A 49,000-nucleotide genomic window follows, 5' to 3' on the forward strand; every position below is an offset into this window, starting at 1 on the left:
GCCTCGAATGCTCGCCCAGACGGTGCCATGAACGGTTGTGGTAGACCAGAGCATCGCCGGGCTCGCCGGCTTGGACGTCACGCATCACGTGTGACTCCAAAGCGTGGACGGCGATGATCGTGGAGGTCCCCACTTCCATACGATTGATGACGGCGCAGCGCACCCAGGCGCGGACATCGTCATACACCGCTTCGCCGGTCGGAAGGGCCGACCAGCGGTGCGTCTGGTCAAAGCGGTCGGTGCCTGGCGTCGCTCCAAACTTCGCCAAGTCGACGTCGTGGGCGTCCAGCAGGTGAACGACGACGGTTTCCGCGCGCGAAAGCACCTTCGACGCTGAGGACAGTGCCGAGACCGAGAAAATCAGCAACGGAGGTTCCGCACTTACTGAGACCACCGACGATACAGTCAGTGCCACCGGTCCCTCGCCGGCATCCGCCGTGATGACGGCGACACCTCCTGGGTGGCCACGGAACAATGCTTTGAAGTCGTCAGCCGAAAGGGAGGACGGGAAGCTTTGCTTCGGAGCCTCGAGCCAGGTGTCTGTGAGGTAGGCGTGAAACATCGTTATGAGACCCTGCGGGCGAGTTCCTCGCGAACGATGTTCGTGCCTGCGCTGAGAGCACTCAGCTTGGCCAAGGCGACATCCCGGGGGAACGGTGCCATGCCGCAGTTGGAGCTGGGGATGAGCTTGTCCGCATCGACGAACTGCAGTGCTTTGCGGAGGGTGTCGGCGACCTCTTCCGGGGTCTCGATCGTCTCGCTTGCGACGTCGATTGCCCCGAGCATGACCTTCTTGCCGCGGAGGAGCTCGATGAGGTCCATGGGCACGTGGGAGTTCTGGGATTCCAGCGAGATGATGTCAATGCTGGAGCTCTGAAGCAACGGGAATGTCTCCTCGTACTGCCGCCACTGTGAGCCGAGCGTCGCTTTCCAGTCATTATTGGCCTTGATCCCGTAGCCGTAACAGATATGCACGGCGGTCTCCGCGCGCAGGCCTTCTGCCGCTCGCTCAAGCGCAGCCACGCCCCAGTCCTTGACCTCATCGAGGAAGACATTGAACGCGGGCTCGTCAAACTGGATGATGTCCACGCCGGCCGCCTCCAGCTCCTTCGCCTCCTGGTTCAGGATCGCAGCGAACTCCCAGGCCAGCTTCTCGCGGCTCTTGTAGTGGTCATCGTAGAGCGTGTCCACCATCGTCATTGGACCGGGAAGAGTCCATTTGATCGGCTGGTCCGTGGTTGCGCGGAGGAACTTTGCGTCTTCGACAAATACCGGCCGCTCGCGGCGCACCGGTCCGACGACGGTCGGCACGCTCGCGTCGTAGCGATCGCGGATGCGCACGGTCTTGCGCTGTTCAAAGTCAACCCCGCTGAGGTGCTCGATGAAGGTCGTGACGAAGTGCTGGCGGGTTTGCTCGCCGTCGCTGACGATGTCAATGCCGCGTCGGCTCTGCTCGTGAAGCGCGATGCGCAGCGCATCCTGCTTACCCTCGAGAAGCGCATCTCCCTCCAGCTTCCAGGGGGACCAGAGGGTCTCCGGCTGTGCGAGCCAGGATGGTTTCGGCAGGCTTCCAACAACGGTGGTGGGCAAGAGTGTGTTCATGATTGGCGATTCTCCGTGGGTCAGTTGACGAGGGCGGGGTATTTGGCGGTCCACTGGTCCAATAGATCCTTGTGGGGCGTGATGAAGTGTTCCTCTGTGTACTTCGCCTGCGTGATCGCGAGCTGACTACGCTCGACGCGGTCATAAGCGATCTGCGTCCGCGAGAAGTCCTGCTCTCCCAGGCTCGGTTGATAGACGACGGCGGCGGCGGAGTTCGCGTTGTAGACCTCCGGGCGGTAGATCTTCTGGAACGTCTCCATGGTGCTGATCGTGCCGATGAGCTGCAGGTTTGAGTAGTCGTTGAGCAGGTCGCCGCGGAAGTAGAAGGCGAGTGGCGCCACGCTGCCTCGCGGCATGAAATAGCGGACCTGAAGCCCCATCTTCGCGAAGTACGCGTCCGTCAGCGAGAACTCGTCCTGCTGGTACTCGACGCCCAGGATGGGGTGGCGGTTTTCCGTTCGCCGGTAAGTCTTGCTCGTGGAGACGCTGATACACACCACTGGCGACTGCGGGAAGCGTTCCTGGCATGCCGGGGAATCGAGGAACTGCTGGAACAGTTTGCCGTGAAGGTCGCCGAAGTCCTCGGGAACAACGGGCTTGCCGGCTTCTGCTGCTGCAGCCGGCAGGACGACGCTGAAGTCGAAGTCACGGACGTAGGAGGAGAAATTGTTTCCCACGATTCCCTGGTGACGGACGCCGTTCAGCTGGTCGACGATCTGGATGTCGAGAACCTCGAACAGCGGGAACCGCTGATCCGTACCTTCCGCAGTGAACTCTATGTGCACGGAAACGATCTCAAGCTCGAGCGTGTAACGGTCCCGGTCCGGGTTGTCCCAGTCTGCGAGATCGTTGAAGCGGCGCCGAATCATGGTCAAGGCGTTGCGGAGGTTCTCCTGGCGGTGCTCGCCACGTGCCAGGTTGGCGAAATTCGTCGTGATCCTCGAGCCTTCGGACGGGGAGTAGTCCTCGTTGAAGGGGGTCGTGGTGATGCTGAAGGTGAAGTCGTCTGCCATGTTGCCAATCCGTTGTTGATGGCCGGAGACGGCCTTTCAGAAGGTGGTGTATCCATGGTGCAACCTTCCGAGGGCTATCAGGTAACTAGTGGTTGCTATGCGTGCATATAGAATCTCCCTATGGCCCAAATTTCGAGCGGATTGACCTTGCAGCAGCTCCGTTACTTCATAGAAGTTGCCGCTGAGGGATCGATCTCCGCGGCCGCCGATCTTCTCTACGTAGCGCAGCCGACAATGTCCGCCGCGATGAAGGACCTTGAGGCCCGGGTGGGCCGTGCGCTCCTGCTCCGCTCCGCCCGCGGAGTCACCCTCACGGCCGACGGTGTAGAGTTCCTCGGCTACGCGAGGCAGGTCGTGGAGCAGTTCGCTCTCCTCGAGCAGCGCTACCTTGGCAGGCCGCCGAGGCGACGTCTGCTCGGGGTGTCAACGCAGCACTACTCGTTTGCCGTGGACGCCTTCGTCCGGATGGTCAAGGCCTCTGATGTGGCCGAATACGAGTTCTCACTGCGTGAGTCCCGCACCTGGGACATCATCGAGGATGTCCGGACGCTCCGCAGCGAAATCGGGATTCTCTACCGGAATGATTTCAACCGGAAGGTCATCGACAAGCTGCTCAGGGAGTCCGGGCTCGCGTTTACTCCACTTTTCCTCGCTGATCCGCACATATTCATTTCACGGAAGAACCCGCTCGCTGCAAAGGAGCGTGCGACACTCGATGATCTTGCCGGTTTGCCGCGGCTGACTTTCGATCAAGGTGCCAACAACTCCTTTTACTTCGCCGAGGAAATTCTCTCCACTTTGTCCAGTAAGCAGGAGATCCGGGTCTCTGACCGCGCCACGATCTTCAACCTCATGATCGGGCTCCACGGCTACACGATCTCGACGGGCATCATCAGCGGGCAGCTCGACCCTGAGATCGTCGCCATCCCGCTCGACGTAGACGAACGCATCGAGATCGGCTGGATCGGCCACGCCGCAATTCCGCTGACCGACCAGGCGCAGCGCTACCTCAAGGAATTGCGGACCGTCGTCGCTGAGTTCGGCGTAGCGCTGCTCGACTGAGGGCAATTGAGCGGGCGGGGCAGGGAGGACATCTATTGTCCGATGTGGCTTGCGATGTTTATAACCCGGCCACGCTTCAAAGGCGCAACACAGCTTCACCACAGTCCGACCCTTGATTGCCAATGAAGGCTGTAAGCATTGATACCAGCAGTCGAGTGAGGAACCATGAGCAGCAGAATCCCTGAACCCGAGTACAGCGTCAACGGTCCCATGTATGAGGGACGGGCGCTCCACCGCGTCGACGACGAGGTCGTCGACCAAGGCATTGCCTTCGACATTGGGACTTTAGTAAGCCGCCGGTCGATGTTAGGGATATTCGGAGCCGGCATGGGAGCAGTCGCCCTTGCCGCTTGCTCACCCGGCAGCACGGGTAGCACCAGTGCCCAGACCCCGGCCGCGAGCTCCATGGCCAACGCTTCCACTGGGTCCGCCACGGGCGCTTCCGGATTGACTGAGATTCCTGACGAGACTGCCGGGCCTTATCCTGGCGATGGTTCCAACGGTGCGGATGTTCTTGAACAGTCAGGCATCGTGCGAAGTGACATCCGCTCCAGCGTCGGCGGCGGGACCACGGCAGCCGGCGTGCCCATGACGCTCACCCTCATAATCCTTGACATGGCAAACGGTGGCGTCCCCCTTAAGAACGCAGCTGTCTATGTGTGGCATTGCAATGCCGAGGGCGGGTATTCGATGTACTCCCAAGGTATCCAGAACGAAACCTACCTCCGCGGAGTACAGGTCGCCGACAGCGACGGGAAAGTCACCTACTCCTCGATTTACCCCGCCTGCTACACAGGGCGTTGGCCGCATATCCACTTCGAGGTGTACCCCACCGTGGACGACATCACTGATTCGACCAAGGCCATTGCAACTTCCCAGGTCGCGTTGCCCCAGGACATCAGCGAAAAGGTGTACGCGTTGTCTGAATACAAGGGTTCAAGCTCTAACCTTTCCCGGGTAAGCCTGACCTCGGACAACGTCTTTGGCGACGATGGGGGTGAGTTCCAACTCGCGCAGGTTACCGGCGACACCACTTCCGGCTACCAGGTGGCCCTTACCGCCGCCGTCGACACCACCACCACTCCGAGTGCCGGCAGCGTCCCGGGCGGCGGAATGCCACCCGGAGGCGGCCCTGGCGGAACCCCACCCACCGGGGCCCCGCCTGCCTAAGCGGACCGTTTAACCGGACTGTCCCAGGCTGACGACAAGGTTGATGGCGACTGCGACGACGAAGGTGGCGAAGAAGTAAGAAAGCAGCGCGTGTCCCAAGGCGATCTTGCGGGATGCGGTCGATGACTCCTTCACGTTGCTCGCGCTGTAAGACATGCCAATTGAGAATGCTGCGTAGGCGAAGTCGCTGTACGACGGTTCCTCGTCCTGGTTGAAGCGGAAGCGATGATGGTCGTCGTGGTAGTACATCCGGGCGTACTTGAACGCGTAGACGGTGTTGACGAGGGCCCATGCGAGCACCACGCTGAGGGCCGCCAGTAGCGCGGCGGCCACGCCTATTGGATCCTTTTGCTGGCTGCGGATCAAGGCAAAGACAACCGCCACAAGACTGAGGAACGTCGCGCCGGTGATAAGGGAGTCAACAAGCCGTCGAGAGCGATCCTCCTGGCGGGCGAGTTCACCTGTGGCCTCCGGGCCGGCGGGCCACGCCTTGATCCAGGCCCAGGTCAGGAAGACGCAGCCTGCGACAGACCACCCGATCAAGGGCGCAAGTTCGGGAGCACCCAGCAGTGCCGGAGCGAGCGCGACAACCAGTCCGATGAGGGCGGCAATCAGGGCCTTGCGATCAATGTGCGACATATAAGAGGCTGCCCTCCGGGTTTATGCATATATGAAGGACCCAGCCGGGAATTCTTGATCCCTGACCTTGCTCACCAACCGTGTGCTTACCCACGCAATGCTAAGCATGCTTAGTATTAGATGTCGAGGGTCAGTCTATGTAGTCCTCGTCCTCGGCGCGATGGATCACCATGGTGCCGGATGCGGTCTCGTCCCGTATGAGGCGGACGATTTGAGCCCGGGCCTCTTCAACCTGTGAAGCTCTTATTGGCCCGGAGTTTGCCATTTCCGAGAGCAGGATTTCCCGGTTGCGTTCGGAGATGTTGCGTTTCACGGATTCCAGAACGACAACGGGGGCTCCCTTCAGTGCAGTAGCCAGGCTCTCTGGACTTACCCTGCGCAGAATTTTTTGCAGGTCGCGTGGGTCCAGTCTGACCAGATCCTTGAACGTAAGCATTTGCGCCCGGACCTCACCCGCCAGTTCGACGTCGACCTGATCAAGGCCGTTAAGGATGGTGCGCTCGGTTCTTGAGTCTGTGCGCGTGATGATGTTCACAAGAGGTTGAACGCCGCCAAGGTTTTCGTTCGAACTTGCCAGCTTTGCTGCCGAACCGGCGCGCTCCCGAAGGACCTCCGCGACTGTTGCGACCACTTCCGGTGCTACTGGACCCATGGTGGCGATGCAGCATGAGACTTCAACGGCCAGGTTGTCATCCAGGCCCGTCAAAATGGCTGATGCTTTGCTTGGTCGTAGATGCGCGAGCACGAGGGCCGTGGTTTGTGCCAGTTCGCCGTCGAGTAGTGCGATTATCTGTTCGATCGCCATAGGTTCCAGGAACTCGAAGGACTTGCCTACCATCACACCGGTGAGCCTGTCCATGAGACCAGCGGCCTTGTCTGTACCGAAGGACGCCTCGAGTAGCCCTGCAGCGAAGTCGCGACCTCCACGGGCGGAGCGGCGGCCCTTCTTGACGTAGTCATGGAATTCGTTGACGACTGTGGTTGCCACAGCAGATGGGACACGTTGGAGGCGGACAATTTCTGCCGCAATTTCTTCGGCCTCAGGCTCGGAGAAGCGGGCGAACACAGAGGCGGCACCGGCAGGACTTAGCTGCATCAACACCACCGCGACTTTTTGCGCGCCAGTCAGGGTTGAAGCCGGGACCGCAGCCTCTACAGAATTCATGCAACCGGCCGATCTGTCAGGGTGCGAAAGGGAGATTTGCAACGAACACTGTGCGGCATTGCACAGACCCGCCCGTCCTGTCTGGGGGAGACCGGACGGACGGGAATACTCTTTCAGACTAGCCCCGGGCCAAGGGCTGCCCCGCAGTTCTGATGACGAACAGTGCAGAAAATCTCCTTGTAGGACTCAACGAGTGCAATGAGCGGCGATATCTTGTCTGCCGTGCACGAATCGATACCGCCAGGCAGCACTTACTGCACGATGTGAAGCTGATGCCGATCCGCTGGCCGGCTAAGGAACCATAGTGTTTTGCAATGCTGATCTTTAGGGCCAACAAGAAGTCTGGGGGCGGGGCATGCTCCGTAGAACAATAGGATCCAGCGAGGAAACAGCGAGCTGTCCTCGCTTGGCGCCCGGCAAGCGATGGGAGCGCGCTGGATCATTGCTGTCATTGCTGTCATTGCTGACGCGCTGGAGGCGGTCAGGCACATCGGAGTCCAGCGGGTTGGCTGGGCAAGGTGGTGGGGGCCGGCCTGGGATAGCCGCCGAACTTCGAGTTCAGGATTTGATCGCAAGCCGGACGCTGTCAACGGCTTTCCAGCCGATCCGTGACCTTAGCAACGGCCACGTGGTGGGAGTTGAAGCGTTGACTCGCTTTTCCGGGGAACCCGACAGGTCACCAGAGGAGTGGTTCGCTGACGCTGCCTCGTCAGGATGCGCGGCCGAGCTCGAGTTCCTGGCCATGAAAACGGCGCTCAACGCCGCCGCGGAATTGCCGAATCATCTCTTTGTTTCCGTCAATCTCTCCCCAACAGCCTGTCTTGACCGGCGGATGGTCGCTCTGCTGGAAGAGTCGCGGGTTGCGCCGACAAGGATCGTCTTGGAGCTGACGGAGCACTGCGCAGTGACAGATTATGAGAGTCTCAAGGCTTCCCTGGCGCGGGCGCGAGAAGCCGGCTTGCGTATCGCCGTCGATGACACGGGAGCGGGGTTCGCTTCGATGCGGCATGTACTTCAACTCAGGCCCGACTTTATTAAACTCGACAGGACAATCATCGCCGGACTCGACGCGGACGATGCGAAGAAGGCCTTTGGATCCGCGATGGTCAAGTTCGCCGAAGGTATTAGTGCAACCCTGGTGGCTGAAGGTCTTGAAACGATGGGGGAACTCGCCGCAGTGATGGAGCTCGGAGTCCCTGTGGGGCAGGGATATTTGCTCGGGGAGCCCATCGTCCATCCCGAGGAGTGGAGCAAATGGCGGAACCACTACCCACAGGCCGCCAGCACCTAGACTTATAAGTCCTCATTGCACTCGCTTGCTTCGTTGCCTTGAGTTTCCCTCGAACCACGGCTGTCCAGCAGCCAAAAGGCGTCACTTCATGAAATCCTCACCCTCGACCAGCGACATCGACCCATCCCCGGAAGGACTCACGCATTACAGCGTGCCGATGGACTTGAACCTGGAGGAGAAGTTTGAACACTGGAGGTGTTGGTACGGCAACGCGATAGATACGCCAGCACGGCTTGAAAAGACCGAAACACTGGTCCGGCCAGGCTTTAACCCCACTGCCCTGAGCCTTGGTGGGCCCGGTTTCAGTCTCGTGGATGTCAGCAACGAACCCGCCAACTGCCGTTGGAGGGCTCCCGCCCGTTCCCAGAACTGGTTACTGTATTTCCGAAGTTCATGCGCGGGTTTCAGTTTTTCCGGTCGCTCTGAGGAGATCGCCCCTGGCAGCGTCCGGTTCATGGACCACTCTTACCCAGGGAGCTTCCATGCCCCATCAGGTCTTAGCGCCGTAAGAATCCAATTCGACCGTCAACTGATGGGCTTGGACGATCAGTCGATGAAAAGGTTGGAGGGTCTCGGCGATATCCGGACGCATCCCATGGTCCGCGGGCTTATTTTGCCGGCGTTGTGCAGTTGGCAGGAGCCGGATCTGGGACGGGACCTACCGCGGTTGCAGCCGGTCTTCCGGTCCATGATGACAGCTTTGATCGGTTCACTCCTGGAAGCACCGGCCGAAGATTCCGACATGAAGCCGGCCCGCATCGCAGCGGTCAAGAAGTTCATTCGGATGAACTACAGGAACCCGGCATTGGACGTTGATGAAGTTGTGGCCTACTCCTTTCTGTCCCGTCGGGCCCTCTATTATCTTTTCGAGGACGAAGCCCTCCCGGTCAACAAATACATCCGGACACTGAGAACCGTGGAGGCTCTGGAACTCTTTGCGGAGCCCGGTTCGTGGCGACGTTCCTTGGGAAATATTGCCGAGGCCAGTGGATTTGCGAACTTACAGGCGATGCGCCGCGCAATCAAAGAAACTGGACTTGCGCTCAGCGAGCTTCAGGACAACCCGGAACTTGCACGGATCACTTCGTTTGGCCTCAGAAGGGTGATCGGCTTGTGACGTCGCTGGACCCAGTGCTGTCGGGGGCCCAAAACTCATGTCGTTCAGAGGAACAACGCGGGAATTGACGTTCCCGGTGAGATGATCGGATATGACCGAAAGCAACGGCTCCGCCAAGCCCGAACAGGACTTTGATACAACGGCGCATCACTCGAGACTGCGGGTCGCGGTGATGATCGCCGTGGGTCTGGTAACTGCCTTGATGGTCGGTCTGCTGAAGTCTTGGGCCTATGCCCCGGCGATCGGATGGGCCGCGGCGTCCGTAACGTATCTGGTTTGGGTTTGGACGGTCATAGGCAGGCTCCAGTCATCTGCGACAGCCGCACACGCCCGGCGCGAAGACCCTGGACGGGCAGGGGCGGATGCGCTGGTGCTGAGTGCAACGATTGCCAGTTTCGCCGGCGTTGCTTTGATTCTGCTGGACGCTGCCGACGCCGAGGGAGGCAAAAAGGCCGCAATCATCGCCATGGCCGTTGGCAGCGTGGCACTCTCTTGGTTTCTTGTCCATACCCTTTTCACCTTGCGCTACGCATCCATTTACTACCGGGACAAAACCGGTGTGGACTTCAACGAAAGCAAACAACCGCGCTACATGGATTTCGCCTACCTTGCCTTCACAGTTGGTATGACCTTCCAGGTCTCGGACACCGACCTGAAGACGGACGCAATCCGCACCACAGTTCTGCGCCAGGCTTTGCTGTCCTACCTCCTTGGCACCATCGTCCTCGCTACCACCATCAACCTCGTCGCCGGACTGATTCGCTAGGGACCCCAGCGCTGAAGCTCCAGGATCCTCCCGACTGGCCCGGCTACTTGCGGTCCAAGTCACTGGCGGAGGAGGCCCCGAGCGCCATGGAGAATTCTCGGGCGACTTTAGCGGCCAGCACTCCGGCTGGTCCACACCGTGGTTCCTCACGCTTTCGGGCACCGTTCATCGGCCGTTCGCGCGACCGTGTCCAGATATTTTTTCCCTCAAGGCGTAACCCCTGACGCCGCGCGTCCTACGGCACTGATTTGTTGCGCGCGGGTTGTCGGCAGGAGGGGCCCCGTCTATTGAGCGGCAGCTACGAGTGCCGTGAACACCCGTTCGGGTTCTTCTGCGATGCGGTTCAGGACGTACAACCACCATTGATCGCCAAAGATCGAATATTCCCGCGTGGTGTAGCCGTCCTTGTGCAATTGGTCCAAGGTGGCGGTGCCCAGCCCGAGCAGCATTTCGAATTCCACGTCCGGCCGACTGATCAGGTCCGGGTGCTCTGTTGTGAGTTTTCCGATAAGTGCTGCGTCGTGGGTTGCGATGGACAGCGCGTGTCCAGCCTCCAGGATGCGGCCCGCCAAACGGAGGTATGCGTCCTGTAGCTCGCTGCTCCCACGCTGGTAGGCCCGGTCGGCCGGTTCGAGGAAGGCTCCCTTGACCAACCGGATGACGCCCGGGCGTTCCAGCAGACGTTCCAGGTCGGCTGCACTACGGTGCATGCGAGCTTGGATGGTGATCCCCACTGGCAGTTCCTCCGCGATGAGGGCGTCATAGGTGTCCAGGACCAGGTCGGTACGGTCCGAGCCCTCCGCGGAGATCATGAGCGAAGTGCCCAACGGCGCGAGAGCTTTGGCCATCGCGCGGACGTTCTCCATTGCCAGATCCTGGCCCAGGAGCAGCCCAACGTGGGAGAGGTCGAAAGAAACGGTGCTTGCAATTTTTGCTTCCCGAAGTGCGCTGATCAGCTCCAGGAAGACGGTTGCTTCATGGCGGGCCAGGTCGGCATCGCGGACGCTTTCACCGGCGTATTCGATACTGACCAGGTGCCCGCGTGACATCGAGCGCTGAGCTGCCTCCACGGCGTCGGCCACGGTGTCGCCAGCCGAGTACTGGCGTGCGATCCTGGAGGCAACGGGTGCCAGCAGGGGCGAGGCCATCACCTTTTCCTTCAGATCTTCGTCCAGCGCCCAAGCTCGCAGCACATCCGCTGCTGCTTCACGATCACTCCCGTTCACTGCTCTCCCATTCGTTGCGGTATTCCGTAGTCGGCACTACCGTATTACAGCCAGTGCCGTGGCAAAGGAGGCTGGATGCACCACCGGGCTGGTGTTCCATACTTTCCCCACGAAGCGTCGCCTTCTTGTCCATGCGCGCAAGACACTGACCGAACGCGCCGTTGCCCGGCTTGAAGAGGTAGAGGCCAACGCACCGGACCCTCTCGCCGCCCTCCAGGATGTCGTTCGCGCCCTGCCCGCAGGTCTCCGTGGCGCCAGCGACGAAGCGCGGGTCTGGGTCAGTTTCCTGGCTGCGGCCGTTGCTGATGAGGACATCGCGGAACATCACCGGCAGGGCAACCGGATGTTGCTGCGCCGCATTGAACGGCTGGCTGCGGCAGCACGACCAGACTGGACCCACGACGACGTCACGTCCTTTGCGGTGGACGTTTCGGCGTTGAGCGAGGGACTTAACGCAGTGTCGCTGCTTGACAACGAGAGCTATTCCACTGAGCAGCAGGAGAGGTCCATCGACCGACTCTTGGAACGCACTAGACTTTGAGCTCACTCAGGCTGGGCAACGGAGGCCGGACAGCTTCCATTGTTGAACACTTCGAAAGGGAACCGCATTTGGCTTCTTCGACCACTATCAGCACGCAACGCAACGGTTCGTTTGCCATCTTCATCGGATTCGTCGTCATTGCAATCCAGTCCTTCCTGACCGGCTCATTTGTCCTTTGGCCGCTGGTTGTTGGCTCGCTTCTCGTGTTCATGGGTTGTTGCCTGAGGATTGAATCTGCCATCCTTCAGTCCCGGACGGAGGCTCCCGCTGCGGATGCGCAGCAGGCCAGAGAGCCCCGGACTTCGTCATCCTCCGAGGTTCCTGTGATGGAATAGCAAGGTGGCGCCGGATTGGTCCGCGCCGCTCGGCCGGGGCGTCCTGGCGCGGGACGGGTGCCACGGTCTGCATTCCCGTTCCCGGAGAGGAAGCCCGTAATGACGCACTTGGACGGTGCTGCAGTGGCGCCCCAAGAGCGCCGTCGTTTGGGCCAGCTCGTGGCCAGCGTCGCCGGTGCCCCGGTCAGCATTTGCTGCGTCCTTCTTATCGGGATTTTGGCAGCAGTTTTTGGTGGGTTCGGTGACGGTTCGCGGGTACCCCTGGGCGCGACAGCGCGGTCTTTCCCCGAGCATTGGTGGGTGCTGCTGAGTTCGGCTTTCTGGGCTCGCAACCCGACAAGTGCCGTGATCGGAATACTGCTGTTGTTGGGAGTAGGCGTCCCGGTGGAACGCCGCATCGGCAGCCGCCGGTTCGCCGTGGCTGCGGCCGCGGGCCATGTGGTGGGAGTTGCTGCCGCGATGGGGTTCGTGGCCGTGGCGGCTGGCGTGATGGGGGATTGGGTTGGCCAAATTGGTGGAAACGCTTTTGCCGGCCCCAGCGCGTTGGTTTGCGCCGTCCTGATGGCGTCCACCGCATCCATGACGACGCTATGGCGGCGCCGAATACGATTGGGCGTGTTTGCCCTGCTCCTGCTGCTGGCTTTGTACAACGGTGGTTTCGCCGACTTGGTACGGCTCTTCGCCGCTACCGTGGGAGCTCTTGTAGGACCAGTACTCTCGGGACGTAGACCGGTAACGCCGCATCCTGTAAGTTCCCGGCATGAACGCCGGGTGCTGATTGCGCTCCTCGTCGCTGTAACGGCCATCGGGCCGGTCGTAGCCGGGCTGGCGCCCCACGCGGTAGGTCCTTTGTCGGTTCTTCGCTTTCTCTTGACCAACCTCCAACCGGTGGACCCTGAGACATTGCAGACGCTTTGCGCGTACCCCGCCCTGGCCAGGGACTGTGCTGCCGCTGGTTTGCAATTGCGGGCCGGAGCGGGCGGCACTTTCATGGCGGTCCTTCCGTCGTTCCTGCTGCTCTTGTTTGCCGACGGGTTGCGTCGCGGACGCCGGTTCGCTTGGGCGGGAACCCTGCTCATTCAAGCAGCACTTTCCGCCATGGCTGTGGCTACCATCGTTGCGGTTTTGCAGCCCTCAGCTCCGGATACCGCTGCAGCAGAGAGTATGACTGCTGTGGATGGCGCCGGTTATGGCCATCCGTTTGCCCTTGTTCTGCCGTTGTTGCTGCCCCTGCTGCTCGCGGTGCTTCTGCTGACCCGACGAAAACTGTTTACAGTCCGCGCTCCGAGGGGGACCTACCTCCGTCTGGCTGTTTTCGTCGTGGGGCTGGCGGCGGTCCTGGCCTTGACATACGTGGCTGCGACGTCGGCCATGGCCCAGGATTTCAATCCGCAGCCCGGGTTGGCCGGGATTCTGGCTGACATCCCTGACCGGTTCCTGCCTCTGGGTTATATGTTCGACCTGACTCCGGCGTTCGTACCAATGAGCCCCGGAGCGGTGGCTGTGTACGAGGGTGTGGGCATCGTTTTCTGGGCCGTGACGGGAGCCGCGCTGCTCCGGACCTTCCTCAGGCCGGCCCATAACCGGCACAGCCTGGACGAAGATCGGGCACGGGCCATCATCAAAACCCAGAACGGGGGAACGTTGTCGTGGATGACCACCTGGCCGGGGAACAGGTACTGGTTCACTTCGGACGGACACAGTTTCGTGGCCTATCGCGTGATCGGCGGTGTGGCCCTGACACTGGGCCCACCGGTCGGCCCCATAGAGGACCAGCAAAAAACGTTCGACGAATTCTCGGTCCACGCAGCCGCGAACGGCTGGAGCCCTTGCTTCTATTCCGTGCCGCAGGACGTGAAAGACCATGCCACCGCCAGGGGTTGGGCGGGTGTCCCGGTCGCCCAGGAAACCATCCTCGACCTGGACCAGGTCACCTTCAAAGGAAAGAAGTTCCAGGACATCCGGACGGCAATGAACAACGCCGCGAAAGCCGGTGTCCAGGCTCAATGGACTACGTACAACGCCGCGCCACGAGGCGTCCAAGCACAAATCCAGGAGATCTCCGAAGAGTGGGTCGCGGACAAAAAGATCCCCGAAATGGGTTTCACACTCGGAAGCCTTGATGAGCTCGACGATCCCGAAGTTCGTTGTCTTGTGGCCATTGATAAGGACAAGAGAGTGCACGCAGTGACCTCATGGCTCCCTGTCTACAGTGACGGCGTCGTTGTCGGCTGGACGTTGGATGTGATCCGCAGGCGAAGCACGGCCATGCGCGCCAGCGCCGAGTTCCTCATAGCCTCCGCAGCCGTCACGTTGCGGGACGAAGGATACGCGTTCATCAGCCTGTCGGGAGCCCCGCTGGCGCCACCCCCACCCAGTGACGGCGGGACTGGACCGGACCCCTCCCCGAACGCCATGGACAGGTTCCTTGAAGGACTCGGATCCACCCTTGAACCCATCTATGGATTCCGCTCATTGCTTGGCTTCAAGTCCAAATTCCAGCCCCGGTACGTTCCGCTGTACATGGTTTATCCCGATCCGGCCGCGTTGCCGACCATCGGCAGCGCCGTTACCCGCGCCTACCTGCCGGAGGTGGGCTTCGAACAGGGGCTCTCGCTCGCCCGGACTCTTCTGCAGTCGGTCCTTTCCCGGGTGCGACGGTCCCGGCGTTCGCGGCCATGACGCGGCTTGATTGTCCCGCGCATTGCCCCGTGGCGATGGCCGTCCCTCTATAGGCTGGGCGGATGACAACTGTGGCCTTCTGGGGCACCATTCTCGGCGTCGTCCTCCTCGCAGCAGTGACGTGGGGAGTCCTTGGCGGGTACGGAGTGCCCCATCGGTGGGCTCCGGCGATGGCGATCCTGCGAGGGGCAGTCCAGCTCGCGGCCATCAGTGTCATTCTCAGCGGTGTGATCACCAACCCCACGTTCGTTGCTTTGGCGCTCTTGGTCATGTTCAGCGTCGCGGGGATAACTGCTGCCCGGCGTCTTGGCTGGAACTGGCGAAACCTTCGTCGTGTTGGGGCCTCCATGAGTTTGGGGATCGGGGTCAGCATGGGCATCATTTTCGCCTCTGGCGCGATCGAGTTGACCCCTCGCTATGCGCTGGCCATCGGTGGGATCATCATCGGCAATTCAATGACCACGGCGGTCTTGGCCGGTCGCCGATTCACCGGGGCGGTCAATGACCACTGGGAGGAAGTTGAGGGGTGGCTGGCGTTGGGTGCGACTCCCCGTCAAGCCACGTTGGACTTGGCCCGCGGCGCCGTATATTCCGCTTTGATTCCTTCGATTGACCAGACCAAGACAACGGGTTTGGTGACTCTGCCGGGTGCTTTTGTCGGTGCCATTTTCGGCGGTGTCTCGCCGCTGGAAGCAGGACGGTTCCAGATTGTGGTCCTGGCGGGGATCATGGCCACCGGCGCAATCACCGCAGTCTCGGTCGTCGCTTCCCGTGCGAACGTCCGTACACGTCCTGCTCCATTGGATCGATGAACAGATTGGGGAATGGTCTTACCAACTCTCATTGCTAAGACCGCTCTCACGCAGTTATTCTTCGACTGTGGAGCCGGCTCAGGAGGGCCTTTCCATCTGCCTCCGTAGCTGGCCCGGCGCTTCACGCGGCTAACTGCCGCCGTCAGGGTTTCACCCGTTCTGAACGCATGGTCTCCGCCCGATGGGTGATGCGTTTCCTTGCGAACCGTCAGGAGAGCAACGTGTGACCAACCATGCAACGCATCTTTTCCTCCCGGGCGCTCGTTCTGCTGGCGAGCTTCTCCCTTGCCGTTGCAGGCTCTGTCCTGGGTCTGCTCCCCGCTGCCGGGCCCGCAGCGGCTGCCGTTCCGCTGGCAACTGACCGGATTGTCAGCACGCACCAGAGCACCCCTTCGACGCGGATCGTCTCGCCTGCCTTCACTACAAGCCAGCCGAATGAACTCCTCGTTGCATTCCTGATGTCCGATGGGCCGAAAACCACTGGGGGAGAGTCCTTTGTGTCCGTCGCCGGTGGCGGCCTCTCCTGGCGGCTACGCAAACGCACCAACACCCAGTGGGGCACGGCTGAGATCTGGCAAGCCGTAGCACCGAACCTGCTAACGAACGCAACGGTCACCGCCACCAACGCGGGCTCGTTCCAGTCCTCAATGACGGTGGTCACCTTCGCCGGCGCCGATGTGGCGACTGACGGCGCCGTCGGAACAGGGAATGCCACCACAGGGGCTCCAAACGCTTCCCTGACCACAACCCGGGCGGGCTCGTGGGTGTGGGGACTGGGAAACGACTGGGACAAAGCCGTTGCCCGCACTGTTGGCGCCGGCCAGACCAAGGTCGATGAGTACCTGTCAAACCAAGGCGATTCTTTCTGGGTCCAGCGCCAAACTGCTGTGACGGCCCAAGCGCCCCCTGCCGTCGTGGCAATCAATGACACGGCACCGACGACTGACCGGTGGAACCTCTCCGTCATCGAAATTCTTCCGGCCGCGCCAGCAACCGGAGACACCACTCCGCCCGTGATTTCGGGTGTGTCAGCCGGCACACCGAGTACGAGTGGCGCAACCATCACCTGGACTACGGACGAGGCTTCCAGCACGCAGGTGGAATACGGCACGACTGCGACTTACGGCCAAAACACAGTTCAAGATCCCACGCTTCAGACCACCCACTCGGCGGCATTGTCCGGGCTGTCGGCGGGCACCCTCTACCACTACAGGGTGAAATCCGCGGACGCTGCGGGCAACCTCGCCGTCTCGGGCGATGCGGCCTTCACCACGGCCGGCTCCGGCACGGACCCGTCCGTGGTTGGCTCGTGGGGACCTGTCGTGGCTTGGCCTGAGGTGTCCATCCACGCAGCGCTGACGCCCACGGGCAAGGTCCTTACCTGGCAGGGCGACTTCTCCCAAGGCGGCCAGCAATACCTCCTCGATCCCGTGACAGGTAACTACACCCAGGTGCCCAGCGCAGCAGTTGACCTCTTCTGCGCAGGGCAGGCGGTCCTGCCCGACGGACGTATCCTCGTCGTCGGTGGGACGGCGACAAGCGGCGGGCTGGGGATCCGCGATGTCACGGCGTTCGACCCCACCACGGAAACCTGGCAAAGCCTGGCCCCCATGAACCACCCACGGTGGTATCCGACGGCGACGACGTTGGCTGACGGCCGGGTCCTGGTGACCTCGGGTGCGAACACCAACTCGACAGACATCGTGACCATCCCGGAGGTCTATTCACCCACCACGAACTCCTGGACCGACCTGCCGGGAGCGAACCGGAATATTCCGTACTACCCCTTCATCTATCAGTTGCCCGACGGCCGCATCCTCCAGGCCGGAGCCTCTGAACAAGCTACATCGAGCCTTGCCCTCAACATCTCCACGCAGCAATGGACCACCGTAGACGCCCGCGTCCTGGACGCCGCTTCGATCGCGAACTACGCGCCGGGCAAGTTCATCAAGGCCGGATCTGCCGCAGACGGCGGATTCACGGGCCAGTCCAGCAATACCGCCTACACCCTGGACATGAACGCGCAAAGCCCAGCCTGGCAGGCGACAGCGTCGATGGCGTTCCCGCGCAGCTTCGTGAATTTGACGAACTTGCCCGATGGCACTGTCCTTGCGACAGGAGGGGGGACCGACCAATCGGGCCAGGACATCAGCAAGGCCGTGATGCCGGCCGAGATCTGGCAACCGACCGCCGGAACGTGGAGCACCGTGGCACCGATGTCGGTTCCCCGCCTCTACCACTCGGTGGCCGTCCTGCTTCCGGACGGCAGGGTGTTCGTATCAGGCAGCGGCGGCGATACAGGCGTTGCGGACCAGAAGAGCTATCAGATCTACTCGCCGCCATACCTTTTCAAAGGTCCGCGGCCGAGCCTATCCAGCGTACCGGGCAGTGCCCAGTACAGTTCGACGGCGTTCATCGGCACCCCTGATGGGGGGCGGATTCAATCCGTGTCACTGATCAAGACGGGATCCGTGACCCATGCCTTCGACCAGAACGCGGTAGCCATGAACCTGGGCTTCTCGCAGGCCGCCGGTGGACTCAACGTCCAAATGCCGGCCAACGGCAACTACGCCCCTCCGGGGTATTACCTGCTCTCGATCGTTGACGGCAATGGCGTTCCGTCCACGGCCGCAATGATCCGATTGTCAGCGCCGAGCCAGGACACCACCCCTCCAACTGCTCCGACGAACCTGGCTGCGTCAGCATCTGCGGGACAGATCGCCTTGACGTGGACGGCCGGCACGGACAACGTAGGGGTCACCTCTTACCGGGTCTCGCGCGACGGAACAGTAGTCGGGAACCCGGTGTCCATCAGTTACAGCGACACTTCGGTGCTCGCCGGGACGACGTACACCTATACGGTCGCCGCCGTCGACGCGGCAGGCAACGTCAGTCCGCCGTCGAACACTGCAACGGCGCAAGCCGTTGCTGCGGGCAGTGGAATCACGGTCGACAAAATCGTCTCCGTCCACCAAGGAACCAGTACGTCGACGATCAGCGCTCCGGGTGTGACAACCACGGGCTCCAATGAACTCCTCCTTGCCTTCATCAGTTCAGACGGTCCGAACTCCGCGAATTCGGCAAGCATCAGTGCCGTCTCCGGCGGAGGGCTCAGCTGGACACTCCGACAAAGGTCCAATGCACAGCCAGGGACCGCGGAAATCTGGCAGGCCGTCGCCCCCGGACCGCTCTCGAATGCGACAGTCACCGCCACGCAGGCCTCGGGAAGCTGGCAGGCCGCCATGTCGGTTGTCGCCCTCCGCGGAGCGGATATCACGACGGGCGCAACACTGGGCGCAAACGCCGCCTCCGGCGCGCCAACTGCCACCCTCACCACCACGGGGGCCGGCTCCTGGGTCTGGGGCGTCGGTACGGACTGGTCCAACCCGATAGCCCGCACGGCAGGGTCCAATCAGACCCTCGTCGACCAGTACCTGGCGCCAGCGGGCGACTCCTACTGGGTTCAGCGCCAGAACTCCGCCACCCCAAGCAACGGCACGGCTGTGACGATCAACGACACCTCACCGACAACGGACCGTTGGAACCTCGCTCTCATAGAGATTCGTGCCGCACCATAACCGCCGGACTCCGGTGCCCGATCACGTGGATTCGGTGCGCTTCAGTGCCATCCAGGCTTGAAAACCGCCGATGAGGTCTGTCGCCTGGGCCAGCCCCAACCGTTGCAGGTTGTGTGCGGCCAGGCTGGAACTGTAGCCCTCATTGCAGACGACCACGATCCGCCGGGCGGCATCCCCGGCGCCCGGGATACGGTGCGGGCTGGATGGATCGAGTCGCCATTCGAGAACGTTCCGGTCGATGACCACCGCTCCCGGGAGCTCACCGTCCCGGTCCCGTTGATCGACCGGCCGTGTATCAACAACCAGGGCGCCCTCCTCGATCTCCCGCTCAAGATCCCCAGCGTGAACCCGGTCCAATCCAAGGCGGCTCTCAGCGAGTAACTGGTCAATCGTCAGAGGCCCGGGGACGAAGGTTGGGGCCAAACCCCCCGGGCCCGATGCATGTTCGTCGTCGGGAATATCCCGCTGCGTCATGGTCTACCTCCAATTGCTGCCGTCCGGTGCGCCTTCCACCATTAAACGAAACACTGCGGAAAAGGGTTAGCGGCGCCGGGGTGTTGGTCCTGTTGCTGCCGCAGTGGTTTGGGCTATGCTCCAGAAATGGTGCCGAGAAGTTTTCTTCAATGGCCGGTCGTCCGTCAACTGAGTACGGGCGACCTGTTTGGCCGTGGGCCTGCGGTCACATCGGCCAAGACCGAAGCAATAACTGCGCGAACAACCACTGCTGACCGGGTGGTCCAAAGCATCTGCCCGTACTGCGCGGTAGGGTGTGGCCAGCGCGTCTATGTCAAGGACGAGAAAGTTGTCCAGATCGAGGGCGACCCGGATTCGCCCATCTCCCGCGGCCGTTTGTGCCCCAAGGGTTCCGCCAGTGAACAGCTGGTCAACTCGCCCGGCCGCCAGACCAAAGTACTTTACCGGGCACCCCGGTCCACCGAGTGGGAACGCCTGGACCTGGGTACCGCCGTCGAGATGATCGCGGACAGGTTCATCGAGACACGCCGCAGGACATGGCAGCAGAACGACAGTGAGGGCCGACTGCTGCGCCGCACCATGGGCATAGCTTCACTGGGCGGCGCCACCTTGGACAACGAAGAAAACTACCTCATCAAGAAGCTGTTCACGGCTGCGGGGGCGGTGCAGGTCGAGAACCAGGCCCGCATATGACACTCTGCCACGGTTCCCAGTTTGGGAGCCTCATTTGGACGCGGTGGTGCGACGCAATCACTGCAGGACATGGCCAACGCCGACTGCATTGTCATCCAGGGTTCCAATATGGCCGAATGTCATCCCGTGGGTTATCAGTGGGTAGCGGAGGCGAAGGCCCGGGGAGCAAAAGTCATCCACGTTGACCCACGGTTCACGCGGACCTCGGCGGTCTCCGATAAGCACATTCCCATCCGGGCAGGCTCTGATGTTGTGCTCTTGGGTGCCCTGATCAACTACGTCATCTCCAACGACCTTTGGTTTAAGGAGTACGTGGGCGCATACACCAATGCGGCAACACTGGTGCATGACGATTACCGTGATGCCGAAGACCTCGGCGGGTTGTTCTCCGGCTTCGATGCCGGGAAGGGCGCCTACGATACCTCATCGTGGGGGTATGCCGAACGGGGGGAGGGAGCCATTGACGAACCCGGTCCCGGTTCCGAACACGGCGCCGACGCGACCGCCCGGGCCGCCGGTCACAGCTATGGCAGCGGTGGACCGCCCTTGGAGCATGCAGAGGTTCAGCGCGACGACAGCCTGCAAGATCCCCGGACTGTCTTCCAGATTGTGAAGCGGCATTATGCCCGCTACACCGCGGAGATGGTGCAGGACATGTGCGGCATCAGCGTGGCGGACTTCGAGTATCTGGTGCGCGCCATCACGGACAACTCGGGACGCGACCGGACCACGTGTTTCGCCTACGCCGTGGGTTGGACCCAGCACTCCCTGGGCGCACAGTTCATCCGGGCCGCCGCCATCCTGCAACTCCTGCTTGGAAATATGGGGCGCCCGGGCGGCGGGATCATGGCCTTGCGTGGCCATGCCAGCATCCAGGGCTCCACGGACATTCCAACCCTGTTCAACCTGCTTCCCGGGTATCTGCCGATGCCCAGCGCGGGTCGCCACGACAGCCTCGACGAGTATCTGGCAACGATTGGGTCCAAACAACAAAAGGGCTACTGGGCGAACGCCGATGCATACACCATCAGCCTGCTTAAAGCGTGGTGGGGCGAGGCAGCGAACGCGGACAACGACTGGGCCTATGACTATCTTCCCCGGCTGACGGGAGCACACGGCACCTACGAAACAGTCATGGGCATGCTGGACGACGAAGTGGAAGGCTACTTCCTTCTCGGACAAAATCCCGCAGTAGGTTCGGCCCACGGCCGCATGCAACGCCTGGCGATGGCGCACTTGAAGTGGATGGTGGTTCGCGACCTGAACCTCATCGAGTCGGCGACCTGGTGGAAGGACGGTCCGGAGATCGAATCGGGGGAGTTGCGCACCGAGGACATCGAAACGGAGGTGTTCTTCCTTCCGGCCGCAACGCATGTGGAGAAGGCGGGGTCTTTTACGCAGACCCAGAGGCTGCTCCAGTGGCGGCACAAGGCTGTGGCACCGCCAGGTGAATGCCAGAGCGAGCTGCAGTTCTTCTTTGAACTCGGCCAACGGATCCGGGAAAAGCTCGCCGATTCCGACGACGAACGGGACCGGCCGCTGCTGGACCTGACGTGGGACTATCCCACGGACAAACACGGTGATCCGGACCCCGAAGCGGTACTTGCGGAGATTAACGGCCGTCACCTTGATGGCCCCGACGCGGGCGCACCACTCTCCGCCTACACCGAACTTCGTGCCGACGGTTCCACGGCGGCAGGCTGCTGGATCTACACCGGTGTGTATGCCGACGGCGTCAACCACGCCGCCAACCGCAAACCGGGCCAGGAACAGGGCCCGGCCGCCTCGGAATGGGGCTGGGCATGGCCGGCCAACCGCAGGATCCTCTATAACCGGGCATCTGCGGACCCCGCGGGTAAACCGTGGAGCGAGCGCAAAAAATACATCTGGTGGGATCAGGACCAAGGCAAGTGGATTGGGGACGATGTGCCCGACTTCCCGGTTGACCGTGCGCCAGGGAGCCATCCCGACCCCTCCGTCGGCGGCCCTGAAGCACTGAGCGGAGACGATCCCTTCATCATGCAGGCCGACGGCAAGGGCTGGCTTTTCGCCCCCAAAGGACTCTTGGACGGCCCCCTGCCTACCCACTACGAGGCTCAGGAATCGCCGGTGGCCAACGCGCTCTACCCGCAGCAGCAAAGCCCCGCCCGGTTGGTGTTCCCCCGCGCGGACAACCCGAGTGCGCCGAGCGCCGGGACCAAGGGCGCCGACATCTATCCTTACGTGTTCACCACATACCGCCTCACTGAGCACCACACGGCGGGCGGGATGAGCCGGTGGCTGCCCTACCTGTCCGAACTGCAACCGGAGATGTTCTGCGAGGTCTCGCCTGAACTTGCGACTGAACGGGGACTGGAACCTTACGGCTGGGCCACGATCATTTCGCCGCGCTCCGCCATCGAGGCGAAGGTGCTGGTTACCGATCGGATGGTGCCCCTCAAGGTCGGTGGCCACACGGTGCATCAGATCGGGCTGCCCTACCACTGGGGCGTCGGAAACAACGCCGTCGTGAGCGGTGATGCGGCCAATGATCTGCTGGGCGTAACCCTGGATCCGAATGTCCAGATCCAGGAATCAAAGGTTGCCTCGTGCGACATCCGCCCCGGGCGCCGGCCCCGCGGCGAGGAACTCCTCGCCCTGGTTGCCGAATACCGGGAGCGGGCAGGAGTGACCATGGAGACCGGCAACGCCGCCGTGACAAACCCGTCGGCCGAAGGCGTCGACCCGACATTGGAGGACTAGATGGGCCAGTTGTCCGGACCGACCGACCCCACCACCGATGCCCATTGGGAGCACAACCATCCACGCAAGGGGTTCTTCACCGACACCTCCATTTGTATCGGTTGCAAGGCCTGCGAAGTCGCCTGCAAGGAGTGGAACCACAACCCGCAGGACGGGAACCTGGAACTCCTCGGGTCCTCTTACGACAACACCGGATCACTGGGTGCCAGCACATGGCGACATGTCGCCTTCATCGAGCAGGGCCAGGAACGCATCACCCAAGCAAGAGAGTCCGGCCGCGCCCTGGTCAACCTGGGCATGCCGCGTATCGGTCCTCCCGCGCCGGATTCCAGTGATCCTGCTGAAGCGGACACCACACCGCCGGACACTGCTGACTTCCGGTGGCTGATGTCTTCGGATGTATGCAAGCACTGCACGCACGCCGGTTGCCTTGACGTCTGCCCCACCGGAGCGCTGTTCCGCACCGAGTTTGGGACCGTGGTGGTGCAGGACGACGTCTGCAACGGCTGCGGAACCTGCGTGGCCGGCTGCCCGTTCGGGGTTATCGAGCGCCGCAGCAACGGTACGGTCAAAGTGGCAACCAGCAGGGAAGACCAGCACGACGAACATCCCGCGGTTCCCAATGCAGGCATCGCCCAGAAATGCACGCTGTGCTACGACCGGCTGGTGGATGACCAGACACCCGCCTGCGCCAAAGCCTGCCCGACGACGTCCATCAAGTTTGGTGACCACGACGCCATGGTGGAGACCGCCAAGGAACGCGTGGCCGACCTCCACGCCAAGGGCCTGACGGAAGCCAGGCTGTACGGTGCCAACGAAAACGACGGCGTCGGCGGAACCGGATCGGTCTTCCTCTTGCTGGACGAACCTGAAGTTTATGGACTTCCGCCGGATCCCCGCGTGCCGACTGCAGATCTGCCCACGATGTATCGCCGGGCCGGGCTTGCGGTCGCTGGTATGGCCGCGGCGGCTGCCCTGGCTTTCCTTGGAGGACGCGCGTGACCCTGTCTGAGTTCGACAACCTCCGCCCCTCCGGGCCTGCCCGACGCCGAGGGGCGGACGGCAAACCCGGCACCCGCCGTCGTCGGGAGAACGGTGACGGCTCCCGGGAAATGCCCATGGTTCCGGAAGCTGAATTCACCTCCTACTATGGCCGTCCAGTGGTCAAACCGGCGCCGTGGGGCGAGGACGTCGCTCTTTACTTGTTCCTTGGTGGCGTCGCAGGGGGTTCGGCCCTCCTTGGCCTGGGTGGACAGCTCACCGGGCGGCCGATACTGCGCCGCAATGCCCGGCTGGGTGCCCTGGCAGCACTGAGCCTGGGGGCCGGCGCGTTGGTGAAGGACCTCGGCAGGCCCGAGCGTTTCCTGAATATGCTGCGTACCTTCAAGGTAACTTCGCCGATGAGCGTGGGTTCGTGGATCCTGAGCGCCTTCGGTGCGGGGACCGCCCTCGTGGCGGCCGCCGAGATTGATCGGATGACAGGCTGCCGGATTCCGCTGGGTCCGTTGCGGAAGGCACTGCAGGCTGTTGAGGGGCCCGCGGGGTTTGAGGCGGCGGTGTTCGCGGGTCCGCTTGCGGCGTACACGGCCGTGCTGCTGGGGGACACCGCGACCCCGACGTGGAACGCTGCGCACGAGGAATTGCCGTTTGTCTTCGTGAGTTCTGCCTGCCTGGCATCGGCCGGGCTTGCCATGGTCACCACGCCGGTCCACGAGGCCGGTCCTGCCCGGAAGCTCGCAGTGCTGGGCGTCCTGGGTGATCTGGCAGCAATGAAGGTGATGGAACACCGGATGGATCCTGTGGCCGCGGAGCCGCTGCACCTGGGCAAGGCCGGGACCATGCTCACATGGAGCGAGCGGCTGGCACTCGGTGGTGGGTTGGGAGCCTTACTGGCCGGCCGCAACCGTGCAGTGGCCGCGGCATCGGGGTTTGCGTTGCTTGCCGCCTCAGCGCTCACACGGTTCGGGGTGTTCGAGGCAGGTCTGGCCTCGGCCCGGGATCCGCGCTACACGATTGAGCCGCAGAAGAACCGGCTGGCGGCGCGCCGTGCTGCCGGTGTGTCCGACGACGCGATCACCACAGCCAGGTAGTGCTTCCCCGGCACGTTAGCGGATCTCGATGCCCCGACCCGCCGTGGTGTGGCCAATCACCGGGTACCCGGGCAACTCGCCGATTACCAACAGTCCGCCGGAGGTCTGGGCGTCGGCCAGAAGCAGGAGATCGTCATCAGTGACGGTTCCCGCCGAACCTAGATGTGGCCGCACCCATTCGAGGTTGCGACGGGTTCCGCCGGACACAAAACCGTCCCGCAGGGCTTCCAGCGAACCATCGAGCAGGGGCACCGCCTTGACGTCGATCACCGCCCCAATGCCCGAGGCCCGGACCATCTTGTGCAGGTGGCCCAGCAAGCCAAAACCGGTCACGTCCGTTGCCGCGCGAAGGCCTGCCGCCACTGCGGCCTCGGACGCTTCGCGGTTAAGGGCCGCCATCATCTCTACGGCTTCAGGGAACACCTCGCCAGTCTTCTTATGACGGTTGTTGAGAAGTCCGACGCCGAGCGGCTTGGTCAGCGTGATGGGCAGCCCGGGCCGGGCGGCATCGTTGCGGAGCAGCTGCTCGGGGTGGGCGACGCCGGTCACGGCCATGCCGTACTTCGGCTCCGGATCGTCGATGGAGTGTCCGCCCAGGACGGGACACCCTGCCTGGGATGCGACACTCAGGCCTCCGCGGAGGACTTCGGTCATCACTTCGATCGGCAAAACCTCGCGGGGCCAGCCGATCAGGTTGATGGCCGTGATCGGGCGACCTCCCATGGCGTAGATATCCGAGAGGGCGTTGGCGGCTGCGATCCGGCCCCAGTCAAAAGCGTCGTTGACCACAGGGGTGAAGAAGTCGGCGGTGGAGAGGACTGCAAGGTCCTCGCGCACCAAGACCGCAGCGGCGTCGTCCCCGCTGTCCAAGCCGACCAAAACGTCCGCGCCCGGTTGGCCAATCAGGCCGCGGACAGCATCTTCGAGTTCGCCGGGCGGGATCTTGCACGCGCAACCCCCGCCGTGGGCGTAGTCGGTGAGCCGGAGCGCTCCATGGGTTCCCTGTTCGACGTCGTTTGTTGTGGCCTGGGTCTCATTCACCCGTTCAGCGTACCCTCGTAAGCAACCTGCTATATTGAGGCGCGGTGGCGTCCGGGTCCTGGTGGGCCCCCCGGTCTTCAAAACCGGTGAGGCTGAGCATCTCGGCCTGGCGGGTTCGATTCCCGTCCGCCACCGCCAAAGCACCGCCGTGCAGTTGCCGTGAAGCGAGGAGCCGCCGTGGACCACGTAGATCCCCGCAGAATGATTCCACGTACGAATGACCTGCTTGCGCTGCCGGCCGTCGTCGAAGCTCGCCACCGCTTGAGCGAACACGTCATCCGACGAATCGTTCGCGACGTCCAGGAGCAGGCCCGGCGCGGCGAGCTCCCGCCGTCGGACGTGGAGCCGACCCTGCTGGCCGCCGTCGCTGGACACAAGGCGACGAGCCTGCGCCCCGTCCTGAATGCCACCGGAGTGATCGTCCATACGAACCTCGGGCGCGCGCCCCTTTCCGCTGATGCGGTCGAAGCCGTTGTCACCGCCAGTGGCTACGTCGACGTGGAGCTCGACCTGACGGACGGCAGCCGGTCGCGCCGTGGAGCCGGTGCCAGGAACGCTTTGCTGTCGGCCTGTCCGGCCGCCGAGGACGCACTGGTAGTGAACAATGGAGCGGCGGCGTTGGTACTGGCCACCACGGCGCTCGCCGCCGGCCGCGAAGTGGTGGTCAGTCGTGGGGAATTTGTCGAGATCGGTGCCGGTTTCCGGTTGTCCGACCTGATTGAGTCAACGGGGGCAAGGCTTCGCGAAGTAGGCACCACGAACAGGACCCACCTGCGCGATTATGAGGGTGCCCTCAGCCCGGACACCGGTTGCGTGCTCAAGGTGCACCCGAGCAACTTCCGGGTGGAGGGATTCACCTCGACAGTAGCGCTGGAGGACCTGGGCACGGTTACAAGGGCAAACGCAGTCCCGCTTGTGGCCGACCTCGGCAGCGGGCTGCTGGCCCCCGATTCGCACCTGCCCGATGAACCCGATGTTGCTTCGGCTTTGGCGGCCGGGGCCGACGTCGTCATCGCCAGCGGTGACAAACTTTTGGGCGGCCCCCAAGCAGGATTGCTGCTGGGCCGCAGGGAGACCATTGAACGGTTGGCACGCCATCCGCTGGCGCGCGCCGTTCGTGCAGACAAGCTCGCTCTCGCCGCCCTCGAGGCGACTCTTGCGGGCGGACCACCACCGGTTGTCCAGGCACTGCACGCCGACGTCGGGCAACTGCGGCGCCGCACGGACGCGCTGGCAGAAGCGCTCGGAGTGCCGGTCGTGGCCCACGATGGCAGGGTTGGCGGTGGGGGCGCTCCCGGGTTTCCCTTGCCAGGATGGGCGCTCCAGCTACCTGAGGGCCTCGCAGTCCATCTGCGCATAGGCGATCCGGCCGTGCTGCCGCGCGTCCACGATGGATCGTGCCTGGTCGACCTGCGCTGCATTCCCGTGCAGGATGACCACCGGGTCCTCGAGGCCATACAGCGTGCGCTCACACTCCTTCCTGGTCGCGACGCGGGCGGAGTCGGCTAAACAGTGCACGTCATCGCAACCGCCGGACACGTCGATTCCGGCAAGAGCACCTTGGTCCGCGCCCTCACCGGCATGGAACCGGACCGCTGGGAAGAGGAGCGCCGCCGTGGGCTGACCATCGACCTGGGTTATGCATGGACCACTTTGCCCTCCGGTCAGGAGGTGGCCTTCGTGGACGTACCCGGCCACGAGCGCTTCCTCGGGAACATGCTCGCGGGAATCGGGCCGGCGCCGGTGGTCTGCTTCGTCGTTGCTGCTGACGAAGGCTGGCAGGCGCAATCCAGCGACCACCGCGATGCAGTTGCTGCCCTCGGCATCCACAACGGGGTCGTGGTCCTGAGCCGTGCGGACAGGGCATCCGCCGCGCGGATCTCAGAAGTCCTCTCCAAAACCCGTATCGAGTTGGCTGCAACAGGTCTGCAGGATGCGCCCGCAGTAGCAGTTTCCGCCATTGACGGGACTGGCCTGGATGATTTGCGTGCCGCGCTCGGCGGTGTCCTGGCGCGGGTGCCTGCTCCTCCAGTGACTGGGCGGGTTCGGTTGTGGGTGGACCGCTCGTTCACCATCACCGGTTCCGGAACAGTGGTGACCGGTACCCTGGCAGCCGGAACAGTGACCCAGGGAGACGTGCTGGACCTGCTCGGCCACGCCGGTTCCCGGCCCGTCGTCGTCCGTGGCTTGCAGAGCCGTGACACGGCCCGCCCGTCCGTGGAGCCGGTCAGCCGGGTGGCGTTGAATCTTCGCGACGTCGCCGCCACGGACATTCGTCGTGGCGACGCACTGCTTACTCCCGGCGCCTGGCCCACCACTTCGGTTATCGGCATCCAACGCACCACCGGGGTGGAGTACACGGCGACTCCGGAGCAGCTCACTGTGCACGTCGGCACCGCGTCGGTGCCGGCACGGTTGCGTCCCTTTGGGGCTGACCACGCCCGACTCGTCCTCGACAGGGAACTGCCCCTTGTGCTCGGCGACCGCCTCGTATTGCGGGACCCCGGGAGCCGTTCGGTGCTGGGCGGTGCGCGTATCCTCGATGCAAACCCACCTGCCCTGCGGCGACGCGGCGATGGCGCCCGCTGGGCTGAGCGCCTCGCAGGCATGGATCCCGCCGGAGACGTGTTGGGTGAGGTGGCAGCCCGCGGAGCTGTCCAGGTGCAGCAGTTGCACAAGCTTGGGCTCGTGGCCGGCCCCGACGCGGAAGCCCCGCAGGGAGTCAAAGTTTTGAATGGCTGGTGGGTGCATGTCCCGGTTTTCGAGGCATGGCAGCGTCGCCTGCGCGCGTCCGTCGAGCTGTTGCAGGAACGCGATCCCCTGGCCCCGGGTCTTTCCATGGGCGCGGCGCAGGACCTGCTCAAACTCCCTGACGGAAAGCTCCTTTCCCACGTCATTGATGGCGCGGCCCTGGAGCAGGATGGCGGACACATCCACCTGCCCGGCAGCGGGGACAATCTTGGCCCCATCGAGGAGGCCGTCGCCACGCTGGAGGCCAGGATGGGGGCGGACGCATTCCGCGCACCCGAATCCGATGAACTGGCCGCGTTGGGTCTGGGCGCACGCGAACTCGCTGCTGCAGAACGCAAGGGTCGCCTCCTGAGGTTGCGCGACGGTGTAGTGCTGCTCCCGACGGCGCCGGCCCTTGCGATGCGAACGCTTGCCCGCCTTGACCAGCCCTTCACCACGAGCCAGGCACGCCAAGCACTGGACACGACACGCCGGATCGCGGTTCCTTTGCTGGAATATCTCGATTCGCGCGGCTGGACAGTGCGCCTGGACGCAGGGCATCGCAAAGTGGTGCGCTGACCCGCTGCTCCCAAGGTAGGACTCAGCGTCCTAGGAAGAACAGGGACAGGAAAACCTGCTGACCAGGCAGTGCGAAGTGGGTATCGTCGACTCCAGCCGGAACACCCCGCCCGAGATCCGAGGAGAGTTATGCAGTATCGCACACTAGGTAACAGCGGGGCAGTGGTATCGAACTACGCGCTCGGAACAATGACGTTTGGAGTCGAAGCCACGGAGGAAACGTCACACGCCATCCTGGACAACTATGTTGCCGCGGGCGGCAACTTCATCGACACAGCCGACGTTTACAGTGCCGGCACGTCGGAGGAAATCATCGGACGCTGGCTTGCACGCCGGCCGGAGCAACGCGACCTGGTGGTTCTGGCCACCAAGGGACGCTTCCCCATGGGCAAGGCCCCGAACGATGTAGGCACATCCCGCCGGCACCTGACCAAGGCCTTGGACGATTCCCTCCGCCGCCTCGGAGTGGAGCAGATTGATCTTTATCAAATGCATGCATGGGACCCCATCACGCCGCTGGAAGAGACCCTTCGTTTCCTTCACGACGCTGTCAGCAGCGGAAAGATCGCCTACTACGGATTCTCGAACTTCCTCGGATGGCAATTGACCAAGGCTGTCCACGTCGCCAGGGCTCATGGCTGGAACGCACCCGTTACCCTGCAGCCGCAATACAGCCTGCTGGTTCGCGGGATCGAGAGTGAGATCGTGCCGGCGTCCCTCGACGCGAAGATAGGCCTGCTTCCGTGGTCGCCGCTTGGTGGCGGCTGGCTGTCCGGGAAGTACAAGCGCGACGAGCCGCCTGTTGGCGCGACCCGGTTGGGGGAGAACCCCACACGGGGCATGGAAGCATGGCAGGCCCGCAACGATGACCCGCGCACGTGGGACATTGTTGGAGCCGTAGGACAAATTGCCGCTGACCACGGCGTGAGCGCCTCGCAGGTCGCGCTGGCTTGGTTGGCGGATAGGCCAGCCGTAACGTCCGTGATCCTGGGTGCCCGTACTGTTGACCAATTGATGGACAACCTTGCCGCTGCTGAACTTGAACTCACGTCCGACGAAACTGAGCGCCTGACCCATGCCAGCCAGCCGCGCGTCGGGGTTTATCCCTACGGGCCCATGGCCGATGAGCAGCGCAGCCGAAAGATCGAAGGCGGCAGGTAGCGGCGAGGGCCAATACGGCCGGAACTTGTGTTGAAGGCGCGATCAGTTAAGCGTAAAGAAGGTGCGTTCCCGCAGGCCGAGAATCGCCGTCCGGAGCTCCGGGTTGTCCTGGCGAAGGCACCTATGTGACCGACGGCAGACTATATCCGGATCCTACGGCAAGGGAGCAATTCGCTTGTTCAGGGGTTCCGGATCGATAGGCTGGCAACATGCGAAATGACTTTAGTCCTTCAGCGACGGCCCCCGGTGACTTTTACCGGTTTCTGACCGCGGTGGTGGTTCCCCGGCCCATCGCCTGGGTATCGACCGTATCGCCGGAGGGTACTGACAATGTCGCGCCTCATTCGTTTTTCACCTTGGCGTCAACTAAGCCGCCGATTGTGCAGTTCACGTCGGTAGGCGAAAAGGATTCACTTCGGAGCATCATCGGCTCGGGAGAATTCGTGGTCAACCTGGCCCCGGCAGGGCTCTTGGAAGAGGTTAACGCCACCGGCACCAACTTCCCGCCGCATGTCAGTGAGTTTGACGCGGTCGGCCTGACGCGTGAGCCGAGCCGGACTGTGTCCGTACCGCGCGTCAAGGAGTCACCGGCCGTGCTTGAATGCAGACTTCATTCCGTGCTGCCGGTAGGTAACTCAACCCTTGTTTTTGGCGAGGTGACGCATGCCGCCGTTAATGAGGCAGTGCTGGAGGGCAACCACCCGCGGATCGACCTCCTGGAGCCGCTGGCCAGAATGGGCCGGGACGAGTGGGGCACGTTGGGTGCCGTCCAGGACCGGAAGCGGATACGACTCGGGGACTGGCCGGGAGATTTTCGGCCGAAGGCCTAGGGAGAGCCCGCAGCCAGTTCCAGGGAAAGGAAAGGGACGTCCCGATCGGGACGTCCCTTTCCTTTCGGTGTGCAGCCCTTAGCCGAGCCCGAGCTGAACGAACAGGAACCAGACCAAAAGCGGTACAACGCCGATCATCGCTATGGCCCACAGCAGCAGTGCGCGGAAAAACATCCGCTCGTCCTTGGGCTGCGCGCTTGCCATCAGAAGTGCTCCACTGGTGGACATGGGGCTGACGTCAACTACGGAGGAACTGATGGCGATAGCCGTCACCACGCCTATTGGCGAAAGCAGGGGGTCCATGGCAATGGGCTCGATCACGGGGCTGATGACCCCCAACGTTCCCGTGGTGGACGCGAAGGCCGAAACAATGGCCACCACGTAGCTGGCGATCAAGGCAGCAATCGAACTGTTACCCAGGCCCGCAATGCCTTCCTGGAGTTCCTTCAGCGCACCCATTTTCTCAAGCATGCCCACATAGGTGACGATTCCGGTGACCAGGATGATGGCTGACCAAGGCATACTTTCCAACGCCGGCTTCTGCACGTTGGAGTCCGGGATGATCAGCACGCCCGCGATGACCAACGAGGCAACTCCCACATCCAGTCCCAGCACGGTGGTGAGCACCAGGAGGGATGCGATCCCGGCAAGCGTCAGGATGCGCATGGGGGTGGCAGCCACCTTGGCCGGGCCGGATGCCAGGGTGCTCTGCCCCGCAACTGAAGTTTGCGCCGGTGCCGTAAGCACGGCCACGCCGGATCCTGCAGTGCCTTTGGGTGAGGGTGCGGAGGCGCCGCCGTCGATGGCTATGGCGGGGGCGCCGTCGCCGATGGGGCCCGCTTTTGCTGCCCGGCGCTTCACGATGGCCTGCACCAGAACGTAGGCAATCACGGCCAGGGCGGCATTGAAGACGAAGCAGTAGGCGTAGAGCTTGAACGAGCCGTCTGAGGCTCCGGCGCCGTCCAGCATTTTGTTGCCCAGGACGCCGAAGGGGTTGACAGGGGAGAAGGCCCCGGCGTTGGCGCCCTGGACAATGACCAGGCCCATGGCCAGAGTGCTGATGCCGAATCGCATTCCAAGCGCCAGGCCAACCGGAGCGACAATGGCAATGGCGGCCGGTGTGAAGGCGCCGGCCGAAGCCAGCGCAGCAGTGAGCAGGAACATGAGGACCGGGACCAGTACTCTGCGGTTACCGGCGAGCCGTTCTGCCCAGTAGGCCAGCAAATCGATGGTGCCGTTGATCCGTACAATGGCGAAGAGCAGCGTGGCCCCTACCAGGATGAAAAACAGTCCGGCGGGGAACTGCCCGATGACGTCCTTGACGGACATCCCGGCCAGCAGTGTGCCCACGCCGAACGCGGCGATGGTGGCAAGGAGTCCGGCGTTGATCTTGGTGAACGAGCCGACGGCGAATGCCGCCACGAGCACCAGGAACGCGATGAGTGACAGCGACATAGTGCCCGCCGCCTAAGCTTTCGCCGCTGTCAGCACACCAGCGCCCGACAGCAGGCTGCCCGCTCCGCTGATGGCCGGCTGGTGGCCTAATGCCTTGAGGATTTCGTAGGTGGTGGCGGTGGCCGCTGTGATGACTGGGAGCCCCAGCTCGTCCTCGACTGCCTGGACGGCGGCAAGCGAGGGCATCTGGACGCAGGCGGAAAGGACGACGGCGTCGGCGCCTTCGCGCTGCAGGCTTCGGGCCAGTGCGGGCAGGTTCTGCGGATCAAGGCAGCCCACTGCGAGGTTATCGGCTACTTCAAGGCTGATGGCGTCCAGCACGGTGATGCCCGAGCCTTCGATATAGTCCACCACCATTTTGGTCAGCGGCTTCATGTATGGGGTGATCATGGCTACCTTGCCCGCGCCGATTTCGTGCAGGGTGCGGACCAATGCACCAGCGCTGCTGGTGACCGGCGCGGGGTGTCCATTGCTGGCGGCGGCATCTGCGATCACCCTTTCGGAGCCGTCGTGGGCTTCAGGGCCTTGGGCCATCACGGCCACCAGGCAGGCGTAGGCGATGACGTCCACGTCGGCGTCGGAAACCGCTTCGGCGCACTGGGCTGCCTTGCCGACCATGGCCAGCAGCTCTTCCCGGGTGACCTTCTTCATGCCTGCGCGGGCGGAGTGGAAGGTGTATTTGTGCCCGGTCGCTTCAGCTTGGCGCCGGAACAGTTCCGGCAGTTCAGTCTCCATGGTGGTGTTGGAGCTGGGGACGATCAGTCCCACGCGGCTGCTCCCGGGACGCTTGGGCTCGGGGGCGGTTTCGCAGGTGGTTGCGGCGTTGTTGCTCATGGGATTCTCCACGTCTTTGTGATGGGGCATTGGGGTAAACCCATAAAGTGGGTTCGCATCCCATGATGTGGGTCACAGGGAGGGATGTCAAATAGATCACGTTCACGTATTGCCGACAGCCTCGCTAAGCTGGAGCCTGCTGGCGAAGAGGACTGAAGGGGCATTGGACGTGGCGAAGGAACAGGGGGCTGGGGCTTCGCCCCTGTTGGTCCTGCATAAGGTCGCGGAGATTCTGGACTGTTTTTCCGTGGATGAGCCGGAGCCAACGCTGCAACAGATCATCCGCAAGACAGGACTGCCGTCCAGTACTTGCCAGCGATTGGTCCAGAACATGCTCCGCGAGGGGTTCCTGGATCGCGACGGCGACCGGTACCGGATCGGCATCGGACTGGTCCGCTGGGCAACCCCTGGGACGTTCGGACTGGACGTGGTCCGGCTGGTGAAGCCGGTTCTGCAGCAGTTACGCGACGAAACCGGTGAAACCGCCTGCCTGTACGTCCGGGATGGCGCGTTCCGCACCGTCGTCGCGGTGGCCGAGACCCGGCACGTGGTGATGCGTCCGTTCATGGTGGGTATGGTCATGCCGCTTCACGCGGGCGCTCCAGGAAAGGTGTTCCTGGCCTTTGACCCCGGCGCCTGGGACGCCTTGGACGAGGAGGTGCTCGAGGCCTTTACTCCTGATACCCCGGTGACACTTCAGACGTTGAAGGAGCAAGCTGCCGTGGCACGGGCGCAGGGATACTACGCGGCCTTCGGGGAACGTAACCAGGATGTGGGGTCCATCAGTGCGCCGGTCTTCGACCACGCCGGTCGTTTGGCATGCGCTGTGGGCCTGGGCTTCCCCACCCAGCGGGTCGGACCCGCCGATGTTGCGCGGCTGGGGCCCGTGGTAGCCCGCGCGGGTCGAGAAGCAAGTTACGCCCTTGGGTACCAAGGCAGCGACATCTTTGCCGGGCTCCACGGCAACGCATAAACAAGTGTGCCAACCCTGCCCCTGGGCACGATTACGGGCCCAGCGGCCCAGTACGACGCGGGTCCTGGCGGAGCCCGCCCTTGTCGTCCTTGAGCTCGTGGCCGGGGCTGTCGTCGGAAGCGTCCCGTTGACGAAGCCCACCTTTGTCGTCCACCCGGGCTGGCGGCAACGTGACCGGTTCGGCCGGGACGATCCGGGTCGCCGGGACGGGCTCAGGCACCGCCGCGATGCTTGGTGCGGGTGCTGGACTGACGGACGGCGGCTGTCCGGGTGCGGGCGTGTCTTCAGCAGCAGTGGCCCCGGTACTGGTATTTACAGTTGAGACCACGACGCCAGGGGCGACACCAGGCGGCGGTCCGGCACTCGCTTGTGCCCACACAGACAGGCCTGCAGCGCCGAGAACGGCAGCGAGTGGGAGATACCACATCTTTGACATTGGTCTTCCTTCCATGTGCTGGTTCCACCACTCTTCCTTGCCGCTGTGAAAGGGAAATGAATCTTCCATGAGAGACTTCTCATCCATGGTCCACAGGGGTGCTCCCGGTTGCTGCTTCAGTGCCTGCTTCGACAGGGGTGAACCGGTAGCCGGCTCCCCGGACTGACTGGAAATGCTCAGGACCAAGTTTGGCGCGCAGATATCCGACATAAACGTCCACCACGTTTGAGGCCCCGTCAAAGTCGTAGCCCCAGACCCTGCTAAGCAGCTGCTCGCGGCTCAGCAGCTTGCCAGCGTGGTCCAAGAACACGTGCGCCATGGCAAACTCGCGGGCGGTTAATTGGACCGAACGGCCCCGGACGATGGCGCTGCGGAGGTCCATGTCCAGCCTGACGTCGCCACTGGCAGGGGCCGCGGCCTCCTGCGTGGCTGGATTCTCCCTCAACCTGAGCCGTATCCGCGACAGCAGCTCCTCGAAACGGAACGGCTTGCTCATATAGTCGTCCGCGCCGCCGTCGAGCGCCGCCAGCTCGTCAGGGAGCGAATCCCGTGCAGTCAGGACGATTACCGGAACCGTGCACTTCATGTCACGCAACGCCGTCAGTACGCTCAGTCCGTCCATGCGGGGCATGCCAATATCCAGTATCAGCAGGTCGAATTCACCGGAACTGCCGTAGTCCAAGGCCTGTATGCCGTCTCCCGCCGAGGAAGTGGTGTGGCCGGCCGCCCTCAGGCCTTTGCCGATAAAGGCAACGATCCGCGGCTCGTCGTCGGCGATCAGAATGCGAGCCACGATGTTCCACCCGGCAGGGCAAGGGCGAACCGGCTGCCTCCGTTGACACGGGATGTCAGCCGGACCGAGCCCCCGTGCGCCTCAGCAATAGCTTTGACGATGGCCAATCCCAAGCCTGATCCTTCGGCGCCCCTGGACACCCCTGCCCTGGCGAACCGGTCAAATATCCGCTCCTGGTCCGCCGCGCTGATGCCGCAACCGGTATCGGCTACCCAGATTTCAATGATGGGCTCGTCGTGTCTTTCGCCGGAAGGGCAGTTCTCCGGCGCGACCCACGCTGCACCGATGGAGATAATGTCCCCGGGGTCCGTGGATTGTACGGCATTGGCCGCGAGTTGTTCCATGGCTTGGGTGAGGCGATTGCGATCTGCCCGGAACCAGCCGCCAGGCAACTGTTCAATCTGCCAGTGCCGGTCTCCCAGCACCCGGATCCGTTCCATGGCAGCTTCGAGGAACGAATCGGCATCGACCCAGTCCGGCTGGAAAAAGTCGGCCCGTCCGCTTCGGGCCAGAACAAGGAGTTCGTTGACAAGGGACTGCATTCGGTCCACCTCTTCGAGGAGCAGGCCCCTTGTTTCCGCGACCTCGAGAACATCCGAGGGCTCGACGAGCTGAAGGTGGCCACCGATGATGGTCAGGGGAGTGCGCAATTCGTGGCTGGCATCATCCACGAAGTGGCGCTGGTCCTCAATGCCTGCTTCCAACCGGTCCAGCATGCGGTTGAAGTCGGCTGCCAACTGGGACACGTCGTCATCGCCGGGGGGTACCGAAACACGGCTGCTGACGTCCTCGAAGGTGGTGTGTTCCGTTGCCTGGCGCAGCCGGCGGATGGGAACGAACAGGCGGCCCGTCACTACGTACCCCACACCACCGGCCAGCACCAGTATGACCAAGGAAACTGCAGCGAAGGTTCCGAATGAGGCCACCATCTGTTCCCGTTGTTGTCCGATCTGATTGGCTGCAACCAAGAGTCCGATTGCCGAATTTCCGCCCAGGGAAACGGGGGTGATGGCCAGCCGCACGGTATGGCCATCAAGGTTCAGATCCCGCAGGGCTATGGAGTCGTTGACGGGCACAGCGCGCACGGCGTCGAGGACTTGGGGGTGGCCCAGGTTGAGCGCCTGTTCCCCGGCGGGCAGGAAGGTGTTCCCGCCAATAACGGTGGCCATCACGGATTCGTGGCGTCCCAAGGTGCCGCCGCGGAGGAAGACGGTGAAGAGATCATCCAGGGAATCATAGGGTCGGCCCTCGGGAGTGCCCTGGTCCGCGATGGTCTGGAGGCGTTGGGACTGACGGAGGAGATCCTCGCTGACCCGGTTGTTCAGCTCCCCGAGGTCCACCGCAAGTGTGGTAGTGCCGGCCACGAACAGTCCCACTGCCAGGAAGGCCACGACTGAGGCCAATACGCGGGCCCGCACAGTCCGGAACCCTGCCCGAAGTTTTTGCACCCTTGTCCGTGTGACCTGCATGAGGGTCATGGCTGTATGCGGAACATGCTGTTGGAACCCTGGGCGAGTTGGACCGGATGGGGTGGCGGCGGGGGCTCTGCGCAGTTCCATGGGCGCTCCGATCGGCTTCAGGCTGGGTTCCGCGGCAGGGTGCTTCATTCCACCTCGGTTGACCGTCTATCTCCTAAACTAGAGGGCCCTGCTTGGAGAATTCTTTGGTGCGGGCAACCAGGATTCAGGCAGGCACTGCATGGTTTTTCCAACGTCCCCCGCAACGGGTCGGCGGCAACGTAACGAACCAGCCCCGTCTGCCATTCGGGTTGCCTTTCAGGCCCTGGAGCCCTTTCCGCCGGTTCTGTCAGCCCGCAGCTCTGTCTGCAAGTTGTTTGCGGTGATTTCGTCGGGTCGGCCGGACGGTGTTCAGGCCCGGCTCAGCCGGCCCGCTCAATGTCACATCGATGATGGTGCCGGCCCCCGGGGAGGATCTGACGTGAAAGGTGCCGCCGGCGTGCTTGATCGTATCGCCGAGAATCCTCAGCCCGTAGTGCCCTTCGTTGCTCTCCTGGTTCGGTTCAAAGCCGTGTCCGTTGTCGCTGACTGTAATCCTCGTGAGTCGATCAGATTGCCGGATCCGGATGTGTACTGAGGTCGCCGAGGAATGCTTCGTTGCATTGACCAGTGCTTCCCGGACCACCCGGTACATCAGTGCGGCCCGGTCCCGGTCTGCGACCAGATGGTCGGGAAATTCCATAGTCAGCGTGATGCCCCTGTCTACCAGTGGAGCCGCCAACCGCGTGAGGGATGCTTTGAGGCCCATGCGCTCCAAGTCCGGTGGATACAGTTCGTTGGTCATGGCCCGCAGTGTCCGTACAGTGTTTTGAAGCATCAATCGGGCGTTGCTGAAGACGGGCCGTAAGTTTGGCGGCCCCCGCCGCTCCTCGGATTCCAGTGCGTAAGCCAACCCCGAGAGGTCTTGGATGACGTCGTCGTGAAGTTCACTCGCGACCTGTCGCCGTTCCCGGTCGGAGGCTTCTACGGCGTACCTCAGGAGGGCGTGTTTTGCGGCTTGATGTCCCTGGATTCTCCGGGCCAACCGGACAGCCGGAAAGAGTTGGGCGAGCTGAAGTGCTGCAAGGGACAGGATCATCGGAGGGATCATGCCCATGAGGACTTCATGTTGCTCGCGGCGGACATTTTCTCCAGGGGAGTACGTTTCGAAGATCATCGGTGCGCCGCTGACCGAACGTGACCGGACGTAAACTTCCACCAGTTCCCCCGCACCTGATTCGTAAACATTCTCCTGCTCGGTTTGGGTTTCCAAAGTTGCAGTAGCCGGTCCGCCGTCAAGAAGCTTGCGGGCCCAGTCTTCCTGCTGAAATTGCTGACCGATCAGTGAGTCCATATCCGAGTAGACCACGGTGCCGTGTTCGTCCCACACCTTTATCCTGGTGAGCGTTCCGGTGGTCAGCCAGGGTGCCAAGCGCTGATCGAGCAGGTCCAGGGCCATACGTTCCCGGGCGAGCAGTTCCGTCGAGATGAGGGGGCCTACGACGTTATCAGCAAGGCGCTGTGTCATGTCACGGGCGTTCGCCAGCGCATGCTGTTCTGCTTCGGCGCGGATCCAAAAGATGACGGGCGTTGCAAGAAGGATGAGGGCCACGAACCCCGCGGTAACAAATCGTGCCACAGCTGCCTGGACTTCCCGGCGCTCAGCAGTACTGGGCTCGTATCCGCCTGGCGGCTGCTCCACCCTGACGCTTCCTGGTCAGCGGCCCGGATGCCCGGGAGCAACGGGGCCGCTGCCCAGTCCGGCTACCAGTGACGGGTGGACAATCATGTTGCCGGACCGTGCGTGCCGCAGGGTATCCAGCATGACGCCGAGGGATCCGTCTTTGGGAAGAAAGGCGCAGATTCCCATGCCGGCGGCTTCCCGCAGGGCTTCCTGGGACGGATTACCCGTCAGCATGACAATCCGCGTTCCAGGATCAAGGGCGAGGATGCGTTCGGCTGCCGTGAGCCCTGAACCGTCCGTGAGGTAGAGGTCCATGAGCACCACGTCGGGCCGGGTCTCTTGATACATCGTTACGGCCGCGGCAGCGGACCTGGCGGCACCTACGCTTTGCAAGTCGGGTTCCCTGTCCAACGCCCCGGCCAGCAGGTCGGAGAAGGTCGTGTGGTCATCGACGATGAGGATTCGCAGGCGTTCGACATCGGTCAGGGCTGTTCGCTCTTTGCTGGTCGTGGCGCGGGGAGGACCATCCACTGACCGGGTGTCCCGGACGGCCGTGAGCGCCAGCAATCTGGCCTGGGCCTCGGTCAGTGCCTGATTCGGTGTGCAGCCCAGTTCGCTGGCCATGATTTTGCGGCAGCGGTCAAAGGCCGTGAGGGCCGCGACCGCGTCTCCGTTGCGTTCGAGCCCGACTACGAGCGTGGTCCATGCCCGCTCATTGAGCGGGTCCAGCCTCGTGACAGACTCACTGATGGTTATTGCCTGATCCAGTTCGCCTACGGAGAGGGCAACTTCAGCGGCTCTGACCTTGACGGCTGCGACGCGTGTTGCATGCCCCGCCCGTTCATCCTCTGCCCACGCCGGCAGGAGCTCGTCACCAAGCAGCGGCGCGGAAGCGAGGTCCAGCGCCTCCGTGAGCAGGTCCAAGGCTCGCCTCGGTGGCGCTTGACTGGCCTGCTTGGTCAGGGTTCCGAACCGGTCCAGGTCCAGGTCCACCATGGTGGCATCGATGGCGTACCCGCCGGTGACTGTTCGGACGGGTCCGGATCTGCCGAAGCCGGGCTGCAGATGGCGGCGCAGAACACTGACATAGCTTTCGAGTGTTGGTAGGGCGACGGCGGGGTGCTTACCGTCCCAGAGCAGGTCCATCAGGCGGGTCTTGGAGACCGCAGTCCCGAAATTAAGGAGCAGAATCTCAAGGACCTGGCGGGGCTTCGGCCCGCCGAGGTCGTTGGCGCTCAGTTCGGTGTCGCCACGGTGGATGGTCAACGGCCCCAGCACTCGTACGTGGAGTCGGGGCCCGTTCCATGATGGCGTCGGTTCCTGTGGGATGGCCACCGGATGGTTGGCGAGATTGAGAGTGTTCACTGGTGTTCCATCGTGTAGTTCAGATGCATCCAGACCATTGAATCCACCGGCAGAATACCGGACAACAGTGGTGGGTACTCATTTTTCTGCTCATGTTGGTTCGCGGCTACTTGGTTCGGGAGTCCCGGTACTTGGTTTGCGTACCCGGGTTCTACCCATCCCGGCCTTTGCCCGGTAGCCGCAGAACACAGATCAGGGGCCCGGCGTCGTCCGTTTGGACGGACGACGCCGGGCCCCTGCGGCGGGGTGCAGTACTACTTGTTCACCACAGTGATGGGTCCTGCCGTGCCACCGAGCGTGGATTCAATCCAGATGGTGCCGGGGTTGGCTGCCGGTGCGTTCCCGTCCCTGAGCCGTAAGGTGAAGATCCCCCCTGTCCCAGGCGCGGCTGCTGCGGTAACAGGCGCCGTGCCGAGGACTGCGCCACCGGGCCCGCCGGACCGTACGGTGATCGTTCCGCCTACTACGGTGCTGGTGCCGTCGACCCGGAAGTCACGGCTCTTCCATTGCCCTTGCGCTGTGACGCGGTCCGGGATAGGCGTCACAGTGACGACGTCGGTCTTCGTGCCTCCGCCTGCGGTTACCGTCAGCTCGAACGTGAGCGGTTTGTTGGTCATTGGGTATTTGTAGACGGGCAGGCTGAACGTGGGCTGCAGCGTGGTGCTGCCTGCCAAGTTGACTGCGTCCGGGTCGGTCGGGTTGCTCAGCACCTGCCTCCATTGGTAAGTGGCGCCAGTGGCGGTGGACCCTGTGCCGTCGAGCGTTACATTGGACGCTGTAGTGCGTCGGACGATGCTTTGGTCAGGTCCGGCGTTGGCTACTACCTCTCCCTGGACTGTGACCGGTTCGCTCTTGGCGGATTCGGGACTGTCGCCGTTGGCGTTGCTTGCCCTGACCGTGAAGCGGTACTCTGTGTCGCCGTCGAGTCCGTCGTAGACAAGGCTGGTTACGTTTCCCGCCACCTTTTTCTGTGACCCGAATGCACCGTTCCCGGTGTAGGCCTGGACGGTGTAGCCCGAGATGGTCAAACCTTCAGCGCCAGGGTTGGGTGCAGTCCAGGAAACTGTGGCGCTGCCCTTGCCGGCTACGGGTGCTCCGGTGAAGGCCGGGGCGTCCGGGACGGGGTTATTGGTGATGATGAATTCTACGGTGCCATTGTCCGAGACGTTTCCCGAAGGGTCGATGGCGGCGTACGTGAGCTTAGTGCTTGCAGATACTGGAACCGGCCCCTTGTAGAGGTTGGCATCCTCAGCGGCGACGCCACCGCTTCCGATGGGGTCGCTCCCGTCCAGTGTGTAGAAGATGTCGCTGCCCAGCTCGTTCGCAGTAAGAGTCAGCTCCTGGGCTGTTGGGAAGGTGCCACCGTTGGGGGAGGCGGTCACCAGGGGTTTGGTTGTGTCCGTCTCCGGGATGAATGGAACAGCAGGGAAGGTTTCTCCTGCAGCACTGACAGAAACGACGTACACGTCGTAGGCTTCGTCGGACCTGAGGCCCTTGATGACCGTGCTGGCAGCTTTGGGGTCACTGACGCGCACGCCGGTCTCGGTCTGTTCATTGCCCGTACGTGTGTGTCCGACGGCGGTGATCCGATAACCGCTGATGGCCGGGGTGCCGGGGATTGCCTCCGCCGGGGTCCAGTTGACCTTCAGGTCGGAGCCGGTCTTTGACACCTTGACGTTGGTGGGCCCTGCGGGGCCGGACTGTAGGGGCCCGTTGGGGCAGCCACCCATTCCCGGACCGCCCAGCTCACCAAACTCTGCGATGGTCAGGCCTTGGCGGTTGGCGTCCGCGTCTTCGACCTCCCAGGCCATGGCGCGCTCACCTGAGGCCGCCGCAGCAATCCCGGCGGTGGCGGCGTCGTTGAATTCGTAGGTGGCCGTGAAGGTCCCGTCAGGGCCGAACGTAAGACTTGAACTGTATCCGTTTTCGACCGTAAGCGGCCCTGGTACCGCGCGAACATCCCGGCGGCCAACACTGGTGTCCTTGAGGGCAGGCTCCACGATCCTCTGCTCCATTTGGGCTGGGTTGACGTTGGCTCCGGCATGGCCCTTGACCGTCAGGGTGGTGCCTGACAGTGATGAGTGCTCGGTGACGTACGCGTCTTGGACGGTCGTGGCCCCTGCCTCGGCGCCGTTGAATTTGATGGAAACGACGTCGCCGGGCCGGATGTCGGGGGTGACGTTCAGCCCGGTGCCGGCGCCCCAGCAATACCCCCCGGGGTGGTTGATCTCGAAGGCGACGTCGCCGGCGGCGACAACGCCCTGGGCGGACCCTACGACGCCGGCTCCCTTTCGCGTGACCTCAACCAACCCTGTTTGGCCCACTCGGTCCTGGTAGCCCTCGATGGTGACGAAGTCCCGGTCCGGGAAAACCACCAGGTTGTCCGGGAACGTTGGCACGGCAGCGTTGGCGGAGGGAATAGCTATCAGGGACGTGGCGCAAAGTACTGCGGAGATTCCGGCAATGGTGCCGGCCCTGCCGTACCTGCGGGGGAACTGCGGTCCTCCCGGTGCATGTAGTTTTTCATTCATGACAACCTCACTGGTGCTGGGTGCTGGGTGCTTGCGCGCGTTGACTGCGCATGAACCGACGTTAGGAAAGCGACCTTGCGGAAACGCTGTCCTGGCGGACCCCGACAGGACGCGCATCACCCTGTGGGCTGCTGCTGAATCACCAGTCAGCACTGATCCCAAGGGTTTCACTAGAATCGGCGGGAACACTCGGCGCCATGGCACTGACAGCAGCCCGTAGGCACGTGAGGGTCCTTGTACCCCTGGCCTTGCTCATACTCGTAGGGTCCTTAGTGGCCGGAATCGTGACTACAGGGCCGCGGAAGCCGCCGGCCATGCTGGGCGCGTCCGGAACAACCGACGGCGGATTGGGACGTATCAATGGCGTCATCCCCGTCGAAGCCGACGGCTGGACGCCGCCGACAGCGGCGGCAGCACTCGACAAGCCACCGGTCGGGGAAATGCACCGCGTGCGAATCCTCGTGGAGTTCACGGCCACGGGTAGCGATGGCATCACCTTCGACCCGTCGCGGTACTCCGTCTCGGCCTTGGGTGCTGCCAAGTGGAAGCCGGTCTGGGCCGCGCCGGGCCCGGCCGTTGTCAGGCAGGGACAGAGCATCGACGCCACGCTGGTCTTCGAACTTCCGGACCGTGCAGTGGATCTGACCCTCGAGTTGCCCGGAGGCCCCGGCCTGTCCCTCGGTGCAGGTCATCATCGACCCAAGTGATCAAGCAGGGCCCTCGCATGAACTTCCAAGGTTTTCCCAAGAACACGGCAATGCGGGCAGGGAATCCCCAAGCTGGTCCCGGCAGAGTCGGCGTATTGAGCAAAGGAGGCACCTAAATGACCATTTCACGCCGCCAGGTCTTGTTGATTGGAGGCCTGGGAGTTCTCGGGGCTGGAGCCGCGATGTTTCCGACCGGTTCGGTGGAGGCCAAATCGGCCAGCCGCCTCAGTGACAAGGAGATGCCCCGACCATTCCAGGCAGACTTTGTCCAAGCACCCTTCCTTGGACCCTATGCCAAAGGCATCGATCCGGTCGACGGGCTGCCGGTCAATTACTACAAGGTGACCGAACAGGCCGCAACAGCCAGGATCCTCCCGAGGCTGACCACGCCTATCCTTGGGTACAACGGAATCTTCCCCGGACCCACTATCAGCCTGGATCAAGGTACAAAAGCTGTGCTGAGAGTCCGCAACCAGCTCCCCGCGCAGCATGCGCTGGATGGACACGCCCTGTCTACTTCCACCCATCTGCACGGATCAGCCTCGTTGCCACAATATGACGGCTACGCCTCCGACATCACGCATCCTGGGTTCTTCAAGGATTACCACTATCCCAACTTCCAGCCCGCCCGTACCCTCTGGTACCACGACCACGGCGTCCATTTCACGGCGATGAATGCCTACTCCGGTTTGGCAGCGCAGTACCACATGCATGACCCGATCGAGCGGCAATTGCTCCCGCAGGGCCGGTACGATGTGGCTCTGACCATCAATGACGTCATGTTCGCCTCAGACGGCTCACTCGGCTACGACGACAACACCCACTCGGGACTTTGGGGAGACGTGATCCTGGTCAACGGCAAGCCTTGGCCCGTGATGAAAGTTCAGAAGCGTGTCTACCGCTTCAGGGTACTGAACGCCTCCATTTCCCGTTCCCTAAGGCCCACCCTGAGCACAGGGGATCCTTTGGTGGTGGTCGGAACCGATGGGGGCCTCATGCCCACGTCCCAAAGCGTAGCCAGCTATCGGCACGGCGGCGCGGAACGGTACGAGATCCTCATCGACTTCCGAAATTACAAGACCGGACAGCGGGTTGAGCTGAGAAACCTGTCCAACAAGAACAACGTGGACTACGACTACACCAACAAGATCATGGCCTTCGATGTCACCGACGAGGCCGTGGACACCACGGACCCGACGTGGAACCGGATACCCACCACCCTGACGGGGAGCGAGGCGATGACGCTGAAATCAAGCCAGGCGGTAAAGACCCGCACCTTCCGGGTCAAGCGCAGCGACAGCACCAACCTGTGGACCATCAACGACGACAGTTGGCAGCACGTCATTGCCAGTGGATACAAAAAGGTCGCCGCGGACCCGGCCTTGAACTCGGTGGAACTTTGGGAGATCGAAAACAAATCGGGCGGCTGGTTCCACCCGGTCCACATCCACCTGGTCGATTTTCAGATCCTCAGCCGCAACGGTCAGGCACCTTACCCCCACGAACGGGGACCGAAGGACGTCGTGTACGTCGGTGAGGACGAAAAGGTCAGGCTACTCATGAAATTCACGCCCCACCCTGGCCTCTACATGATGCACTGTCACAACCTCCCGCATGAGGACCACGACATGATGGTCCAGTTCCGAGTGGGCCTCAAAGAGTCGGATCCGGACGTCAACGACCCGATGACGGCGGCGAAAGCAGAGTGGGACGACACGAAAGAATGAGAGCACGTGGCCTCGCGCTGGCAATCATCCCGGTCCTGGTCATCCTCGCCACGCGAGCGTGGTTGGTGGAACCGTTCACTGTGTCCTCCGACAGCATGGAGCCAGCCATTGGCGAGGGTTCGGTGGTGCTGGTGTACAAACCGGCCGCATCAGCGGGGCTCATACGCAGGGGCGTTGTTGTGGCCTTTGCAAGCCCTGATGGCAATACGGCCATCAAAAGGGTCGTTGCCCTTGAAGGTCAGATTGTAGAGCTCCGAGACGCTGAGCTCTACGTGGACGGGAAACACGTGGAGGAACCCCGCATCGATCACAGCCGTATCGATGCGAGCTACTTCGGACCAATGACTGTTCCGGCCGGCACCATTTTCGTGCTGGGCGACAACAGGGGAGTCTCCATTGATTCCCGGGACTACGGGACGGTGCCCCTGACGTCCGTCCAAGGCACCATCATGGCCCATACCTGATTTCACGAGCCATGTGGTTCATGTCTGGACCCCTGCGTCGGGGTGTCCTATGGTGGGGGAATCAACGGCCTTTGGCCGGATGGGGCTCCACCGTGGAGGTGCATCTTGGGTATCATTTCGTCCGGATTCCGTGGACGGCGTGCGGAGAACCCTGCCCTGCCTCCAGGCCAGCATGAGACACCAGACTTTCCCGTACTCACGGCCGGACCCGCTCCGTCAATCCCTATCGACTCCTGGGAATTCTTCATCACCACGGAGGGTGGCCAGCGGTATTCCTGGTCCTGGGACGACTTCATGGCTTTGCCGCAGGAAGAAATTTCCCAGAATATTCACTGTGTGACCAGTTGGTCCAAAATGGGAACGAGGTGGCGGGGAGTTCTGCTGGACACGTTCTTCGAAATGGTGGAACCGACCAGCGACTTCGCCATGGCCCATTCCTTCGGCGGCTACACAACGAATATCCCACTCTGGGATCTCTTGGGCGGGAAGGCCTGGGTGGTGTGGGAATTCGATGGACAACCGCTGGCCCGGGCCCACGGTGGTCCGGCGCGGCTTCTGGTACCGCACCTGTATTTTTGGAAAAGTGCCAAATGGATTCACGGCTTGGAGCTGACGGGGGAGGACATTCCCGGTTTTTGGGAATCAAACGGCTATCACCTTCATGGCAATCCGTGGCGAGAGGAGCGGTACTCGTGAGGCGCGTGCCATGAGCTCCGTATGGCAGGTCGCTGAAGTGGTCGGCGGGACGCACGAAACCGACACAGCACGGACGATACGGCTGCGCGTGGAGGGCCTGAGGGGACACCTTGCGGGCCAGCATATCGACATCCGCCTTACCGCCGATGACGGCTATACTGCCATCCGCTCGTACTCGGTGGCATCTGCGGGTTTGGATGGACATCTGGAAATTACCGTCGATGAACTGCCCGACGGCGAAGTGTCCCCTTACCTTGTCCGGAACCTGTCCGTAGGCGATCAGTTGGAAATTCGGGGGCCCGTAGGCGGCTGGTTTGTTTGGCGGCCCAGCCGCGTGAACCCCGTGCAACTGATCGGGGGAGGTTCGGGGGTGGTGCCGCTCATGTCCATGATTCGCGCCCACCAGGCTTCCCGTAACGTATCGCCTTTCCGGCTGCTTTACTCCCTCAAGTCCCCTGAGACCTTGCTTTACCGAGACGAACTGCGCAGGTTGGACCGCGAATCGGCAAAGTTGTCGGTGGACTACGTCTTTACGCGTTCGACGCCGGAGGGGTGGCCGTCCGTACCGGCCCGTCTGACGTCGGACACCCTTTTGGCAACGATTTTTCCGATCAGGGAGATTCCGGACGTATTTGTCTGCGGACAAACAGTATTCGTAGAGGCGGTTGCGGACTGGCTTGTGAACGCCGGCTACCCGGCGGAGTCGATCCGGACCGAACGCTTTGGCGGGACGGGAGGCATCCAGTGAACAGCGCCGACAACTTCACTGCTTCCGAACCCGAGGATCAGGACATCGCCGCTGCAGCCCATCATGCGATCCCGTATCTCGACGGGAATGCAGCGGCGGGCGCCTTGTCTGAAGTCTTCCGGATCGACATCATCGCCGCCCTCGGACGCTGCCGGCATTGCGGTTCAGTACGCTACTTTGGGGCGGCCATGGTCTTTACCGACGCCCCCGGCCTGGTGGTGCGGTGTCGCGACTGCCAGGGTGTCCTCCTACGGGTGGTCGAGACACCAACCCGGTATTGGCTGGATCTGAGCGGTCTTAGCTACCTCGAGATCGACCGCGAGGAGTAATCCGCACCAGGGTGGATCACCCAGCGCCGGAATCGTCCGATCTCTTGCGGTTCCGCTCGCTTGCAGGCTTGGTGCGTCGCTCCTCTTCGGGCTCCCATTGACGTGCGAGTAGTCAGGAAGGTGCGTTCCCTGTGGACCCCCGCACCTGCAACTGGGATGGCACTTCGTGCAGCCGGGCCGGAAGACCCGGAGCTGCCAGGCGCTCGAGGATGAACTTTCCGGCCTCGACGCCCACTGCCAGATTGCCGTTGTCCACGGAGGTCAGCGAGAGGTGCCGGATTTTGGCCAGATAGGTGTTGTCGTAGCCCACGAGTGAGAGGTCCTTAGGTACCGAAAGCCCAAGGTCGTCAGCGGCGGATAATGCGCCGATACAGGCGATGTCGTTGTAGGCGAAGATCGCGGTTGGCCTGTCCGTTCCTGCCAGGAGGCGGCTCGCGGCAGCGTACGCGCTTTCCTCACTCATTCCGCCGGCAACCACCACCATTGGTGCCAGTCCGGCCTCGCGTATGGTTCGTTCGAATGATTCGCGCCGGATCTTGCCCACCTCGCCGGGCCCCTGCAGGTGCGCGATCCTGCGGTGCCCCAGTGTGAGGAGGTGTTCGGTCGCCTGCCGGGCGCCGTCGTCGTCGTCATTGACCACGATGTCGACGCCGGGGAGGTGCGGTTCGCGGGTTCCGGCCAAAACGACGGGAATACTCTGCGCCGCCTTTTCGATGGCGGCCGACTCCGGGGTGGTACCCACCACCACCACGCCATCGATCCGCTGCTCCAGCAAGGTTTCCAAGGAGCTGCGGCCCACGCGGGTGTCGGTGTAGGAATCGGCCAGAACCGGTGAAATACCGGCCGCGTGCAGGGACGCCGTCAGCCCTTCCAGCAGTTCCACGAACCAGGGGTTTCGGATGTCATTGAGCATCACGCCGATGGTTCCGCTTCGAGGGCCGGACAGGCGTTGGGCCAGCCGGTTGGGTCGGTAACCCAGCTCCTCCATGGCCTTCAGGACAGCACGGCGGCGGCCCTCACTGACGTTGACCGACCCCTGGAGGACCAGTGAGACCAAGGACTTGGAAACCCCTGCGGCGCTCGCGACATCGCGGATGGTGGGCTTGGGCCTTGGTGTGCTGGAAGCGTCACTCACGCACTGGTCCTCTCGTTGCGACGAATTTCATTCAAGCTTAGAGGCTTGACTGTGTGGGCTCTTCATGGCCACTATGGACCGGTCCAAGTATATTCCAAATAATCAATGAGGATCTATCAATGAGTGCACCTGACTCGCGCCGACTGGTCGCTGGAATGGTCGGTGGCGGTCCGGGCGCCGACATCGGCAAGACCCACCGTTACGCCATGCGGCTGGATGGCCACTACGATCTCCGGGCAGGAATTTTCGGGCGCGATGAGAGCAGTTCCCACGCCACCGCCGTCGAAC

Annotated in this window: 41 protein-coding genes and 1 tRNA gene (1 of these 42 running past the window's edge); 25 read left to right on the forward strand and 17 right to left on the reverse strand. The window is 62.8% G+C overall.

Features of this window, described 5'->3' with window-relative positions; translation table 11 throughout:
• The 3 genes in view from LRQ04_RS19360 to LRQ04_RS19370 are tightly spaced (at most 20 nt apart) and all read right to left on the reverse strand, a layout consistent with a single transcriptional unit that may run on beyond the window.
• A protein-coding gene (locus tag LRQ04_RS19360) for a flavin reductase family protein (RefSeq protein ID WP_235521933.1) crosses the window boundary here: on the reverse strand, positions 1-562 show its 5' portion. 11 nt of this gene lie to the left of the window's left edge; only the first 562 of its 573 coding nucleotides appear in the window; the start codon lies at positions 560-562; its stop codon lies beyond the left edge, outside the window.
• A 2-nt stretch (positions 563-564) separates the two neighbouring features.
• Positions 565-1,602 (reverse strand): methionine synthase, encoded by a 1,038-nt coding sequence (locus LRQ04_RS19365; RefSeq protein ID WP_235521934.1) that lies wholly within the window; start codon positions 1,600-1,602, stop codon positions 565-567.
• A 20-nt stretch (positions 1,603-1,622) separates the two neighbouring features.
• Entirely contained in the window at positions 1,623-2,615 is a 993-nt protein-coding gene (locus LRQ04_RS19370) for a DUF1852 domain-containing protein (RefSeq protein ID WP_235521935.1), read from the reverse strand.
• Positions 2,616-2,735: 120 nt separating this feature from the next.
• Here LRQ04_RS19370 and LRQ04_RS19375 point away from each other — a divergent pair, with 120 nt between their 5' ends.
• A complete protein-coding gene (locus LRQ04_RS19375; protein ID WP_235521936.1) occupies positions 2,736-3,677 on the forward strand; it encodes a LysR family transcriptional regulator in 942 nt (313 codons plus the stop codon).
• 165 nt (positions 3,678-3,842) lie between these two features.
• On the forward strand, positions 3,843-4,847 hold the full coding sequence (locus tag LRQ04_RS19380) for an intradiol ring-cleavage dioxygenase (RefSeq protein WP_235521937.1): 1,005 nt from the start codon (positions 3,843-3,845) through the stop codon (positions 4,845-4,847).
• Between the two features lie 9 nt (positions 4,848-4,856).
• On the opposite strand, the gene LRQ04_RS19385 is transcribed toward LRQ04_RS19380, so the two are convergent.
• Together LRQ04_RS19385 and fliG are read right to left on the reverse strand one after the other, a co-directional pair.
• Positions 4,857-5,486: a DUF1345 domain-containing protein gene (locus LRQ04_RS19385; protein ID WP_235521938.1), complete on the reverse strand. Its 630-nt coding sequence runs from the start codon at positions 5,484-5,486 to the stop codon at positions 4,857-4,859.
• Between the two features lie 130 nt (positions 5,487-5,616).
• Positions 5,617-6,651 carry a flagellar motor switch protein FliG gene (gene fliG, locus LRQ04_RS19390; RefSeq protein ID WP_235521939.1) on the reverse strand — a complete coding sequence of 345 codons (1,035 nt, stop codon included), beginning with the start codon at positions 6,649-6,651 and terminating at the stop codon, positions 5,617-5,619.
• A 565-nt stretch (positions 6,652-7,216) separates the two neighbouring features.
• Between fliG and LRQ04_RS19395 the strand changes: the two genes are divergently transcribed.
• From LRQ04_RS19395 to LRQ04_RS19405, 3 genes are all read left to right on the forward strand, one after another.
• Positions 7,217-7,942, forward strand: coding sequence for an EAL domain-containing protein (locus tag LRQ04_RS19395; protein WP_235521940.1), 726 nt, complete (start codon positions 7,217-7,219; stop codon positions 7,940-7,942).
• A gap of 553 nt (positions 7,943-8,495) precedes the next feature.
• Entirely contained in the window at positions 8,496-9,059 is a 564-nt protein-coding gene (locus LRQ04_RS19400; protein ID WP_235521941.1) for an AraC family transcriptional regulator, read from the forward strand.
• A gap of 91 nt (positions 9,060-9,150) precedes the next feature.
• Positions 9,151-9,825: a DUF1345 domain-containing protein gene (locus LRQ04_RS19405; protein WP_235521942.1), complete on the forward strand. Its 675-nt coding sequence runs from the start codon at positions 9,151-9,153 to the stop codon at positions 9,823-9,825.
• Positions 9,826-10,109: 284 nt separating this feature from the next.
• On the opposite strand, the gene LRQ04_RS19410 is transcribed toward LRQ04_RS19405, so the two are convergent.
• Positions 10,110-11,051, reverse strand: coding sequence for a proline dehydrogenase family protein (locus tag LRQ04_RS19410; protein WP_235521943.1), 942 nt, complete (start codon positions 11,049-11,051; stop codon positions 10,110-10,112).
• Between the two features lie 58 nt (positions 11,052-11,109).
• Between LRQ04_RS19410 and LRQ04_RS19415 the strand changes: the two genes are divergently transcribed.
• The 5 genes from LRQ04_RS19415 to LRQ04_RS19435 all read left to right on the forward strand — a co-directional run bounded on the left by LRQ04_RS19415 (position 11,110) and on the right by LRQ04_RS19435 (position 18,999).
• Entirely contained in the window at positions 11,110-11,592 is a 483-nt protein-coding gene (locus LRQ04_RS19415; RefSeq protein WP_235521944.1) for a TetR family transcriptional regulator C-terminal domain-containing protein, read from the forward strand.
• A 68-nt stretch (positions 11,593-11,660) separates the two neighbouring features.
• A complete protein-coding gene (locus LRQ04_RS19420) occupies positions 11,661-11,927 on the forward strand; it encodes a hypothetical protein (RefSeq protein WP_235521945.1) in 267 nt (88 codons plus the stop codon).
• 99 nt (positions 11,928-12,026) lie between these two features.
• Positions 12,027-14,609, forward strand: a complete 2,583-nt coding sequence (locus LRQ04_RS19425) for a bifunctional lysylphosphatidylglycerol flippase/synthetase MprF (RefSeq protein WP_235521946.1) — start codon at positions 12,027-12,029, stop codon at positions 14,607-14,609.
• Between the two features lie 62 nt (positions 14,610-14,671).
• Positions 14,672-15,421 carry an ABC transporter permease gene (locus tag LRQ04_RS19430; RefSeq protein ID WP_235521947.1) on the forward strand — a complete coding sequence of 250 codons (750 nt, stop codon included), beginning with the start codon at positions 14,672-14,674 and terminating at the stop codon, positions 15,419-15,421.
• A 233-nt stretch (positions 15,422-15,654) separates the two neighbouring features.
• On the forward strand, positions 15,655-18,999 hold the full coding sequence (locus LRQ04_RS19435) for a galactose oxidase-like domain-containing protein (protein WP_235521948.1): 3,345 nt from the start codon (positions 15,655-15,657) through the stop codon (positions 18,997-18,999).
• A 21-nt stretch (positions 19,000-19,020) separates the two neighbouring features.
• On the opposite strand, the gene LRQ04_RS19440 is transcribed toward LRQ04_RS19435, so the two are convergent.
• Complete coding sequence (locus LRQ04_RS19440) at positions 19,021-19,473, reverse strand: rhodanese-like domain-containing protein (RefSeq protein WP_235521949.1); 453 nt, start codon at positions 19,471-19,473, stop codon at positions 19,021-19,023.
• Positions 19,474-19,599: 126 nt separating this feature from the next.
• Here LRQ04_RS19440 and fdh point away from each other — a divergent pair, with 126 nt between their 5' ends.
• Genes fdh through nrfD form a run of 3 tightly spaced genes read left to right on the forward strand, consistent with a single transcriptional unit; the run spans position 19,600 to position 24,998 of the window.
• Positions 19,600-22,908 carry a formate dehydrogenase gene (gene fdh / locus LRQ04_RS19445; protein WP_235521950.1) on the forward strand — a complete coding sequence of 1,103 codons (3,309 nt, stop codon included), beginning with the start codon at positions 19,600-19,602 and terminating at the stop codon, positions 22,906-22,908.
• Complete coding sequence (locus LRQ04_RS19450; RefSeq protein WP_235521951.1) at positions 22,909-23,910, forward strand: 4Fe-4S dicluster domain-containing protein; 1,002 nt, start codon at positions 22,909-22,911, stop codon at positions 23,908-23,910.
• Complete coding sequence (nrfD, locus tag LRQ04_RS19455) at positions 23,907-24,998, forward strand: NrfD/PsrC family molybdoenzyme membrane anchor subunit (protein WP_235521952.1); 1,092 nt, start codon at positions 23,907-23,909, stop codon at positions 24,996-24,998. Before LRQ04_RS19450 ends, nrfD begins: the two co-directional genes overlap by 4 nt.
• Positions 24,999-25,013: 15 nt before the next feature.
• Here nrfD and selD read toward each other — a convergent pair whose 3' ends face one another.
• On the reverse strand, positions 25,014-26,039 hold the full coding sequence (selD, locus tag LRQ04_RS19460) for a selenide, water dikinase SelD (RefSeq protein WP_235521953.1): 1,026 nt from the start codon (positions 26,037-26,039) through the stop codon (positions 25,014-25,016).
• A 43-nt stretch (positions 26,040-26,082) separates the two neighbouring features.
• Between selD and LRQ04_RS19465 the strand changes: the two genes are divergently transcribed.
• From LRQ04_RS19465 to LRQ04_RS19485, 5 genes are all read left to right on the forward strand, one after another.
• A tRNA-Sec gene (locus LRQ04_RS19465) sits at positions 26,083-26,177 on the forward strand.
• 39 nt (positions 26,178-26,216) lie between these two features.
• On the forward strand, positions 26,217-27,548 hold the full coding sequence (gene selA, locus LRQ04_RS19470; RefSeq protein WP_235521954.1) for an L-seryl-tRNA(Sec) selenium transferase: 1,332 nt from the start codon (positions 26,217-26,219) through the stop codon (positions 27,546-27,548).
• A gap of 3 nt (positions 27,549-27,551) precedes the next feature.
• Positions 27,552-29,348 (forward strand): selenocysteine-specific translation elongation factor, encoded by a 1,797-nt coding sequence (gene selB, locus LRQ04_RS19475; protein ID WP_235521955.1) that lies wholly within the window; start codon positions 27,552-27,554, stop codon positions 29,346-29,348.
• A gap of 129 nt (positions 29,349-29,477) precedes the next feature.
• Complete coding sequence (locus LRQ04_RS19480) at positions 29,478-30,509, forward strand: aldo/keto reductase (RefSeq protein ID WP_235521956.1); 1,032 nt, start codon at positions 29,478-29,480, stop codon at positions 30,507-30,509.
• Positions 30,510-30,718: 209 nt separating this feature from the next.
• Positions 30,719-31,339 (forward strand): flavin reductase family protein, encoded by a 621-nt coding sequence (locus tag LRQ04_RS19485; protein WP_235521957.1) that lies wholly within the window; start codon positions 30,719-30,721, stop codon positions 31,337-31,339.
• Between the two features lie 78 nt (positions 31,340-31,417).
• Here the strand turns inward: LRQ04_RS19485 and LRQ04_RS19490 are convergent, their stop codons facing one another.
• Entirely contained in the window at positions 31,418-32,794 is a 1,377-nt protein-coding gene (locus LRQ04_RS19490) for an SLC13 family permease (RefSeq protein ID WP_235521958.1), read from the reverse strand.
• Positions 32,795-32,806: 12 nt separating this feature from the next.
• Complete coding sequence (locus tag LRQ04_RS19495) at positions 32,807-33,628, reverse strand: Asp/Glu racemase (RefSeq protein ID WP_235521959.1); 822 nt, start codon at positions 33,626-33,628, stop codon at positions 32,807-32,809.
• 169 nt (positions 33,629-33,797) lie between these two features.
• Here LRQ04_RS19495 and LRQ04_RS19500 point away from each other — a divergent pair, with 169 nt between their 5' ends.
• Positions 33,798-34,601 (forward strand): IclR family transcriptional regulator, encoded by an 804-nt coding sequence (locus LRQ04_RS19500; protein ID WP_235521960.1) that lies wholly within the window; start codon positions 33,798-33,800, stop codon positions 34,599-34,601.
• 31 nt (positions 34,602-34,632) lie between these two features.
• Here the strand turns inward: LRQ04_RS19500 and LRQ04_RS19505 are convergent, their stop codons facing one another.
• The 6 genes from LRQ04_RS19505 to LRQ04_RS19530 form a co-directional block, all read right to left on the reverse strand.
• Positions 34,633-35,037 (reverse strand): hypothetical protein, encoded by a 405-nt coding sequence (locus LRQ04_RS19505; RefSeq protein WP_235521961.1) that lies wholly within the window; start codon positions 35,035-35,037, stop codon positions 34,633-34,635.
• Between the two features lie 79 nt (positions 35,038-35,116).
• Positions 35,117-35,830: a response regulator transcription factor gene (locus LRQ04_RS19510; protein WP_235521962.1), complete on the reverse strand. Its 714-nt coding sequence runs from the start codon at positions 35,828-35,830 to the stop codon at positions 35,117-35,119.
• Positions 35,815-37,308, reverse strand: coding sequence for a cell wall metabolism sensor histidine kinase WalK (locus LRQ04_RS19515; RefSeq protein WP_235521963.1), 1,494 nt, complete (start codon positions 37,306-37,308; stop codon positions 35,815-35,817). Before LRQ04_RS19515 ends, LRQ04_RS19510 begins: the two co-directional genes overlap by 16 nt.
• Before the next feature lie 328 nt (positions 37,309-37,636).
• Positions 37,637-39,028 carry a sensor histidine kinase gene (locus LRQ04_RS20715; RefSeq protein WP_235521964.1) on the reverse strand — a complete coding sequence of 464 codons (1,392 nt, stop codon included), beginning with the start codon at positions 39,026-39,028 and terminating at the stop codon, positions 37,637-37,639.
• A gap of 15 nt (positions 39,029-39,043) precedes the next feature.
• Positions 39,044-40,375 (reverse strand): BTAD domain-containing putative transcriptional regulator, encoded by a 1,332-nt coding sequence (locus LRQ04_RS19525; RefSeq protein ID WP_235521965.1) that lies wholly within the window; start codon positions 40,373-40,375, stop codon positions 39,044-39,046.
• 254 nt (positions 40,376-40,629) lie between these two features.
• On the reverse strand, positions 40,630-42,906 hold the full coding sequence (locus LRQ04_RS19530) for a fibronectin type III domain-containing protein (protein ID WP_235521966.1): 2,277 nt from the start codon (positions 42,904-42,906) through the stop codon (positions 40,630-40,632).
• A gap of 197 nt (positions 42,907-43,103) precedes the next feature.
• On the opposite strand from LRQ04_RS19530, the gene LRQ04_RS19535 reads away from it, so the two are divergent.
• From LRQ04_RS19535 to LRQ04_RS19560, 6 genes are all read left to right on the forward strand, one after another.
• Entirely contained in the window at positions 43,104-43,613 is a 510-nt protein-coding gene (locus LRQ04_RS19535; protein ID WP_235521967.1) for a DUF4352 domain-containing protein, read from the forward strand.
• Between the two features lie 116 nt (positions 43,614-43,729).
• Positions 43,730-45,340, forward strand: coding sequence for a multicopper oxidase family protein (locus LRQ04_RS19540; RefSeq protein WP_235521968.1), 1,611 nt, complete (start codon positions 43,730-43,732; stop codon positions 45,338-45,340).
• Positions 45,337-45,804: a signal peptidase I gene (gene lepB / locus LRQ04_RS19545; RefSeq protein WP_235521969.1), complete on the forward strand. Its 468-nt coding sequence runs from the start codon at positions 45,337-45,339 to the stop codon at positions 45,802-45,804. The genes LRQ04_RS19540 and lepB overlap by 4 nt, the downstream gene beginning before the upstream one ends.
• A 105-nt stretch (positions 45,805-45,909) precedes the next feature.
• Positions 45,910-46,500, forward strand: coding sequence for a sulfite oxidase-like oxidoreductase (locus LRQ04_RS19550; protein WP_235521970.1), 591 nt, complete (start codon positions 45,910-45,912; stop codon positions 46,498-46,500).
• Positions 46,501-46,510: 10 nt separating this feature from the next.
• Positions 46,511-47,248, forward strand: a complete 738-nt coding sequence (locus LRQ04_RS19555) for a ferredoxin reductase (RefSeq protein WP_235521971.1) — start codon at positions 46,511-46,513, stop codon at positions 47,246-47,248.
• Positions 47,245-47,577 (forward strand): DUF6510 family protein, encoded by a 333-nt coding sequence (locus tag LRQ04_RS19560; RefSeq protein WP_235521972.1) that lies wholly within the window; start codon positions 47,245-47,247, stop codon positions 47,575-47,577. Before LRQ04_RS19555 ends, LRQ04_RS19560 begins: the two co-directional genes overlap by 4 nt.
• A gap of 112 nt (positions 47,578-47,689) precedes the next feature.
• Here the strand turns inward: LRQ04_RS19560 and LRQ04_RS19565 are convergent, their stop codons facing one another.
• Complete coding sequence (locus LRQ04_RS19565; RefSeq protein WP_235521973.1) at positions 47,690-48,712, reverse strand: LacI family DNA-binding transcriptional regulator; 1,023 nt, start codon at positions 48,710-48,712, stop codon at positions 47,690-47,692.
• Positions 48,713-49,000: the final 288 nt, after the last annotated feature.

The sequence above is a fragment of the Paenarthrobacter sp. AR 02 genome, from assembly GCF_021538675.1.
GTDB lineage: Bacteria > Actinomycetota > Actinomycetes > Actinomycetales > Micrococcaceae > Arthrobacter.

Coding starts and splice junctions, on each gene's coding strand:
- LRQ04_RS19365 (WP_235521934.1), bottom strand. CDS start 1,602: ATGAACACACTCTTGCCCACCACCGTTGTTGGAAGCCTGCCGAAACCA.
- LRQ04_RS19370 (WP_235521935.1), bottom strand. CDS start 2,615: ATGGCAGACGACTTCACCTTCAGCATCACCACGACCCCCTTCAACGAG.
- LRQ04_RS19375 (WP_235521936.1), top strand. CDS start 2,736: ATGGCCCAAATTTCGAGCGGATTGACCTTGCAGCAGCTCCGTTACTTC.
- LRQ04_RS19380 (WP_235521937.1), top strand. CDS start 3,843: ATGAGCAGCAGAATCCCTGAACCCGAGTACAGCGTCAACGGTCCCATG.
- LRQ04_RS19385 (WP_235521938.1), bottom strand. CDS start 5,486: ATGTCGCACATTGATCGCAAGGCCCTGATTGCCGCCCTCATCGGACTG.
- fliG (WP_235521939.1), bottom strand. CDS start 6,651: ATGAATTCTGTAGAGGCTGCGGTCCCGGCTTCAACCCTGACTGGCGCG.
- LRQ04_RS19400 (WP_235521941.1), top strand. CDS start 8,496: ATGAAAAGGTTGGAGGGTCTCGGCGATATCCGGACGCATCCCATGGTC.
- LRQ04_RS19405 (WP_235521942.1), top strand. CDS start 9,151: ATGACCGAAAGCAACGGCTCCGCCAAGCCCGAACAGGACTTTGATACA.
- LRQ04_RS19425 (WP_235521946.1), top strand. CDS start 12,027: ATGACGCACTTGGACGGTGCTGCAGTGGCGCCCCAAGAGCGCCGTCGT.
- LRQ04_RS19430 (WP_235521947.1), top strand. CDS start 14,672: ATGACAACTGTGGCCTTCTGGGGCACCATTCTCGGCGTCGTCCTCCTC.
- LRQ04_RS19435 (WP_235521948.1), top strand. CDS start 15,655: ATGCAACGCATCTTTTCCTCCCGGGCGCTCGTTCTGCTGGCGAGCTTC.
- LRQ04_RS19440 (WP_235521949.1), bottom strand. CDS start 19,473: ATGACGCAGCGGGATATTCCCGACGACGAACATGCATCGGGCCCGGGG.
- LRQ04_RS19450 (WP_235521951.1), top strand. CDS start 22,909: ATGGGCCAGTTGTCCGGACCGACCGACCCCACCACCGATGCCCATTGG.
- LRQ04_RS19480 (WP_235521956.1), top strand. CDS start 29,478: ATGCAGTATCGCACACTAGGTAACAGCGGGGCAGTGGTATCGAACTAC.
- LRQ04_RS19485 (WP_235521957.1), top strand. CDS start 30,719: ATGCGAAATGACTTTAGTCCTTCAGCGACGGCCCCCGGTGACTTTTAC.
- LRQ04_RS19490 (WP_235521958.1), bottom strand. CDS start 32,794: ATGTCGCTGTCACTCATCGCGTTCCTGGTGCTCGTGGCGGCATTCGCC.
- LRQ04_RS19495 (WP_235521959.1), bottom strand. CDS start 33,628: ATGAGCAACAACGCCGCAACCACCTGCGAAACCGCCCCCGAGCCCAAG.
- LRQ04_RS19505 (WP_235521961.1), bottom strand. CDS start 35,037: ATGTCAAAGATGTGGTATCTCCCACTCGCTGCCGTTCTCGGCGCTGCA.
- LRQ04_RS19515 (WP_235521963.1), bottom strand. CDS start 37,308: ATGACCCTCATGCAGGTCACACGGACAAGGGTGCAAAAACTTCGGGCA.
- LRQ04_RS19530 (WP_235521966.1), bottom strand. CDS start 42,906: ATGAATGAAAAACTACATGCACCGGGAGGACCGCAGTTCCCCCGCAGG.
- LRQ04_RS19535 (WP_235521967.1), top strand. CDS start 43,104: ATGGCACTGACAGCAGCCCGTAGGCACGTGAGGGTCCTTGTACCCCTG.
- LRQ04_RS19540 (WP_235521968.1), top strand. CDS start 43,730: ATGACCATTTCACGCCGCCAGGTCTTGTTGATTGGAGGCCTGGGAGTT.
- lepB (WP_235521969.1), top strand. CDS start 45,337: ATGAGAGCACGTGGCCTCGCGCTGGCAATCATCCCGGTCCTGGTCATC.
- LRQ04_RS19555 (WP_235521971.1), top strand. CDS start 46,511: ATGAGCTCCGTATGGCAGGTCGCTGAAGTGGTCGGCGGGACGCACGAA.